This window comes from Pseudoxanthomonas sp. PXM02 (assembly GCF_014851805.1).
GTDB lineage: Bacteria > Pseudomonadota > Gammaproteobacteria > Xanthomonadales > Xanthomonadaceae > Pseudoxanthomonas_A.
The window spans coordinates 1,086,253-1,139,674 of sequence record NZ_JACVAK010000002.1 but is presented as its reverse complement, the minus strand read 5'-3'; the positions used below and the strand labels follow the sequence as shown (position 1 = coordinate 1,139,674).

65 protein-coding genes and 1 tRNA gene (2 of these 66 running past the window's edge) are annotated in these 53,422 nt (G+C 66.7%); 37 read left to right on the top strand and 29 right to left on the bottom strand.

Features of this window, described 5'->3' with window-relative positions; genetic code table 11:
- On the top strand, nucleotides 1–212 hold the end of the coding sequence (locus IB225_RS14035) for a folate-binding protein YgfZ (protein WP_192311814.1). Its footprint begins 652 nt before the window's first position; the window shows 212 of its 864 coding nt (coding positions 653–864); the start codon falls outside the window, past its left edge; its stop codon occupies nucleotides 210–212.
- 86 nt (nucleotides 213–298) lie between these two features.
- Nucleotides 299–1,531, top strand: coding sequence for a 5-demethoxyubiquinol-8 5-hydroxylase UbiM (gene ubiM / locus IB225_RS14030; RefSeq protein ID WP_192311813.1), 1,233 nt, complete (start codon nucleotides 299–301; stop codon nucleotides 1,529–1,531).
- Nucleotides 1,532–1,534: 3 nt separating this feature from the next.
- On the opposite strand, the gene IB225_RS14025 is transcribed toward ubiM, so the two are convergent.
- The 8 genes from IB225_RS14025 to IB225_RS13990 all read right to left on the bottom strand — a co-directional run bounded on the left by IB225_RS14025 (nucleotide 1,535) and on the right by IB225_RS13990 (nucleotide 8,705).
- The gene (locus tag IB225_RS14025; protein WP_192311812.1) at nucleotides 1,535–2,077 is read right to left on the bottom strand and encodes an NADPH-dependent FMN reductase; all 543 of its coding nucleotides are present in this window, start codon (nucleotides 2,075–2,077) and stop codon (nucleotides 1,535–1,537) included.
- 29 nt (nucleotides 2,078–2,106) lie between these two features.
- Nucleotides 2,107–4,368 (bottom strand): thiamine pyrophosphate-dependent enzyme, encoded by a 2,262-nt coding sequence (locus IB225_RS14020; RefSeq protein WP_192311811.1) that lies wholly within the window; start codon nucleotides 4,366–4,368, stop codon nucleotides 2,107–2,109.
- Between the two features lie 14 nt (nucleotides 4,369–4,382).
- Nucleotides 4,383–5,033, bottom strand: a complete 651-nt coding sequence (locus IB225_RS14015) for a glutathione S-transferase family protein (RefSeq protein WP_192311810.1) — start codon at nucleotides 5,031–5,033, stop codon at nucleotides 4,383–4,385.
- On the bottom strand, nucleotides 5,023–5,511 hold the full coding sequence (locus tag IB225_RS14010; protein WP_192311809.1) for a hypothetical protein: 489 nt from the start codon (nucleotides 5,509–5,511) through the stop codon (nucleotides 5,023–5,025). The genes IB225_RS14015 and IB225_RS14010 overlap by 11 nt, the downstream gene beginning before the upstream one ends.
- Complete coding sequence (locus IB225_RS14005; protein WP_192311913.1) at nucleotides 5,508–6,059, bottom strand: GNAT family N-acetyltransferase; 552 nt, start codon at nucleotides 6,057–6,059, stop codon at nucleotides 5,508–5,510. The genes IB225_RS14010 and IB225_RS14005 overlap by 4 nt, the downstream gene beginning before the upstream one ends.
- Nucleotides 6,060–6,061: 2 nt before the next feature.
- Nucleotides 6,062–6,571, bottom strand: coding sequence for a hypothetical protein (locus IB225_RS14000; protein ID WP_192311808.1), 510 nt, complete (start codon nucleotides 6,569–6,571; stop codon nucleotides 6,062–6,064).
- An 8-nt stretch (nucleotides 6,572–6,579) separates the two neighbouring features.
- Nucleotides 6,580–7,743 carry an acyl-CoA dehydrogenase family protein gene (locus IB225_RS13995; RefSeq protein ID WP_192311807.1) on the bottom strand — a complete coding sequence of 388 codons (1,164 nt, stop codon included), beginning with the start codon at nucleotides 7,741–7,743 and terminating at the stop codon, nucleotides 6,580–6,582.
- Between the two features lie 146 nt (nucleotides 7,744–7,889).
- Nucleotides 7,890–8,705: a glycine zipper 2TM domain-containing protein gene (locus IB225_RS13990; RefSeq protein WP_192311806.1), complete on the bottom strand. Its 816-nt coding sequence runs from the start codon at nucleotides 8,703–8,705 to the stop codon at nucleotides 7,890–7,892.
- A 173-nt stretch (nucleotides 8,706–8,878) separates the two neighbouring features.
- On the opposite strand from IB225_RS13990, the gene IB225_RS13985 reads away from it, so the two are divergent.
- Entirely contained in the window at nucleotides 8,879–9,112 is a 234-nt protein-coding gene (locus IB225_RS13985; RefSeq protein WP_192311805.1) for a DUF6116 family protein, read from the top strand.
- Nucleotides 9,113–9,116: 4 nt separating this feature from the next.
- Complete coding sequence (locus IB225_RS13980; protein WP_192311804.1) at nucleotides 9,117–9,890, top strand: TatD family hydrolase; 774 nt, start codon at nucleotides 9,117–9,119, stop codon at nucleotides 9,888–9,890.
- Nucleotides 9,891–9,896: 6 nt separating this feature from the next.
- Here IB225_RS13980 and IB225_RS13975 read toward each other — a convergent pair whose 3' ends face one another.
- Nucleotides 9,897–11,219, bottom strand: a complete 1,323-nt coding sequence (locus tag IB225_RS13975) for a nuclear transport factor 2 family protein (RefSeq protein WP_192311803.1) — start codon at nucleotides 11,217–11,219, stop codon at nucleotides 9,897–9,899.
- A gap of 205 nt (nucleotides 11,220–11,424) precedes the next feature.
- A complete protein-coding gene (locus tag IB225_RS13970) occupies nucleotides 11,425–12,234 on the bottom strand; it encodes a tRNA threonylcarbamoyladenosine dehydratase (protein ID WP_192311802.1) in 810 nt (269 codons plus the stop codon).
- Nucleotides 12,235–12,310: 76 nt separating this feature from the next.
- On the opposite strand from IB225_RS13970, the gene IB225_RS13965 reads away from it, so the two are divergent.
- Nucleotides 12,311–12,751, top strand: a complete 441-nt coding sequence (locus tag IB225_RS13965; protein WP_192311801.1) for a cytochrome c — start codon at nucleotides 12,311–12,313, stop codon at nucleotides 12,749–12,751.
- A gap of 140 nt (nucleotides 12,752–12,891) precedes the next feature.
- Nucleotides 12,892–13,371: a glycine zipper 2TM domain-containing protein gene (locus IB225_RS13960; protein WP_192311800.1), complete on the top strand. Its 480-nt coding sequence runs from the start codon at nucleotides 12,892–12,894 to the stop codon at nucleotides 13,369–13,371.
- Between the two features lie 98 nt (nucleotides 13,372–13,469).
- Here the strand turns inward: IB225_RS13960 and IB225_RS13955 are convergent, their stop codons facing one another.
- Nucleotides 13,470–13,679: a cold-shock protein gene (locus IB225_RS13955; protein ID WP_055944114.1), complete on the bottom strand. Its 210-nt coding sequence runs from the start codon at nucleotides 13,677–13,679 to the stop codon at nucleotides 13,470–13,472.
- Between the two features lie 229 nt (nucleotides 13,680–13,908).
- Between IB225_RS13955 and IB225_RS13950 the strand changes: the two genes are divergently transcribed.
- From IB225_RS13950 to arsC, 3 genes are all read left to right on the top strand, one after another.
- Nucleotides 13,909–14,394, top strand: a complete 486-nt coding sequence (locus IB225_RS13950) for a DUF456 domain-containing protein (protein WP_192311799.1) — start codon at nucleotides 13,909–13,911, stop codon at nucleotides 14,392–14,394.
- Between the two features lie 67 nt (nucleotides 14,395–14,461).
- Entirely contained in the window at nucleotides 14,462–15,649 is a 1,188-nt protein-coding gene (locus tag IB225_RS13945) for a phospholipase A (RefSeq protein ID WP_192311798.1), read from the top strand.
- Nucleotides 15,649–16,068 (top strand): arsenate reductase (glutaredoxin), encoded by a 420-nt coding sequence (arsC, locus tag IB225_RS13940; protein ID WP_192311797.1) that lies wholly within the window; start codon nucleotides 15,649–15,651, stop codon nucleotides 16,066–16,068. The genes IB225_RS13945 and arsC overlap by 1 nt, the downstream gene beginning before the upstream one ends.
- A 27-nt stretch (nucleotides 16,069–16,095) precedes the next feature.
- On the opposite strand, the gene IB225_RS13935 is transcribed toward arsC, so the two are convergent.
- The 3 genes from IB225_RS13935 to IB225_RS13925 are packed head-to-tail and all read right to left on the bottom strand — an operon-like array spanning nucleotide 16,096 to nucleotide 18,571.
- The gene (locus IB225_RS13935) at nucleotides 16,096–16,731 is read right to left on the bottom strand and encodes a glutathione S-transferase family protein (RefSeq protein WP_192311796.1); all 636 of its coding nucleotides are present in this window, start codon (nucleotides 16,729–16,731) and stop codon (nucleotides 16,096–16,098) included.
- A 6-nt stretch (nucleotides 16,732–16,737) separates the two neighbouring features.
- Nucleotides 16,738–17,052 (bottom strand): hypothetical protein, encoded by a 315-nt coding sequence (locus IB225_RS13930; RefSeq protein WP_192311795.1) that lies wholly within the window; start codon nucleotides 17,050–17,052, stop codon nucleotides 16,738–16,740.
- 1 nt (nucleotide 17,053) lies between these two features.
- Nucleotides 17,054–18,571 carry a fumarate hydratase gene (locus IB225_RS13925; RefSeq protein WP_192311794.1) on the bottom strand — a complete coding sequence of 506 codons (1,518 nt, stop codon included), beginning with the start codon at nucleotides 18,569–18,571 and terminating at the stop codon, nucleotides 17,054–17,056.
- A 114-nt stretch (nucleotides 18,572–18,685) separates the two neighbouring features.
- Here IB225_RS13925 and IB225_RS13920 point away from each other — a divergent pair, with 114 nt between their 5' ends.
- The 11 genes from IB225_RS13920 (at nucleotide 18,686) to IB225_RS13870 (ending at nucleotide 31,261) form a co-directional block, all read left to right on the top strand.
- Nucleotides 18,686–19,573 (top strand): RNA polymerase sigma-70 factor, encoded by an 888-nt coding sequence (locus IB225_RS13920; protein ID WP_192311793.1) that lies wholly within the window; start codon nucleotides 18,686–18,688, stop codon nucleotides 19,571–19,573.
- A 37-nt stretch (nucleotides 19,574–19,610) separates the two neighbouring features.
- The gene (locus IB225_RS13915) at nucleotides 19,611–20,057 is read left to right on the top strand and encodes a carboxymuconolactone decarboxylase family protein (RefSeq protein ID WP_192311792.1); all 447 of its coding nucleotides are present in this window, start codon (nucleotides 19,611–19,613) and stop codon (nucleotides 20,055–20,057) included.
- Between the two features lie 46 nt (nucleotides 20,058–20,103).
- The gene (locus tag IB225_RS13910; RefSeq protein ID WP_192311791.1) at nucleotides 20,104–20,748 is read left to right on the top strand and encodes a trimeric intracellular cation channel family protein; all 645 of its coding nucleotides are present in this window, start codon (nucleotides 20,104–20,106) and stop codon (nucleotides 20,746–20,748) included.
- Nucleotides 20,749–20,846: 98 nt separating this feature from the next.
- A complete protein-coding gene (locus tag IB225_RS13905; protein WP_192311790.1) occupies nucleotides 20,847–21,932 on the top strand; it encodes a histidine kinase in 1,086 nt (361 codons plus the stop codon).
- 3 nt (nucleotides 21,933–21,935) lie between these two features.
- Entirely contained in the window at nucleotides 21,936–22,772 is an 837-nt protein-coding gene (locus tag IB225_RS13900) for a LytTR family DNA-binding domain-containing protein (protein ID WP_192311789.1), read from the top strand.
- A 257-nt stretch (nucleotides 22,773–23,029) separates the two neighbouring features.
- Complete coding sequence (locus tag IB225_RS13895) at nucleotides 23,030–26,122, top strand: efflux RND transporter permease subunit (RefSeq protein ID WP_192311788.1); 3,093 nt, start codon at nucleotides 23,030–23,032, stop codon at nucleotides 26,120–26,122.
- Between the two features lie 20 nt (nucleotides 26,123–26,142).
- A complete protein-coding gene (locus tag IB225_RS13890) occupies nucleotides 26,143–27,243 on the top strand; it encodes an efflux RND transporter periplasmic adaptor subunit (RefSeq protein ID WP_192311787.1) in 1,101 nt (366 codons plus the stop codon).
- A 76-nt stretch (nucleotides 27,244–27,319) separates the two neighbouring features.
- Nucleotides 27,320–29,194 carry an ABC transporter ATP-binding protein gene (locus tag IB225_RS13885; protein ID WP_192311786.1) on the top strand — a complete coding sequence of 625 codons (1,875 nt, stop codon included), beginning with the start codon at nucleotides 27,320–27,322 and terminating at the stop codon, nucleotides 29,192–29,194.
- A 23-nt stretch (nucleotides 29,195–29,217) separates the two neighbouring features.
- Entirely contained in the window at nucleotides 29,218–30,429 is a 1,212-nt protein-coding gene (locus IB225_RS13880) for a PQQ-dependent sugar dehydrogenase (protein WP_192311785.1), read from the top strand.
- 8 nt (nucleotides 30,430–30,437) lie between these two features.
- Nucleotides 30,438–30,815: a hypothetical protein gene (locus IB225_RS20400; protein ID WP_225583752.1), complete on the top strand. Its 378-nt coding sequence runs from the start codon at nucleotides 30,438–30,440 to the stop codon at nucleotides 30,813–30,815.
- Nucleotides 30,812–31,261 carry a PaaI family thioesterase gene (locus IB225_RS13870; RefSeq protein WP_192311784.1) on the top strand — a complete coding sequence of 150 codons (450 nt, stop codon included), beginning with the start codon at nucleotides 30,812–30,814 and terminating at the stop codon, nucleotides 31,259–31,261. Before IB225_RS20400 ends, IB225_RS13870 begins: the two co-directional genes overlap by 4 nt.
- 768 nt (nucleotides 31,262–32,029) lie before the next feature.
- Here IB225_RS13870 and IB225_RS13865 read toward each other — a convergent pair.
- Together IB225_RS13865 and IB225_RS13860 are read right to left on the bottom strand one after the other, a co-directional pair.
- Entirely contained in the window at nucleotides 32,030–32,827 is a 798-nt protein-coding gene (locus IB225_RS13865) for an amidohydrolase (RefSeq protein WP_192311911.1), read from the bottom strand.
- 17 nt (nucleotides 32,828–32,844) lie between these two features.
- Nucleotides 32,845–33,996, bottom strand: coding sequence for a pyridoxal phosphate-dependent aminotransferase (locus tag IB225_RS13860; protein WP_192311783.1), 1,152 nt, complete (start codon nucleotides 33,994–33,996; stop codon nucleotides 32,845–32,847).
- Nucleotides 33,997–34,066: 70 nt separating this feature from the next.
- Here IB225_RS13860 and IB225_RS13855 point away from each other — a divergent pair, with 70 nt between their 5' ends.
- From IB225_RS13855 to IB225_RS13790, 14 genes are all read left to right on the top strand, one after another.
- Nucleotides 34,067–34,573 (top strand): DUF3293 domain-containing protein, encoded by a 507-nt coding sequence (locus IB225_RS13855; RefSeq protein ID WP_192311782.1) that lies wholly within the window; start codon nucleotides 34,067–34,069, stop codon nucleotides 34,571–34,573.
- Between the two features lie 106 nt (nucleotides 34,574–34,679).
- Entirely contained in the window at nucleotides 34,680–35,324 is a 645-nt protein-coding gene (gene ccmA, locus IB225_RS13850) for a heme ABC exporter ATP-binding protein CcmA (RefSeq protein ID WP_192311781.1), read from the top strand.
- On the top strand, nucleotides 35,321–36,007 hold the full coding sequence (gene ccmB, locus IB225_RS13845) for a heme exporter protein CcmB (RefSeq protein ID WP_192311780.1): 687 nt from the start codon (nucleotides 35,321–35,323) through the stop codon (nucleotides 36,005–36,007). Before ccmA ends, ccmB begins: the two co-directional genes overlap by 4 nt.
- A gap of 13 nt (nucleotides 36,008–36,020) precedes the next feature.
- Nucleotides 36,021–36,779 carry a heme ABC transporter permease CcmC gene (gene ccmC, locus IB225_RS13840; protein WP_192311779.1) on the top strand — a complete coding sequence of 253 codons (759 nt, stop codon included), beginning with the start codon at nucleotides 36,021–36,023 and terminating at the stop codon, nucleotides 36,777–36,779.
- Nucleotides 36,776–36,943, top strand: a complete 168-nt coding sequence (gene ccmD / locus IB225_RS13835; protein WP_192311778.1) for a heme exporter protein CcmD — start codon at nucleotides 36,776–36,778, stop codon at nucleotides 36,941–36,943. The genes ccmC and ccmD overlap by 4 nt, the downstream gene beginning before the upstream one ends.
- 3 nt (nucleotides 36,944–36,946) lie before the next feature.
- The gene (gene ccmE, locus IB225_RS13830) at nucleotides 36,947–37,408 is read left to right on the top strand and encodes a cytochrome c maturation protein CcmE (RefSeq protein ID WP_192311777.1); all 462 of its coding nucleotides are present in this window, start codon (nucleotides 36,947–36,949) and stop codon (nucleotides 37,406–37,408) included.
- 102 nt (nucleotides 37,409–37,510) lie between these two features.
- Nucleotides 37,511–39,451 carry a heme lyase CcmF/NrfE family subunit gene (locus IB225_RS13825; protein ID WP_192311776.1) on the top strand — a complete coding sequence of 647 codons (1,941 nt, stop codon included), beginning with the start codon at nucleotides 37,511–37,513 and terminating at the stop codon, nucleotides 39,449–39,451.
- Complete coding sequence (locus tag IB225_RS13820) at nucleotides 39,448–40,044, top strand: DsbE family thiol:disulfide interchange protein (RefSeq protein ID WP_192311775.1); 597 nt, start codon at nucleotides 39,448–39,450, stop codon at nucleotides 40,042–40,044. Before IB225_RS13825 ends, IB225_RS13820 begins: the two co-directional genes overlap by 4 nt.
- Before the next feature lie 41 nt (nucleotides 40,045–40,085).
- A complete protein-coding gene (locus tag IB225_RS13815) occupies nucleotides 40,086–40,499 on the top strand; it encodes a cytochrome c-type biogenesis protein (protein WP_225583874.1) in 414 nt (137 codons plus the stop codon).
- Nucleotides 40,499–41,515, top strand: a complete 1,017-nt coding sequence (locus IB225_RS13810; RefSeq protein WP_192311773.1) for a tetratricopeptide repeat protein — start codon at nucleotides 40,499–40,501, stop codon at nucleotides 41,513–41,515. Before IB225_RS13815 ends, IB225_RS13810 begins: the two co-directional genes overlap by 1 nt.
- A gap of 411 nt (nucleotides 41,516–41,926) precedes the next feature.
- Nucleotides 41,927–42,739 (top strand): endonuclease/exonuclease/phosphatase family protein, encoded by an 813-nt coding sequence (locus IB225_RS13805; RefSeq protein WP_192311772.1) that lies wholly within the window; start codon nucleotides 41,927–41,929, stop codon nucleotides 42,737–42,739.
- Between the two features lie 27 nt (nucleotides 42,740–42,766).
- On the top strand, nucleotides 42,767–43,894 hold the full coding sequence (locus tag IB225_RS13800) for a homoserine O-acetyltransferase (RefSeq protein WP_192311771.1): 1,128 nt from the start codon (nucleotides 42,767–42,769) through the stop codon (nucleotides 43,892–43,894).
- 238 nt (nucleotides 43,895–44,132) lie between these two features.
- Entirely contained in the window at nucleotides 44,133–44,720 is a 588-nt protein-coding gene (locus IB225_RS13795) for a cysteine dioxygenase family protein (RefSeq protein ID WP_192311770.1), read from the top strand.
- Nucleotides 44,721–44,781: 61 nt separating this feature from the next.
- A tRNA-Leu gene (locus IB225_RS13790) sits at nucleotides 44,782–44,867 on the top strand.
- Between the two features lie 251 nt (nucleotides 44,868–45,118).
- On the opposite strand, the gene IB225_RS13785 is transcribed toward IB225_RS13790, so the two are convergent.
- The 10 genes from IB225_RS13785 to IB225_RS13740 form a co-directional block, all read right to left on the bottom strand.
- The gene (locus tag IB225_RS13785; protein WP_192311769.1) at nucleotides 45,119–45,778 is read right to left on the bottom strand and encodes a class I SAM-dependent methyltransferase; all 660 of its coding nucleotides are present in this window, start codon (nucleotides 45,776–45,778) and stop codon (nucleotides 45,119–45,121) included.
- Nucleotides 45,779–45,882: 104 nt separating this feature from the next.
- Complete coding sequence (locus tag IB225_RS13780) at nucleotides 45,883–46,308, bottom strand: hypothetical protein (protein ID WP_192311768.1); 426 nt, start codon at nucleotides 46,306–46,308, stop codon at nucleotides 45,883–45,885.
- 64 nt (nucleotides 46,309–46,372) lie between these two features.
- Nucleotides 46,373–46,747, bottom strand: a complete 375-nt coding sequence (locus IB225_RS13775) for a hypothetical protein (RefSeq protein WP_192311767.1) — start codon at nucleotides 46,745–46,747, stop codon at nucleotides 46,373–46,375.
- Between the two features lie 90 nt (nucleotides 46,748–46,837).
- Nucleotides 46,838–47,191 carry a nuclear transport factor 2 family protein gene (locus IB225_RS13770; protein ID WP_192311766.1) on the bottom strand — a complete coding sequence of 118 codons (354 nt, stop codon included), beginning with the start codon at nucleotides 47,189–47,191 and terminating at the stop codon, nucleotides 46,838–46,840.
- A gap of 56 nt (nucleotides 47,192–47,247) precedes the next feature.
- Entirely contained in the window at nucleotides 47,248–47,487 is a 240-nt protein-coding gene (locus IB225_RS13765; RefSeq protein ID WP_192311765.1) for a hypothetical protein, read from the bottom strand.
- A gap of 168 nt (nucleotides 47,488–47,655) precedes the next feature.
- Complete coding sequence (locus IB225_RS13760; protein WP_192311764.1) at nucleotides 47,656–48,126, bottom strand: T6SS immunity protein Tdi1 domain-containing protein; 471 nt, start codon at nucleotides 48,124–48,126, stop codon at nucleotides 47,656–47,658.
- Nucleotides 48,127–48,205: 79 nt separating this feature from the next.
- Nucleotides 48,206–48,421, bottom strand: coding sequence for a hypothetical protein (locus IB225_RS13755; protein ID WP_192311763.1), 216 nt, complete (start codon nucleotides 48,419–48,421; stop codon nucleotides 48,206–48,208).
- Between the two features lie 97 nt (nucleotides 48,422–48,518).
- Nucleotides 48,519–48,977: a hypothetical protein gene (locus IB225_RS13750; protein ID WP_192311762.1), complete on the bottom strand. Its 459-nt coding sequence runs from the start codon at nucleotides 48,975–48,977 to the stop codon at nucleotides 48,519–48,521.
- A gap of 67 nt (nucleotides 48,978–49,044) precedes the next feature.
- Nucleotides 49,045–49,482 (bottom strand): hypothetical protein, encoded by a 438-nt coding sequence (locus IB225_RS13745; protein ID WP_192311761.1) that lies wholly within the window; start codon nucleotides 49,480–49,482, stop codon nucleotides 49,045–49,047.
- Between the two features lie 113 nt (nucleotides 49,483–49,595).
- Complete coding sequence (locus IB225_RS13740) at nucleotides 49,596–49,934, bottom strand: YciI family protein (protein ID WP_192311760.1); 339 nt, start codon at nucleotides 49,932–49,934, stop codon at nucleotides 49,596–49,598.
- 160 nt (nucleotides 49,935–50,094) lie between these two features.
- Here IB225_RS13740 and IB225_RS13735 point away from each other — a divergent pair, with 160 nt between their 5' ends.
- The gene (locus IB225_RS13735; protein ID WP_192311759.1) at nucleotides 50,095–50,790 is read left to right on the top strand and encodes an aspartate/glutamate racemase family protein; all 696 of its coding nucleotides are present in this window, start codon (nucleotides 50,095–50,097) and stop codon (nucleotides 50,788–50,790) included.
- Nucleotides 50,791–50,860: 70 nt separating this feature from the next.
- Here IB225_RS13735 and IB225_RS13730 read toward each other — a convergent pair whose 3' ends face one another.
- Entirely contained in the window at nucleotides 50,861–51,391 is a 531-nt protein-coding gene (locus tag IB225_RS13730; protein ID WP_192311758.1) for a hypothetical protein, read from the bottom strand.
- A gap of 256 nt (nucleotides 51,392–51,647) precedes the next feature.
- On the opposite strand from IB225_RS13730, the gene IB225_RS13725 reads away from it, so the two are divergent.
- Nucleotides 51,648–52,289, top strand: coding sequence for a TetR/AcrR family transcriptional regulator (locus IB225_RS13725; RefSeq protein ID WP_192311757.1), 642 nt, complete (start codon nucleotides 51,648–51,650; stop codon nucleotides 52,287–52,289).
- On the top strand, nucleotides 52,286–52,801 hold the full coding sequence (locus tag IB225_RS13720; protein WP_192311756.1) for a hypothetical protein: 516 nt from the start codon (nucleotides 52,286–52,288) through the stop codon (nucleotides 52,799–52,801). Before IB225_RS13725 ends, IB225_RS13720 begins: the two co-directional genes overlap by 4 nt.
- A 25-nt stretch (nucleotides 52,802–52,826) precedes the next feature.
- Here IB225_RS13720 and IB225_RS13715 read toward each other — a convergent pair whose 3' ends face one another.
- Both IB225_RS13715 and IB225_RS13710 read right to left on the bottom strand, forming a co-directional pair.
- The gene (locus tag IB225_RS13715; RefSeq protein ID WP_192311755.1) at nucleotides 52,827–53,180 is read right to left on the bottom strand and encodes a response regulator; all 354 of its coding nucleotides are present in this window, start codon (nucleotides 53,178–53,180) and stop codon (nucleotides 52,827–52,829) included.
- Nucleotides 53,177–53,422, bottom strand: partial view of a PAS domain-containing sensor histidine kinase gene (locus IB225_RS13710; RefSeq protein WP_192311754.1) — the 3' end only. 924 nt of this gene lie beyond the right edge of the window; 246 of the gene's 1,170 nt are visible here — the last part of the coding sequence; its start codon lies beyond the right edge, outside the window — the gene reads right to left on this strand; it ends in the stop codon at nucleotides 53,177–53,179. Before IB225_RS13710 ends, IB225_RS13715 begins: the two co-directional genes overlap by 4 nt.

Here is a 53,422-nt window from a genome sequence, read left to right as displayed (position 1 = left end):
CGCTGCAGTGTTTCGCCTCTGATAACCCGGTTGCTGACGGTGCCCCCGTGCGCGAGAACGACCGCGAGGTCGGCGAAGTCGTCTGCACCACACCGGACCACGGAGGCAGCGTGCTGCTGGCCGTGATGCCGCTGGAGCATGCGGGCACCGATCTTGTTGCTGATGGCCACCTGCTGACACGGCAGCCTCTGTTGGACGGATTGCGCCGCTGAGCGCTTTCCGTGGGCGATTGATCCACGTCAATGACGCCCGCAAACGCCACCCTAGACTGATCTGTGACCCCGCAGGAGGCACGCGCATGCATCATGACGTCATCATCATCGGCGCTGGACCGGTTGGCCTGTGCCTCGCCAAGGCACTGTGTGATCTCGAACTGAAGGTTGCGCTGGTCGAGCGACAGCCGCGTGCCGCGATCGCCGAACCCGCCTTCGATGGCCGCGAGATCGCGCTGACGCATGCCTCGATGCGGCTGTTGCGCGAGCTTGGTATCTGGCAGCACCTGCCTGAAGACGCCTGTTCGCCGCTGCGCGCGGCTCGCGTGATGGAAGGCGAATGCCTGCACGACATGCGCATCGATGCCGATCTGGCCGGCAAGGCGGAACTGGGCATGCTGGTGCCGAATCACCGCATCCGCGAGGCGGCGTGGAAAGCCGTCTGCGACCTTCCCGGGCTGGACCTGTTTGACGGCGCACGGATCCAGACCGTCCGCACGACCGACGACCACGCCTGCGTCACCCTGGGCGACGGTCTGCGACTGGAAGCACCGTTGCTGGTCGCCGCCGACAGCCGCTTCTCCGAGACACGTCGTGCGATGGGCATCGGCGCGGACCAGTACGATTTCGGCAAGAGCATGCTCGTCTGCCGCATGCATCACGAACAGCCGCACCACGGCGTGGCGTGGGAGTGGTTCGGCCACGGCCAGACGCTTGCGCTGCTGCCGTTGCAGGAACACCTGGCCTCGGTCGTCGTCACCCTGCCCGACAGTGCGGCGAAGCGGTTGGCGGCGCTGGACGTCGACGGCTTCGCGCGCGAGATGGAGCAGCGTTACGGGCATCGCCTGGGTCATATGCGACTGGAGAGCAGTCGCCACGTGTATCCATTGGTTGGCGTCTACGCGCGCCGTTTCGTCGGCCGCCGCTTCGCGCTGGTGGGCGATGCGGCTGTTGGCATGCACCCGGTCACGGCGCATGGTTTCAATCTGGGACTCGGCAGCGTGGAAAGGCTGGCCGACCTCGCGCGTGAAGCGCTTCGTTGTGGCAGCGACATCGGGTGTGCCGAAGGATTGGATCGCTACGAACGCCGGCATCGCCACGGCTCGCGACCGCTGTATCTCGCCACCCGCGCCATCGTGGAGCTCTACACCAACGACGCCGCACCCGCCCGCTTGGTACGCGAAACCGTCCTGCGTGCCGGACGACGGCTCACGCCGTTCCGGCGCGTGCTCGCCCGCACGCTGGCAGACGAACGACCGCTGGACCGGCACCCGCTGCAACGCCTGCGCGATGGCCTGGCGTTGCTCCGCCCGGGCTGAGGATCAGACCAGCCAGGCCTCGAAGCGATCGAGGAACAACTGCAGTCGTTTGCGCAGGCGCTCGTCGGTGATGGCGCCCTCCGCGTCGATCTGACCTTCGCGGTACTGGATGGCGATCTCGGGTTGCGGCAGCACCGCGACATCGACCGCCGCCAGTACATTGCGCAGGTGCTGTTGCGCCGACACCGTGCCGTGCGCGCCCGGCGACGTGCCGATGATCGCGGCCCGCTTGCCACCGAACGAATTGCTGCCGCCCGGCCGCGAGCCGACGTCGATGGCGTTCTTCAGCACGCCCGGGATCGAGCGGTTGTACTCCGGTGTGATAAACAGCAACGCATCGCAGGCTTCCACCTGCTGCTTGAAGCGGACGCCCGCCGCGGGGAAGTCGGCGTCATCGTCCTGATCGTACAGCGGCAGCTCGGCGATGCCGATCTCCTCGAAGGCGAAACGGTCACCCGCCAACGCTTGCACGGCGCGCGCCAGTTGCCGATTGAACGAACCAGCGCGAAGGCTGCCGATGATGAGGCCGATGCGGCGCGTGGACATGTGCGTTCCTCAGGGAATGATGGACGCCATCATGCCAGCCGGTCAGCCGCTGCGACGATATCGTCATCACCTGGCAGCACCAGGAAGGCCGCGCCGGCCAGCGGCGTATACGTGTCCGCGCCCACCACGCGCTGGAATGGCCGCGCACGATAGCCCGCCTCGGCGATGGCCGTAATGACGCCCTCGCCCACGCCGGCCGCATGGCGACCTTCGTCAACGATCAGGATGCGCTTGGCCGTCTTCGCCTGCTCTGCGATGAAGGTCTCGTTGAGGGGCACCAGCCAGCGAAGATCCACCACGCGCACCTTCCAGCCGTGCTTCTTCTCGATGCTGCGCGCGGCACGGAGGCTCATCGGCACGCCATTGCCGTAGGTGAAGATGACCAGATCACCCGCATCCTCGCCATACACGCGCCCCTCGCCCAGCAACATAGCCTCTTCCTGCGCCGGATAAGGGAACAGCCACTGGCCATCGCCGGCTTCGTGCAGGTCCTTGGTCATGTACAGCGCGATCGGCTCCAGGAATACGGTCACGCGGCCATCGACCTTCGCCAACGCCGCCAGCGTGCGCAGCATCATGGCGGCGTCGTCACCGCGAGAGGGGCAGCCGACAACGAGCCCCGGAATGTCGCGTAGCGCGGTGATCGAGTTGTCGTTGTGGAAATGCCCGCCGAATCCACGCTGATAGCCCAGACCGGCGATGCGCACCACCATCGGGTTGCGGTACTGGTTATTGCTGAAGAACTGCAGGCTGGCCGCCTCGCCGCGGATCTGGTCACAGGCGTTGTGGAAGTACGCCAGGTACTGGATCTCCGGGATCGGCAGCATGCCGAGATTGGCGTAGCCCTGCGCCAGGCCGAGGATCATCGTCTCGTCCAGCAACGTGTTGAACACGCGGGTGCCCTTGAACGCCTTCTGCAGGCCCTTGGTCACCGTGTAGACACCACCCTTCTGCGCCACGTCCTCGCCGAACAGCAGCGTTTCCGGATATTTGCAGAACAGGTCGTGCAGCGCGTTGTTGATCTGGATGGCCAGGTGACGCGGCGGCAGTTTCTCCGGCAGCTTGTCCTCGCTGCCGAACGCCGCGACGCGCGTGTCGTGGGGCGCGGTGCGCGCCGCTTCCTTGGCGACGGCCTCAGGCGTGTACGGGGCCAGCGGCGCCATTACGTGGTCCAGCGTGGTGATGCGCGGACGGCCATCGGCATCCTCCGCCGCCGCGAAGCAGCGCTTGCGCGTGGCTTCGTACAGCGCGAGCAAGGCATCCTTCGACAGCAGTCCGGACGCCAGCGCGATCGCCGCCGAGCGCAGCAGCGGATCGGTGGCTTCGACCGCGCACAGTTCCTCCAGCGGACGCCATTCGATCTCGAAGTCGGTGCCGGCGTGGCCCATGATCCGCGTGGTGCGCAGATGCAGGAACGTCGGGCGACGCGTGCGCCGGCAATGCTCGACCGCCGCCTGCACCTGGCCGTAGCCCGTCGCCAGATCCAGACCGTCGGCGTGGAAATAGTCCAGGTCCTTGCGATCCCGGAAGTTGCGACCAATCCAGCCATCAGGCGTCTTCACCGAGATGCCGATGCCGTTGTCCTCGCAGACGAACAGCACGGGTGCGGGAAGCTTTTGATAGGCCGTCCACGCTGCGGCGTTGAACGCGGTCTGCGCGGTGGCGTGGTTGCTCGACGCATCGCCGAACGAGCAGATCGCGATGCTGTCGTCCGGAATCGGCAGCGCGTGACCGATGCGACGCGCCTGCTCGATCGCCACAGCGGTGCCCAGCGCCTTGGGCAGGTGCGACGCGATGGTCGACGTCTGCGGCAACACCCACAACGGCCTGCTGCCCCAGACCTTGTGGCGGCCACCCGAGGCGGGATCCTCCGCGCTCGCCGCAAAGCTCAGCGCCGAGTCCATCACCGGATCCATGCCGGGCAATTTGCGGAAGCGCTCGGCCATGAACCCGCCGCTGCGGTAATGCAGGAAGGCCGGATCGGTATGCCGCGTCAAGCGCGCGACCATCGCATTGCCTTCGTGGCCGGAACTGCCGATGGTGTAGAAGACCTTGTTCTGCACACGCAGCACGCGCGCCATCAGGTCGAGGTGGCGCGAGATCAGTTGCGATTCCAGCAGTTCGATGAAGCCCTTCGCGTCCAGCGCGCTTCCCGGCAGGATGGCATCAGCCGAAGACGGCTTTGTACCGACGTGGCCATTCCAGTCCTTCACGAACTCGATGAAGTTCTGGTCGCAGATCTCGGCACGGTTGAGGCCCTTCATGCGGGCCGGAATCGGGTTTGCAGTCATGTGCTCGCTCAGGATCAGGAAGACGCCAGGCGTGCGGCGACATCGTCGCTGACGCCCGGCATGGGAACGAAAGCCTGCGTGGCGCGCACGCGCGCCAGCCAGTCGGTGATGCGGGGGTACGTGGACAGATCGAAGCCGCCATCGTCCGCACAGTGCGTGTAGGCGAACAGGGCGATGTCGGCGACGCCGTAGTCGGGGCCGGTGAACCAGGCCGCGTCCTGCAGATGCTTCTCCATGACGACCAGCGCCTGCCCGCCCCGCTCCAGCAACCGGGGCAGATCGGTGCGACGCGGGGAGTCGAGCGGCGTCCAGCCACGGATGAAGCGCGCAACTGCGATATAGGGCTCGTGGCTGTACTGCTCGAAGAACAGCCAGCTCAGCGCCTGCGCCCGCTGCCACGCGTCTGAGGGCAGGAAGGACGTGCCCTCGGCCAGCCAGCACAGAATCGCGTTCGACTCGACGAGGATGCCGCCGTCGGCGCGCGCCAGCATCGGCACCTTTCCGTTGGGATTCTTTGAGAGGTACTCCGCGGTGCGCGTGGCGCCGTTCGCACTGTCCACCTCAACCCAGTCGAAGCGACGTCCGAGTTGCTCAAGCAACAGGCGCACTTTGTGGCAGTTGCCCGACGTGGACATGCCGTAGACGGTGACGGACTCAGGCGACATGGGGATGCTCCGGCGACAGCGAAATACGGGCGGCTTTGGCAAGGTCCTTGTCGCGACCGAACGCCATCAGGATGCGGCGCTGGTCCGCCAGCGTCGGGATACGCACGGCATAGCCGGCGATATCGATCTGCAGGTCGTCGTGCACGCGAAGTTGCTGCCAGCCGGCGGCCGTCATCACTTCCAGAGCACCCATGACTTCGAGTGGCATCGGCAGATGCGTGAAGCGCGCGAAGGTGGAGCGGAAGCGTGCTTCGTCCGCTGGCAGGAACAATCGATCGACCTCGTCGGACCACGCCTCGCGCAGCCTGAGCGCATCGCTCCGGCTGCACAGTACATCGATGTCTCGAGGCTCGATGCCCGGAACGCCGGCGAGCTTCATGGCGGCGCTGCCGATGATCCACCACGGATCGCGGAAGGTCCGCGCCAACTCAGGCAAGGCGTGTTGCAGGCCTGCATGTAGCGCGGACGTCGAGGTCACGGATGCGCGGCCCTGCGTGCCTGCCACGCCGCGCGCGTCTGCCCCCAGACTTCCACTGGTTTCTCGTGGTGCGGCTCGGGCAGGCGATCCATCCGCAGGTAGGCCGACCCGAGTTTCGACGCAACCGCCTTGGAGTTGGTGTTCTGCGGATCGATGGTATGGATCACTTCATCCCAGCCCAGCTGATCGAACGCCCAGTCGATGCTGGCCGTCGCCGCTTCCGGCGCGTAGCCGCGCCCCCAGGCCTCACGGGCGATGCTCCAGCCCACCTCGGTGCCCGGCCAGCCTTCCGGCTGCCAGGGTCCTACCCGGCCGATCCAGCGACCACTGGCCTTCTCGATCACCGAGAACATGCCGAAGCCCTGCAGGTGCCAACTGCCCAGCGTTGCCGCCAGGCTGCGCCATGCAGGCGAACGCGCCAGCACGCCGCCGATGTAGCGCGTGGCTTCTTCGTCCGCACCGAAGGCCGCCCAGGACTCGTAGTCGCCCAGCCGCGGCAGGCGCAGCAGTAGGCGCGGGGTTTCGAGCTGCAGTGCGTCCAGCGCCAGACTCATGGTGTCTCCACTACGGGTTTACGCATGAAAGGATCGGGTGGACAAGATTTGGAGTTTCCCGCAACCCAGTCATTGACATGGGTTAAGAAAGATCGCTGCAACTCCACATTGCGCTCGTGGTAGGCAGTCACTCGGGTTCCCAGCTCGATCGAGTCAAGATCGACCTGCAGGAAAGCGGACTCAATCCAGCCGAACGCGCTTCTTGCACGCACCTGGATGTAAGCAGAACGTCCGTCCTCGGAACGCTCACCATGAACTGTGCGACTAGCCGCCGTCATGGATCCTACGACGCCGTAAACTCCTACCTTAGATGGGTCGGTAGTGCCTACATAACAAGCTTCGATCGCGGAAAGAAGCTCGGGAAACAGTTCGGCGACCGGCCTGGAAGAGACCGTCGCCTGGATTCCTGCATGTCGCTCACGAAGGAAGCCCGGACCCGTCTTGTCCTTGGCGAACGCGCCGCTGGAAAAGAGGGCTAGACACAACATCATCAGCCGCAATGGCATGTCGTTCCTCAGAACGCGTTGATGCCCGTCAACTCGCGACCGATCACCAACTGGTGCACGGTTTCCGTGCCTTCATAGGTAATCACCGATTCCAGGTTCAGCGCGTGGCGGATGGCCGCGTGCTCGGTGGTGATGCCAGCGCCGCCGAGCAAGTCGCGGCATTCGCGCGCGATGTCGATGGCCATGCGGCAGTTGTTCCACTTCGCCAGCGACACCTGCGACGGCGCCATGGTGCCGGCGTCCTTCAGGCGACCCAGCTGCAGCGACAGCAGCTGTGCCAGCGTGATGCGGCGGGCCATCTCGGCCATCTTGATCTGCGCGCTCTGCGTGGCCGCGACGGGGCGGTCGAACAGGATGCGCTCCTTCGTGTAGGCCAGCACCTCGTCCAGGCAGGCGATGGCGGCGCCGATCGGCCCCCAGGTGATGCCGTAGCGGGCCTGGGTCAGGCAGCCCAGCGGCCCCTTCAGGCCCTTGACGTTCGGTAGGCGGCTGCTGTCCGGCACGCGCACGTTGTCGAAGAACAGCGCGCTGGTCACCGAAGCACGCAGGCTCATCTTGTGCTTGATTTCCTGGGCAGTGAAACCCGCCATGCCCTTCTCGAGCAGGAAACCCTGGATGCCGTCGTCGGTCTGTGCCCAGACGATGGCGATATCGGCCAGGTTGCCGTTGGTGATCCACATCTTCGAGCCGTTGATGACCCAGTCGTCGCCATCGCGACGTGCGTGCGTCTTCATGTTGGCCGGATCGGAACCGCCGTGCGGCTCGGTCAGGCCGAAGCAGCCGATGACCTTGCCGGCCGCCATGTCGGGCAACCAGCGCTGGCGCTGCTCTTCGCTGCCGTACGCGTAGATGGGATACATGCACAGCGAGGACTGCACACTGACGAAGCTGCGGATGCCGCTGTCACCACGTTCCAGTTCCTGGCAGATCAGGCCGTAACTGACCGCGTTGAGGCCGGCACAGCCGTACTTCTCGGGGAGCGACGAGCCCAGCAGGCCCAGTTCGGCGATTTCCGGCACCAGTTCCTTCGGGAACCGGCCCTGGTCGAAGGCATCGCCGATGATCGGGCGCACCCGCTCGTCCGTGAAGCGGGCCACCGCGTCCTGCACGGCGCGCTCCTCTTCGCTCAGCAGGGAACGGACATCGAACAGGTCGTACGGGTTCAGGGCCATTGCGCTTCAACCGGCGTCGGGTATTCACCGCATTGTATGCGGTGCCCCTTGGCACCGGTAAGCGCCAGTCCGCAAAGCAAAGGCCGGCGAAACGCCGGCCTTTGCGGGGTGTCACGTTGAAACGCAGGCCCCGTGGGGCCGCCGCGTCAGCCCTTGTCGGGCGTATCGACGCTGGCGGTCTGCGTCACCACCTGGCCGTCGATCACCGGCAGGCGGTCACCCGGCTTCTGGTCCAGACGGATGGTCTTGTCCTGGCCTTCGAAGCGGTAGGTCACGTCGTAACCGATGACCTTGTCGGTGGTGCCCAGGGCGATGCGGTTACCCGGCTTGCTGTCCATGCGCATCGTGCCGGTGGAGCCATCCGGGTTGCGGTACGTGACGTTATAGCCCGTGACACGCGAAGACTCGGACGTCGCGTTCTCGGTATGGCACTGGCGCTCGGTGCGATTGACCACCTTGCCGCCCACGTGGCGCTTGTCCACCTGGTTGCCAATGGCGCCACCGGCCACCGCGCCGGCCACCGTCGCGGCCTTCTTGCCACTGCCACTGCCCACCTGGTTGCCCAGCAGGCCGCCGATCACTGCGCCCGCCACCGTGCCGCCGACGTTGCCATCGCGCTCCGCCAGTCGCTCCTGCACCACGACGTCTTCGCAGACCTCGCGCGGGGTGCTGGTGGTGGTGGTTTCGCGCACTGCTTCGGTGCCGATCACCGTGGCATAGAGCTTCTCGGAGCTGGTGACGGGATCGGCCTTCACCACGGTGGCGTACTGAAGGGTACCCGTGGGGATCTCGTTGTCGGTGGCTGCCGTGTCATCCGCGATCAGCGTGCCATCCGCGGCAGTGACCAGACCGCCCTGATCTGCGGGGCTCTTGTCCCCGCCCTTGAGGAATGCGGCGGTGGCCACGCCGCCCACCAGCAGCGCGCCGACGGCGACAAGAATCGTTGTGGTATTGCTCTTCATCGCTGCCTCCAAGTCGGGCCTTGCCCGGTTCACATTGGTCATCATTGCACCACTGCGAACCTGAACCAAGTACCCGCGGACGCCCACGAAAAACAACGAAAAATGAACGGTTCCGTCGCGTGCCGATCATGCTAGCGTGATGCTCATCCCATACCGGCCGAGGTGCCGCCACGATGCCTAGTCCCTTGCTGCTCCCCGTGCTCGAGTGGGCGCGCAGGCTGCGTTATCCCACGCTGTTCAAGATCACCGCCGCGCTGTTCGTGATCAGCGTGCTGCTGCCTCCGGGCCTCGACCCGATCCCGCTCCTCGACGAAGTGCTGTTCGGACTCGGCACGTTACTGCTTGCCAACTGGAAGCGCAGGAAAGATCCGCCGTCCTCGATCGAAGCGCCTGACGCACGCCGCTGACACCATGCTGGTCGACAGCCACAGTCATTTCGACGCACCGGAGTTCGATGCCGACCGCAGCGCCGCGCTGGCGCGCGCACGCGCAGCCGGCGTCACGCGCCAGGTCGTGCCCGCGGTGGCAGCGACCGGCTGGCCGAAACTGCGCGACATCTGCGCAGGCGATGCAGGGCTATTCGCAGCCTACGGCCTGCACCCCATGTATCTCGAAGAGCACGAGCCCGCGCATCTGGGTGAGCTGCGCACGTGGATCGAACGCGAGCAACCCGTGGCCGTCGGCGAATGCGGACTCGACTTCTTCGTGGAAGGACTGGATGCACAGGCGCAGCAGCACTACTTCGATGGCCAGTTGCGGCTGGCGCGCGAATTCGACCTGCCTTTGATCGTGCATGCGCGCCGCGCGGTGGACACCGTGATCGCGTCGATCCGGCGCATCGGCGGACTGCGCGGCGTGGTGCACAGCTTTTCCGGCAGCCCCGAGCAGGCTCGCCAGCTTTGGCAACTGGGCTTCCTGATAGGACTTGGCGGCCCCGTGACCTATGAGCGGGCGAATCGCCTTCGCGCCCTCGCCCGCACGATGCCGCTCGATTACCTGCTGCTGGAGACCGACGCGCCCGACCAGCCCGATGCCGGCATTCGCGGGCAACGCAACGAACCCTCGCGACTTCCCGCGGTGCGCGATGTGATCGCGGAACTGCGTGGGGTTTCGGCGATGGACATCGCGACGGCGACCACACGCAACGCCGAGCGGCTTTTCAGGCTGACGCCCTCCCCGGCCTGATCAACATCAGGGTGCGGCCTGCGCCGCCGGCGGCGTCCAGGCATGGTAGGCCTTGACCGCGATCCTCCATTCGCCGTCATGACGCAGCAGCGTCATGTGGTCCAAGGCTTTCATGTCGGGGTAATCCAGCTCGATCACCGCCGTGGCCACATCACCGGTCACGGTGATCTGCCGGATCGTGCGGCGTCGTGCGTGCTCGTCCGCCGGGCGACGCTCGCTGGCGGAGGCGGCGATGTAGTCGCTGGCCGGCCATTGCCGGTACCGGCCGTCCTTGTAGCCCACGAGAATCGCGTCGGAGGCGAAGGCGCGCTCGAAGTGGCGGCGACCGCCGGTCGCATGACCATCCAGGTAAGCCTGCAGCGGCAGCCGCACGGCAGGTACGTCTTCGCCGCTGGCGCTTTGCACCGGGTCTCCGGCAATCGCCACCACGACCTTGCCCCGAGTACTGCCTGCGCGATTGTGCTGTTGCGCCTGGGTGATCTGGTGCAACGGGTAAATGCCATCGATATGAACACCCAACTTGCCCGTGGCAATCAGGTCGGCGACTCCATTCAAACCCGCCTGGACATCCCACGGCGCCGTCGCGGGGCAGACAATGCGGCCCGATCTGCAGACCTCATCCGACATGCGCCCGGCCAACGAAACCAGCCGTCCGCCCATGCGCAGAACCTGCGGCGAGCGGGTCAATGTGTCACCGCCCACCGCATCCACCACGATATCGACATCGCGCACGACATCTTCGAATCGTACGGCGCGATAGTCGATCACCTCATCTGCACCCAACGCTCTCAGGTAGGCGTGATTCCGTGCAGATGCCGTGGCGATGACGTACGCACCGCGGGCTTTCGCCAGCTGCACGACGATTGAACCGACACCGCCCGCTCCGCCATGCACCAGCACGCGCTCGCCGGCCTGCACGTCCGCACCCGCGACCAGATAGCGCCAGGCGGCAACGGCGACCGTGGGATAGGCCGCCGCTTCCTGCAAGGTGAAGGCCGATGGTGCGCGCACGACCGCATCGACGGGCGCTGCGACGTACTCCGCGTAGCTTCCCGATCGCTCCCGTGGGTCCACGATGCCGGCGACCCGGTCGCCGCATGCGAACGTGGTGACGCCGGGCGCCACCCCCACGATCTCACCGGAAAAGTCGCCCCCCGGCGTCGCCGGCAGCGGCAGGCGTCCGGCCTCCTGCAGCTTCCAGTCGACCGGGTTGATGCTGGCGTAATGGACCTTCACCAGTATCTCGCCCGGGCGCAACGAGGGCACGGGGACACGCTCCACCCGAAGAGCGTCAGGCCCACCGACCACGTGCAGGCGCGCGGCACGCATGTCGCCAGGGAGCGTCGCACAGACCTGCGCGGTCGCGGTGAGGGGCAGCAGGAGGAGCAGGATCGGGAGAAAGCGACCGCGCATGGACAGATATGACCTGGGATGGGGGCGGCACTATCTGCCCCACATCGCTCCGGAGAAAGACCGTTGAGACGAACTGTCGTGCGGCTGCGGCGAACCGATGCCGCCCAGCGTCAATGGCCGCCTACAAGCTCTCCGGCTGATTGCTGCGCGGCTTGCCCAGCAGTTCCAGCGCCTTGCCTACCATCGCGAACGCGAACGCACCGGTGATATGCGTGGCCGCCCCGAGGCCGACACCGCAATCCAGTTTCAGTGCGGCGTCCGCGCCCAACTGCGGACGCAGACCGCAGACGCTGCCGTTGGCTTGCGGGTACTTGACGTTCTCCAGCGAATAGACCGCCTGGACGCCGAAGTAGCGATCCTTGTTCTTCGGGAAGTTGAAATCCGACCGCAACTTCTTCCGCACCAAGGCGAGCAGTGCGTCGTGCTCGGTGCGCGACAGGTCGCGCAGCCGGATCTGGGTGGGATCGGTGCGCCCTCCGGCCGAACCCGATACCACGATCGGCAACTTGCGTCGGCGGCACCAGGCGATCATTTCGACCTTGACGCGAAAACTGTCGCAAGCGTCGAGCACCAGATCGAAACCACGGTCTAGCAGTTCACTCATATTGGTGGACGTGAGGAACTGCGGCACGACATCGACCTCGATCAGCGGATTGATCGCGCGGCAGCGATCGGCCATGGCCTCGGCCTTGTTGCGACCGTAATGACCCTCGAGTGCGGGCAGCTGACGGTTGGTGTTGGACACGCAAATGTCGTCGGCATCGATCAATGTGAGATGACCGATGCCCGAGCGCGCCAGCGCCTCCACCACCCACGAGCCGACACCGCCCATCCCGACCACCGCCACGCGCGCCGCCGCATGGCGCTCGACCGAGCCGACGCCGTAAAGGCGGTCGATGCCGGCGAACCGGTCCCTGAGTTCTTTCTTCATGCCAGTAGTTTAAGCCGTGGCGCACACGATGACGGGCGTCGTACCATCGCGGCGTCATCCACCCGGAGCCCGCCACATGGCCAGCCAACCCGAGACAAAGAAGCCCTCCGCCGCATCGCGCTACCTGTTCCTGTTCCTGATCGGCCTCGTTGTGGGCGCCATCTGCACGGTCATGGCGCTGCGCGCCATCCAGGCAAGACAGGATCCGTTCCCGGACAGCGTGATGCACGTGATGGCCAAGCACTCCGGGCAACTGGCGGACAAGGTCAAGCAGAACCGCTGTGCCGCCACGGACACCATTCCGCATGTGCGCACCCTGCGCGCGATGGCGAACGATCTGGACATGGCGTTCCCCGGCATCGCCGATGACCCGCGGTTCAAGACGCATACCAGCCAGTTCCGCGCCGACCTCGACGCTGCCCTGAGCGCCCCGCCGACGGATTGCGCTGCTGCCGGCGCGCTGGTCGAAAAAGTCGGTGGCGACTGCAAGGCGTGTCACCAGGACTTCCGCGGCTGAGCCGGTCGCGCGACTGAATCGCTCCTGACATCCGGGCCGCGCAAGCGGCCCGATTGTCGTGATGTTCACGCGGCGATGTGGAGCATGCGCCTCGAAGGGACCGCATCACATTGACGGGCCCACCATCCCAGGAGGCACCCATGAACATGCGTCTTCTCGCCATCGGCCTGACCGCCACCGTCGCCCTCGCGGGTTGCGCCAGCACGTCGCCCGGCTACAGCAGCGGTGGCTATAACGGTGGTGGCTACAACAGCGCCCCAGCCAGTCGCTACTGTGCCGACTGCGGCATCGTCGAACGCATCGACGTGGTGCCGTCGGGACGTAGCGCACCTTCGGCCACCGGTGCGGTACTGGGTGGCATCGTCGGCGCCGTCGCCGGTCGCCAGATCTCCGACCGTACGGGCGGCAGCGAAGGCAACAAGAATGTCTCCACCGTCGCGGGTGCCGTCGCGGGCGCCGCTGCCGGTAATGCGATCCAGAACCGCACCACCGGCGATACCTACAATGTCACCGTCCGCATGGACGATGGTCGCCGCGTGACGATCAGCCAGCGCGACCTGGGCGGCGTGCGCGAGAACACCTACGTCCGCATCCAGAACGGACGCGTGGTGATCCGCTGATCATCCGCTCCTCTACGAGCACAAAGAAAAAGCCCGGCGTCAGCCGGGCTTTTTCTTGCGGAGCACGCGCCGTAGCGCGGTTCGGCGATTCCTTCAGTTCAGACCGGCTGCACGGCGTCGGCCTGCAGGCCCTTCTGGCCCTGCACGACGGTGAAGCTGACCTTCTGGCCTTCCTTCAGGCTCTTGAAGCCCTGGGTCTGGATGGCGCGGAAATGCACGAACACGTCTTCACCATTCTCGCGGCTGATGAAGCCGAAGCCCTTGGCATCGTTGAACCATTTGACGGTTCCGGTTTCACGATCAGACATCTACTTGCTCCTTGAAACGGGTGGTGGTTACGCCTGCTGGGCGGCTGGTTGCAAGGAGGAAGCGAGGTACAACGATGCAGCGGATCATGGATCTACCCCATCAGGCCACGATTCACGGTGACCTTGGCAACGGCAGCGGCCGCACAGTAACCCGGCATTTGGCAAAATGCAAACGCTTGAACGGAAAAGTCAAGCCCCCAGCAACCCATTGATTCCCTAGGAGATTTGATTGGACATCCAGATGCTCTACTACACCTTGGCCGTGTTGCTGATCCTGGTGGGCATCGCCGGGGTGATCCTGCCGGCCCTGCCCGGCCTGCCGCTGGTGTTCGCCGGCATGCTGCTGGCGGCCTGGGCGGGCGACTTCCAGCAGATCGGCTGGGTGACGCTGGTGGTGCTTGGCCTGCTGACGGCGCTGTCGTTCGCGGCCGACATCTTCTCCACTGCCGTCGGGGCGCAGCGCGTCGGCGCCAGCAGGAAGGCACTGTGGGGCACCGTGATCGGCACGTTCGCCGGCCTGTTCTTCATGCCCATCGGCCTGTTCGCCGGCCCCTTCGTCGGTGCACTGGTAGGCGAGCTGTGGCACGGGCGCGAACTGGGACAGGCTGCCAAGGTCGGTCTCGGGACCTGGCTGGGCATCGCACTGGGCGTGGTGCTGAAGCTGGGCCTGACCTTCGCGATGCTCGGCCTGTTCGTGTTCGCCTGGATTTTCTGAGCGACCCCGGCACGTGCCGCCCCCATCGACTGGCAGAATGTCGGCCTCCTCCTGCTCGAGCCTTCGCATGACGCATCGCATCCGACTGCTGCCACTGGCCATCGGCATCTCCCTGTCGTTCGCAAGCCAGGCGCAGGAGAGTCCCCCGGTGACGAGCGCGGCCGAAGCCTGCTTCCTGCTTGAGAACGACGCCGCCCGCCTCGCCTGTTACGACGGGGCACTCGGCCGCACGGCGGCCGACACGCGCCGCGCCGACGAAGAAGCATTGGCCGCCAAGCAGGCCGAGGCAGAAGCACGGGCGCAGGCCCGCGAGCAGGCACGTGCGCAGGCCGAAGCCGCCAAGGCCGCGGACCTGCCGCTGAGCGAACGCACCCGCCGCCGCATGGGCGCCTGGTTCCGCGTCGACGAGGCCGCCGAGGCCGACCTGATCGCCAACGCGGGCCGCGGTTCGCTGCTCGACAGCCGTTGGGAACTGGCCAAGGACTCCAAGCTCGGCGTGTTCCAACTGCGTGCCTACAAGCCGATGTATCTCCTGCCGGCCTTCTGGACCAGCCAGGTCAACGAGACGCCTTCGTCGCCCAACCCCGACAACACCGTCACCGAAGCCCAGGACCTGCAGGACATCGAGGCCAAGTTCCAGCTGAGTTTCAAGACCAAGTTCGCGGAGAACGTGTTCGGCGACAACGGCGACATCTGGGGTGCCTACACCCAGAGCTCGCGCTGGCAGGTCTACAACGGCGAGGAATCGCGGCCGTTCCGCGAGACCAACTACGAACCGGAAGTGATGCTGGTGTTCCGCAACAACTACAGCATCGCCGGCTGGAAGGGCCGCATGGCCGGCATCGGCATCAACCACCAGTCCAACGGCCGCAGCGACCCGCTGTCGCGCAGCTGGAACCGCGTCATCGCCACCATCGGCCTGGACCGCGAGAACTGGGCCTTCGTGGTGCGCCCGTGGTACCGCGTGCCGGACGGCAACGACGACGACAATCCCGACATCGAGGATTACATCGGCCGCGGCGATGCGATGCTGACCTACGCGCGCGGCGGCCATGTCTTCACCGTGCTCGGCCGGCACTCGCTGCGCGGCGGCGACCAGTCGCACGGTGCGCTGCAGGTGGACTACGGTTTCCCGATCAACCGCGCCTTCCGTGGCCACGTGCAGGTCTTCCACGGCTACGGCGAAAGCCTGATCGACTACAACCACAAGGCCACCTACGTCGGCCTGGGCATCTCGCTGCTGGACTGGTACTGATGGACGACGTGACGATCTACCACAACCCCGCCTGTGGCACCTCGCGCAACACGCTGGGACTGATCCGCAACGCCGGCATCGAACCGCGCGTCATCGAGTACCTGAAAACACCACCGGACCGCGCCACGCTGCTGTCGCTGATCACTGCCATGCAGGTGCCGGTGCGCGATGTAGTGCGCACGAAGGAACCGCTGTACGCCGACCTCGGTCTGGCCGAGGCCGACGACCACGCACTGGTCGAGGCGATGCTCGCGCACCCGGTGCTGATCAACCGTCCGATGGTCGTCACGACGCTGGGAACGAAGCTGTGCCGCCCTTCGGAAGTCGTGCTGGACATCCTGCCGCAGCCGCAACGCGGCGCCTTCAGCAAAGAGGACGGCGAACCCGTCGTCGATGCGGCCGGAAACCGCATCGGCTGACCGGAGCACTTCGACAGGGCGCCCGGCTCATGTCCAGTCGGTCAGGCCCTCACGGGCATAGACTTCCTTGAAGCTCGGCAATGCCTTCATGCGCTGCGCGTAGGCCTGCAGCGCCGGCCAGGTGTCGGTCGGCGTCGGCATGTTGCGCGACCAGCGCATCAGCATGGTCAGCAGGAAGTCGGCCGCCGTGCGCTGGGCACCCAGCAGGTACGGGCCGTGCGTATGCAGATGGTCGGCGACCTGCCCCCACGCCTTCTCCAGCTTCGCCCGTGCGTGATCCTGCGTGGCCTGCACGTTGGCTTCGCCGGCGATCTCGTCCGAATAGAACCAGGCGCGGTAGGCCGGCATCAGGGTGTTGGCGCAGAACAGCATCCAGCGGTAGTACTGCGCGCGCTGCGTGCTCGCCACGGCCGGTGCCAGCTCCGCGCGCGGATGCGTGTCGGCCAGGTGCATCAGAATGGCCGCGGTCTCGGTGATCACCTGTCCGTCCATCACCAGCGTGGGGACCACACCGGCCGGATTGAGCTTCAGGTAGTCGTCCGACTTCTGGTCGCGCTTGTCGAAGTCCAGCTCGTGCAGCTCATGCGGGATGCCGAGTTCGATCAGCAGCCAGTGCACGACTAGGCTGGCGGTGCTGCGGGAGTAGTAGAGCTTCGTGGTCATATGCGCTCAGAAGTAGGTGACGCCGGTGATCCGGTCGTTGGCGACGTGGAAGGAGATGTCACCGACCTCCACGACCTCGGGATGATCCTTGACGATGACGCCGCGCTTCCGCGCGGCTTCGGCAGCTTGCAGCAAGTCCGCACGCGTGCGTCCCACCCATTGCTCACGCACGAAAGACAGCGCCAGCTCGCTCCGCTCCTCCAGATAGCCGACCTGCGACCGTGCATCGGTCAGCGCGGAACCACCGTTCAGCAACGCGAAGCCCATCAGGGCGGCGGCCCCCAGCGACACCACGCAGATCAGCCAGGGGACGTACTTCATCTCAGGCCACCATCACCGGAATCTTCCCGATCCGCGCCTGCCATTCCTTCGGTCCCGTCTGGTGGACCGACGTGCCCTGCGAATCGACCGCGACGGTGACCGGCATGTCCTGCACGGTGAACTCGTAGATCGCCTCCATGCCCAGGTCGGCGAAGCCGACGACCTTCGCCGCCTTGATCGCCTTCGACACCAGGTAGGCCGCGCCGCCGACCGCCATCAGATAGGCCGACTGGTGCTTCTTGATCGCCTCGATCGCCGTCGGGCCGCGTTCGGCCTTGCCGACCATGCCCAGCAGGCCGGTCTGCGCCAGCACCTGCTCGGTGAACTTGTCCATGCGCGTCGCGGTGGTCGGGCCTGCGGGGCCGACGACCTCGTCGCGGACCGGATCGACCGGGCCCACGTAGTAGATGAAACGACCCTTCAGGTCGACCGGTAGCGACTCGCCCTTGTTGAGCATGTCGACCATGCGCTTGTGCGCGGCATCGCGGCCGGTCAGCAGCTTGCCGTTGAGCAGCAGCACTTCGCCCGGCTTCCAGCTGGCGACATCGGCCGGGGTCAGCGTATCGAGATCGACACGGCGGCCCTTCGAGGCGTCGTAGGTCAGTTCCGGCCAGTCTTCCAGCGACGGCGGATCCAGCATCACCGGACCGCTGCCGTCGAGGGTGAAGTGCGCATGGCGGGTGGCGGCGCAGTTCGGGATCATCGCGACCGGCAGGTTGGCCGCGTGGGTCGGATAATCCTTGACCTTGATGTCGAGCACCGTGGTCAGGCCGCCCAGGCCCTGCGCGCCGATGCCGAGCGCGTTGACCTTCTCGTACAGCTCCAGCCGCAGTTCCTCGGCGCGATTGCTGGCACCGCGCGCCTGCAGGTCGGTGATGTCGATAGGCTCCATCAGCGATTCCTTCGCCAACAGCATCGCCTTCTCGGCCGTGCCGCCGATGCCGATGCCGAGCATGCCCGGCGGGCACCAGCCGGCGCCCATCGTCGGCACGGTCTTCAGCACCCAGTCGACGATGGAGTCGGACGGGTTGAGCATCGCGAACTTCGACTTCGCCTCCGAACCGCCGCCCTTGGCGGCGACGATCACGTCGACGGTGTTGCCCGGCACCACCTTCACGTTGACCACGCCCGGCGTGTTGTCCTTGGTGTTGGTGCGCTTGCCGGCCGGATCGGCCAGCACGCTGGCGCGCAGCTTGTTGTCGGGGTGGTTGTAAGCGCGGCGCACGCCCTCGTGGACCATGTCCTCCACGCCCATCGTGGCGTCGTCCCAGCGCACGTCCATGCCGATCTCGAGGAACACGGTGACGATGCCGGTGTCCTGGCAGATCGGGCGATGACCCTCGGCGCACATGCGCGAGTTGATCAGGATCTGGGCGATGGCGTCCTTGGCCGCCGGGGACTCTTCGCGCTCGTAGGCGGCGGCGAGGTTCTGGATGTAGTCGACCGGGTGGTAATAGCTGATGTACTGCAGGCCGTCGGCGATGGATTGGATGAGGTCTTCTTGCTTGATCGAGGTCATGGGACGTAAAGCCGGGGGCTGCCGGTGGGGTAGCGGGCGGAAGCCGCCATTTTAGGCCAAAGTGGCGCCTCGACCGGTTGTCACGCCACGCCGCCCTGCCCCGTCTTTGGTCGCATGAACGCCGAAACCACCTTCGAAACCCACCGCGCCCGCCTGTTCGGGCTGTCCTACCGCCTGCTCGGCAGCCGCAGCGACGCCGAAGATGTTGTCCAGGACACCTGGCTGCGCTGGCATCAGACCGATCGCAGCGGCATCCGCGACGCGGAGGCCTGGCTGGTCACCGCAGCCACCCGCCTGGGCATCGACCGGCTGCGCGCGGCCCGCATCCAGCGAGAGCGCTACACGGGCCCCTGGCTGCCCGAGCCGGCCGAGATCGATGAGTCGCCCACGCCGGAACACTCGGCCGAAGTCGCCGAACAGGTCTCGCTGGCCTTCCTGGCGGTGCTGGAGCGGCTGGGCCCGGAAGAACGTGCGGCCTTCCTGCTGAAGGAAGCCTTCGACTACGACTATGCGCAGATCGCGCCGCTGCTGGGCCAGAGCGAAGCCAACTGCCGGCAGATGGTCCACCGCGCCCGCGAACGCGTGCAGGCGGCCAGACCGCGCTTCGACGTGCCCCCGGAGAACCATCGCCGCCTGCTGGAGCGTTTCATGCAGGCGGCGCGCCGTGGCGACCAGCCCGCCATCACCGCCTTGCTGCGCGAAGACGCGCAACTGGTCTCCGACGGCGGCGGCAAGGGACAGGCGGTCATCCGTCCGTTGCTGGGCGCGGTGCGCATCGCACGGCTGTTCTGGGCGGCCTACCGCCGGCAGGACCCCGCCATCGCCTGGCGCATGGGCACTGTCAACGGCGAACCCGCGATCCTGCGCTATCGCGATGGCGCGCTGGTCGCGGTGATGGTGGCCGTGAGCGACGGCGACCGCATCACCGAGCTGTACACCGTGGCCAACCCGGACAAATTGGGCGCGAGTGTCACGGCCGGCAGCGGTGGCGCGTCCTGGTAGTGAAGGTGGCCAGCGTGGCCGCCATTGAGGCACTGACATGAGCATGAAATTCCACCGCGTCGATTACCCCAAGCACGTCCCCGAGGCCTTCCGCAGCCTGTATGCCACCAGCACGGCGCTCCACAACGGCGCGCTGGGCAAGGAATTCCTGGAACTGGTGTTCCTGCGTGTTTCGCAGATCAACGGCTGCGCCTACTGCATGGACATGCACAGCACGGCGTTGCGCAAGGCCGGCGTGGAGACGCGCAAGCTCGACACGCTCGCCGGTTGGCGCGACAGCCGGTTCTTCGATGCGCGCGAAGGCGCTGCGCTGGCCTGGGCCGAACAGCTCACCACGCTGCCGTCCGGTGCGCCGGCCGACGCCACCTACGAGGCGCTGAAGGACCACTTCGACGAACACGGCATCGCCGAACTGACGATGGCCGTGGCGACGATCAACGCCTGGAACCGGCTGGGCGTGGGCATGCAGCCGATCCTGCCCTGACCGGTCGACGCTCGCAGGGCCGCCATGCCGGCGGCACAATGCCGGCATGGATACCCTCGTCCTCCTCCTCGACCTGGTCGGCACCTTCGTGTTCGCACTCAGCGGCGCGACGCTGGGCGTGCGCCGCCGCCTCGACATCTTCGGGGTGCTGGTGCTGTCGTTCATCGCCGCCACCGCCGGCGGCATCACCCGCGACCTGCTGATCGGCGCCACGCCGCCGGCGGCGCTCAGCGACTGGCGCTATCCGGTGACCTCCCTGGCGGCCGGCATCGTGACGTTCTTCTGGGTGCCGCTGATCGAGAAGCTCCACCACCCCGTCCGCCTGTTCGATGCGATGGGGCTGGCGCTGTTCGCCGTCGCCGGCACGCAGAAAGCGCTGGAGTACGGCATCTCGCCGCCGATGGCCGCCGGCATGGGCATGCTGACCGGCATCGGGGGCGGCATCGCTCGCGACGTCTTGCTGGCGCAGGTGCCGCTGGTGCTGCGCGCGGAGTTGTACGCGGTGGCGGCGCTGGCGGGTGCACTGGTCGTCGCCGGAGGGCATTGGATGGGGTTGCCCGTCGTCCCCTGCGCGCTCGTCGGCGCGGCACTGTGCTTCGGCCTGCGCATGATGGCAGTGACCTATGGGTGGCATCTCCCGATTGCCCTGCAGTCCGGTGGCGACGGTGAACCGCCGGGACCGCTGAAGTAGCCCCGGATGCGCCCAAGCGTGCCGGGCCGCCGACAAGCCGTGCAGGCGCGTGGCGACCGGGGCGTTAGCATGGCGCCACCTGCGTCCCGATCGACATCATGGCCATCGCCACCTCCCATCCGCTGGCCCTGCCCCGCCAGCACATCTTCTGGCTGCTGCACCTGACAGGCTGGAGCGCCTACTTCGCCCAGGGCTGCCTGTACGCCGTTGCCCACGGCAAACCCTCGGGTTACTGGGTGGTGCCGGCCACGGCCGCGACCATGGGTGCGCTGGTCACGCTGGGGTTGCGCTTCGTGCTGAAGCGCTACTGGAGCCTGCCGCCACGCCCGCTGCTGGCGCTGATGATCCCGCTGGTGCTCGCCAGTTCGGCGCTGATCGATTTCGTCACCCGCGAAGTGCTGGTCGACTTCTGCGAAACCTGCAAGCCGGCCACGCAACTGGAGTTCATCGCCTATTCGCTGGGTTACATCTACGTGTTGCTGGCCTGGGTGGGCGCCTACATGGGCATCAAGTACTACCAGCAATTGCAGGACGAAACCGCGCGCGCCCTGGCCGCCCGCAGCATGGCGCACCAGGCGCAGCTGAAGATGCTGCGCTACCAGTTGAACCCCCACTTCCTGTTCAACACGCTCAATGCCATTTCCACCCTGATCCTGGATCGCGACAACGCCACCGCCAACCGTATGGTGCAGAGCCTGTCGTCGTTCCTGCGCCATTCGCTGGACAACGACCCGATGCAGCGCGTCACGCTGAGGCAGGAACTGGACGCCTTGACGCTGTACCTGGACATCGAGAAGATCCGTTTCGCCGAGCGCCTGCGCATCGAAACCGCCATCGAAGAAGACTGCTGGCGTGCGCTGCTGCCCAGCTTGCTACTGCAGCCGCTGGTCGAGAACGCCATCAAGTACGCCGTCGCCAAGCAGGTTGCCGGCGGCCTGCTGCGGATCGAGGCCGAACGCGAGGGCGACCAGCTGGTACTGCGCGTGATCGACGACGGTCCTGGCTGCAGCGCACTCGAAGGCGACCAGTTGCCGCCCGGCAAGGGCGTGGGGCTGCGCAATACGCGTGAACGGCTGCATGTGCTGTACGGCGAAGCGAGCGGCTTCTCGGTGCGCAACCATGACCGCGGTATCGAGGTAACGCTGCGGCTGCCGTTCGAAACCTCGCAGACGCTGGGAGACTGACGCATGGACGCCAGCGCTTCCGCACCCTTGCGCGCCATCATCGTCGACGACGAACCGCTGGCCCGCCGCGGGCTGGAAATCCGGCTCGCCGCCTATCCTGACGTCGAGATCGTCGGCCACTACGGCGACGGCGAATCGGCCATCGCCGGCCTGCGCGAGCACCGGCCGGACCTGATGTTCCTCGACGTGCAGATGCCGGGCATGGATGGTTTCCAGACCCTGCGCACGATTCCCGCGAGCGAAATGCCGCTGGTGGTCTTCGTGACCGCTTACGACCACTACGCCATCCGCGCCTTCGAGGCGTCGGCGACCGACTACCTGCTGAAACCGGTGGAAGAGTCCCGGCTCGCACAGGCGCTGGTGCGCGTACGCCAGGCGCGCGCGCAGCGCGAGGCCAGCGGCCACTGCGCCCACCTGCTCGGTCTGCTGGGCGAACTGAGCGGCCGCCCGCCCCTCGATCTCGATGAAGCGCTCAAGCCCGATGCACTGGACCTGCTGCGGCGCGAGGAAAAGCTCGCCGTACGCGATGGGGGCCGCACCGTGCGCGTGGACCTGCACAGCATCCGCTGGATCGACGCCGCCGGCGACTACATGTGCATCCATACCGATGGCGACGCACCGAACGGCAACACGCTGATCCTGCGCGCCACCATGCGCGAGCTGGAGAAGCAGCTGGATCCCCAGCGCTTCCCGCGCATCCACCGCTCCACCATCGTCAACGCGCGCCGTGTGATCGAAATGCGTCCGCATACCAACGGCGAGAGCTTCCTTCGTCTGGATTGCGGCCAGGAACTGAAGCTGTCGCGGAGCCATCGGGACAAGCTGGCGATGCTGCTTTAACACACGCCAGCATTCCGCCCTGTGGGAGCGACGTAAGTCGCGAACCCGGGACACAGCATCGCCAGACAGCGATCGCGACTTACGTCGCTCCCACAACAGCACTGCTTGCCCGGTGTAACGCGAATTCTCAGCCCTCGGTTCGTCTTACCGCGTTCTCCGCTCGCCGCAATCCCTTGCAACGCATGACTTCCGGCTCATAAGCGCAAGAAAACATGCGCGCATCGTGCGCACCGCCGACCACCACGCGGACCCGCACGATGAAACTCACCGACGCTTCCCTGCGCAATCCGGCCGCTGTCGCGGTCGTCGTCGCGATGGTCTGCGCGTTCGGCCTGATGAGCCTGACGAAGCTGCCGCTGCAGCTGTTCCCTGACATCGAACGTCCGCAGATGTCGATCCAGACGTCGTGGCGCGCGGCCTCGCCGCAGGAGATGGAATCGGAAATCGTCGAACCCATCGAAGCCGTCATGCAGGGACTTCCAGGCCTTGAGGAGATGGCATCCAACGTCAACGCCGGCAACAGCTTCATCAACCTGACCTTCGCGGTCGGCAGCGACATGGACGCGATGCTGGTGGAAGTGCTGTCGCGGATGAACCGCCTGCAGCCGCTGCCACGCGACGCCACGCCACCCGTCGTGCAGGCCGGCGCGGACAATGCCAACAACTCGTTGACGTACTTCTTCGTGCAGAAGCTGCCCGGCGCCTCGGGCGACATCCTCGACTACCGGCAACTGATCGAGGATCGCATCGTGCCGCGACTGACCTCGGTCGATGGCGTGGCCGGCGTGGAGATCAATGGTGGCGCCGAAGACGAGCTGACCATCACGCTGGATCTGGAGCGCGCGGCCGCGCTGGGCATCCAGGTGCCCGACGTCGCCGCGGTCGCCGCACGCGCTACCGACGTGTCCGGTGGCGTGGTCGAAGCCGGTCGTCGCGAGTACGTGCTGCGTTTCGCCGGCCGCTATTCGCCTGAGGCGATGGGCGACCTGATCCTGGCCTGGCGCGATGGGCGCCCGGTGCGCCTGGGCGATGTCGCCGCGGTGGAAGTGAAGCGTCCGGAACAGCGCTTCTTCGCCTACCAGAACGGCAATCCCGCCATTGGCTTGCGCATCCTGCGCGAAAGCGGTGCCAACGTGCTGGATACGCTGGACGAAGTGAAGCGCGTGGTCGCCGACGTGCGCGAGCAGGAGCTCAAGCCGCTCGGGCTGGACATCGCGCAGAGCTTTGATGCTTCGGTGTTCATCAACCGCGCGCTCGGCCTGCTGTCCGGCAGCCTGACCGCCGGCGTACTGCTTGCCATCGGCTGCCTGTGGTGGTTCCTGCGCGACGTGCGTGCCACCGCGCTGATCGCCTGCGCGATTCCCATCTCGCTGCTGGCGACTTTCATCGTGCTGCAGCTGACCGGACGCAGCCTCAACGTGATCTCGCTGGCTGGACTCGCGTTCGCCGTGGGCATGGTGATGGACGCCGCCGTCGTGGTGGCCGAGAACATCGTGCGCCTGCGCGAGGAAGGCATGCCGGCGGGACGGGCCGCGCTGGAAGGTACGCGCCAGGTCGGCGGTGCGCTGGTCGCTTCCACGTTGACCACGGTCGCCGTCTTCCTGCCGGTGATCTTCATGGACGACGTGGAAGGCCAGCTGTTCGCCGACCTCGCGCTGACCATCTCGATCGCCGTGGGCATCTCGCTGCTGGTCGCGGTCACCGTACTGCCGGCCGCCGCCGGCACATGGTTGCGCACGCGGCCGGGCGATGCCGCGCAGCACCGCGCCTGGTCGCGCATCAGCGACTGGGCGCTGCACGTCACCGCGGGCCGCAGGCGCCAGTGGGCGTGGGTCGGCGGTCTCGTGCTGGCGCCGGCGCTGCTGGCGGCATTGCTGATGCCGCAGATCGATTACCTGCCACCGGTAAAGCGCGCGGCGGTGGATGCGTTCTTCAACTTCCCACCCGGCATGAGTCCCGAACGCGTCAACCGCGAGATCGCCCCCGTCATCCTGGAGCGCATGCGCCCCTACATGGATGGCGCGAAAGGTCCGCAGCTGAGCAACTGGTATCTCAACCTGTGGCCCGGTGGCGGATCGCTGGGCGCACGCGTGGTCGATCCGGACGACATCGGCGAACTGGAGCGCATCGTCCGCGACGAGATCGTCGTCGGGTTTCCGGATACGCGCGCCTTCGCCAGCGAGGGCGAGCTGTTCGGAAGTTTCGGCGGGTCGGCACGCGCCATCGCCATCCACCTGCAGCACGGCGACGGTGACGCACTGACCCGTGCGGCGGAAGCCGGGCGCAAGCTGTTGTCCGACCGGTTCGCTGGCGCCAACGTGCAGGCTTGGCCGAATGCCGATGCCGGCACACCGGAACTTCGCGTCAATCCGGACGACCGCCGCCTGGCCGAAGTCGGCTGGCGCCGCCCGGAACTCGGTACCGTGGTGCGCGCACTCGGCGACGGCCAATGGCTGGGCGAGTACTTCGACGGCGACCGCCGCCTGGCCATCATCCTGCGCAGCAACCGCGGCGACGATGTCGAACGCCTCGGCGCTGCGCCGCTGGCGACGCCGCAGGGCGGCGTGCTGAGCCTGGCCGATCTGGCGCAGGTGGATACCGTGCTCGCGCCGAACCAGCTGCGCCGCATCGACCGTCGCCGCACGGTGACGCTCACGGTCGATCCGCCTGCCGCCATGTCGCTGGAAGAGGCGCTGGACATCGTCAACGGCGAGATCGTGCCGTCGCTGCGCGATGCGCTGCCGCCCGACGCCGCGATCCGCATCTCCGGCAGCGCCGACCGGTTGGGCGAAGTGGTGCGCAGCATGGGCACGAACTTCGCGCTCGCGCTGGTCGTGCTGTTCATGCTGATGGCGGCGATGTTCAAGTCGCTGCGCGACAGCGCCTTCGTCATGGCGACCCTGCCGATGGCGGTGCTGGGTGGGGTCGCGGGCCTGCGCGTACTGGATCTCGCGGCCGGGCAGACGCTGGACCTGCTGTCGATGATCGGCTTCATCATGCTGTTGGGCATGGTGATCAACAACGCGATCCTGCTGGTCGCGCAGGCCCGTGAAGCGCAGGCCGCCGGTGCGTCACTGGACGGCGCGCTGAAGCAGGCGCTCGACCAGCGCCTGCGACCCATCCTGATCGCCGCGCTCACCGGCGTCCTCGGTGCGCTGCCGATGGCCATCAATCCCGGTCCGGGCGCGGTGATCTATCGCGGACTCGCCGCGGTGTCCGTCGGCGGCGTCGCCCTGAGCCTGCTGTTCACGGTCGTGCTGGTGCCGGCGCTGCTGCGCCTGGCGGGCGAACGCACGCCGCGTTCCGCCCCCGATACCGCTTCCGTCGTCCCATCCCCGCTCGCTTCCTGACCCCTGCTCCGGAGAACCCCATGCGTACCTTGCCCAAACTGCTGATCGCTTCCGCGCTGGCCGGCGTCCTCACCCTCCCCCTGGTGAAACGGGACGCCGATGCCAGCGCACCCACCGGGAAGGTCGATGCGCCACCCGCCATCGTCAGCGTTGCGCCCGCCGTCCGCACCGCGTTCGCGCCGCGCCACTGGTCGCCGGGCAGCGTCATCAGCCGGCGCGACGCGCGCGTGGCCGGCGAACAGGATGGTCGCGTCGTCGAGGTGGCGGAGGTCGGGCAGCGCGTGCGTCGGGGCCAGGCTCTGGCGGTGCTCGACGACACCGCGCTACGCCTGCGCGAGCAGGAAGGTCAGGCCGACCTGGCGCGTATCCAGGCGCAACTGGCACTCGCCAACCGGCAGGAACAGCGCTACGCGCAGTTGGCAGCGGAGCAGAACATCGCCCGCGCGCAGTACGAGCAGTTGCGTGCCGACCGCGACGTGCTGGTACAGGACCGTGCGCGCGTGCTGGCGCAACTGGCGCAGACCCGTCACCAGCGCACGCAGATGGTGATCCGCGCCCCGTTCGACGGCATCGTCGCCGAGCGGCTGACGCAGATTGGCGAGTATCTGGTCATCGGCGGTTCGGTCGCACGCCTGGTGGACACGGGCGCGCAGGAAGTGCGCGTTCGCGCGCCCGTCGATCTGGCCCGGCACCTGGGTTCCGGCACCGAGGTGCGCGTGCGCAACGCCGGCCAGGAGCGCACTTATCCGGTCAGCGCGCTGGTTCCGGTAGGCGACGAAGCCTCACGGCAACTGGAGCTGCGCATCGCCGTGCAAGGCCTGGACATTCCGGTCGGCACCGCGGTGGACGTGGGCCTGCCCAGCGCCGAGACGCGCACCGTGGTGGCCGTTCCGCGCGATGCGGTGATCCTGCGCCGCGAAGGCGACTTCGTCATGCGCGTGGACGCGGCCGGCAAGGCCGAGCGCGTGCCGGTCAAGACCGGTGCCGAAGTGGAAGGACTGGTCGAAGTCAGCGGCAGCGTCAGCGCCGGCGACCGCCTGATCGTGCGTGGCGGCGAACGCGTCGAAGCCGGCCAGCCGCTCGACATCCAGCCGCTGGGTCCCGCCATTGCAATGCGATGACAGTCAGAGGTGAAGGCAGGCACCACGCGCCCTTGCCTTCACTGACGGCAACGCCGTGAACGGGCACAATCCCGCCATGTCGTCGCCCTCCCCGCACGCCGCGCCCGCACGCAATCCCACGCCCAACCTGCGCGAGCGCTTCGATGCGATGCGCAACCTCGGGCCGTTCCTGCGCCAGATCTGGCAGACCAGCCGCGTCCTGACGCTGGCAAGCCTCGGGCTGCGGCTGATACGGGCGTTCGTTCCCGTGGTGACGCTGTACATCGCCAAGCTGATCATCGACGAAGCCATCCGCCTGGTCGGGCTGGGCCTCGATTTCGGTTCGCTGGGCGAGGCGTGGCGCAGCGGACAGCTCGACACGCTGGCGACGCTGCTGGCGCTGGAGTTCGCACTCGCCATCGGTTCCGACCTGCTCGGCCGGCTGATCAGCTATGCCGATGCGCTGCTGTCGGAACTGTTCACCAATGCGACCAGCGTGCGGCTGATGGAGCACGCCGCCACGTTGGACCTGGAGGACTTCGAAGACCCCGACCTGCAGGACAAGCTCGATCGCGCGCGCCGCCAGACGATGGGGCGCATGAACCTGATGAGCCAGCTGTTCGGCCAGGTGCAGGACGCGATCACCGTCGTCGCGTTCGCGGCCGGCCTGCTGGTGTATGCGCCCTGGCTGATCGCACTGCTGGCACTGGCGCTGATCCCCGCTTTCGTCGGCGAAGCGCATTTCAACGCGCTGGGCTACTCGCTGAACTTCCAGTGGACACCCGAGCGTCGGCAGCTGGAATACCTGCGCCAGATGGGCGCCAGCGTGGAAACGGCCAAGGAGGTGAAGATCTTCAACCTCCACCGGTTCCTGATCGAGCGCTATCGCGGACTGGCGGAGAAATTCTTCCTCGCCAACCGTGCGCTGGCTCGCCGACGTGCCCTGTGGGGCACGGTGCTCGCGGCGCTGGGCACGCTGGGCTACTACGTCGCGTACGGCTATATCGCCTGGCGCACGGTGCGCGGTGATTTCACCATCGGCGACCTTACGTTCCTCGCGGGCAGTTTCCTGCGCCTGCGCCAATTGCTGGAAGGACTGCTGATCGGCTTCTCGCAGGTCGCCGGCCAGGCGCTGTACCTGGACGACCTGTTCTCGTTCTTCGAGATCGAGCCGGAGATCACCTCACCCGCCGACGCCGTACCGATCCCGCGACCGATCACACAGGGTTTCGTGTTCGAGAACGTCGGCTTCCGCTATCCCGATGCCGAACGCTGGGCGGTGCGCCATCTCGATTTCCAGTTGCATGCCGGCGAAGTGCTGGCGCTGGTCGGCGAGAACGGGGCCGGCAAGACCACGCTGGTGAAGCTGCTCGCGCGGCTCTACGATCCGGACGAAGGCCGTATCCTGCTGGACGGACGCGATCTGCGTGACTACGACATCGACGACCTGCGCGCCAACATCGGCGTGATCTTCCAGGATTTCGTGCGCTACCACTTGACGGCCGGCGAGAACATCGGCGTGGGCCGCATCGATGCCATGAACGACGACGCGCGTATCCGCGATGCGGCGGCGCGCGCGATGGCCGACGAAGTGATCGCCGGCCTGCCGCGCGGTTACGACCAGTTGGTGGGCCGCCGCTTCAAGAACAGCGTCGACCTGTCGGGTGGCCAATGGCAGAAGATCGCCATCGCGCGCGCCTACATGCGCGATGCGCAGGTGATGATCCTGGATGAACCGACCGCCGCACTCGATGCGCGCTCCGAGTTCGAGGTCTTCCAACGCTTCAAGGAATTGTCGGACAATCGGACCGCGGTGCTGATCTCGCACCGTTTCTCCAGCGTCCGCATGGCCGATCGCATCCTGGTCCTCGACCAGGGCCGCCTGGAGGCCAGCGGCACGCACGAACAACTCATGGCCGCCGGCGGCCGCTACGCCGAACTGTTCGAACTGCAGGCCGCCGGTTACCGCTGAACTTCCCCCTCACAGGAGACACGATGTTGCGCCACGCCCCCCACCGACTCGCCACCGCCCTCCTCCTCGCACTGCCCCTGGCCGCCTGCAATTCCTCCGCCAATGGCGACGCCGCGAAGCCCGCGGCACCGGCTGCAGCCCCGGCTGCTCCCGTCGAACAGCCGGCGCAGACACTGGCCAGCGCGCAAGGCCAGATCCGCGTCACGCGCGTGGCCAGCGGCCTGGACCATCCGTGGAGCCTGGCGTTCCTGCCCGATGGCGCGATGCTGGTCACCGAACGCAGCGGCCAGTTGCGCCGCGTGGGTGCCGACGGCGCGGTGTCCGCACCGATCACCGGCGTGCCGAAGGTCTTCGCCCCCGGCCAGGGCGGCCTGCTGGATGTCGTGCTCGCACCGGACTACGCCAGCAGCCAGCGCATCTACCTGAGCTATGCCGAGCCCGGCGACAACGGCACCGCAGGTACGGCGGTTGCCTACGGCACGCTGTCGGGTGATGTGCTGACGGACGTCAAGGTGATCTACCGGCAGGAGCCGAAGCTCGAAGGCCCGAACCATTTCGGTTCGCGCATCGTGTTCGACGACGCAGGCCACGTCTTCATCAGCCAGGGCGAGCGCAACCAGCGCCCCACCGCACAGGAACTCGACAAGCTGCAGGGCAAGCTGGTGCGGTTGAACCTGGATGGCAGCGTGCCGCAGGACAATCCTTTCGTGGGCCGTGCCGATGCGCGCCCCGAGATCTACAGCTACGGCCACCGCAACATGCAGGGCATGGCGCGCGATCCGCGCACCGGCACGCTCTGGCAGAGCGAGCACGGCCCGCGCGGTGGCGACGAGATCAACCTGCCGGAAGCCGGCAAGAACTACGGCTGGCCCACCATCACCTATGGCATCAACTATTCCGGCCAGCCGATTCCCGAAGCCGAAGGCAAGGCGAAGGACGGCATGGAGCAGCCGTACCACCTGTGGGAGAAGTCACCCGGCGTGTCCGGCATGGCCTTCCTCGTCAACGCACCTGACAACTCGTGGAACAACAGCCTGTTCCTGGGCGCACTGGCCGAGCGCAACCTGATCCGCCTGACCCTGGACGGCAACAAGATCGTCGGCGAGGAGCGCCTGCTCAACGAGATCGGCGAGCGCGTGCGCGACGTCCGCGTCAGCGCGGATGGCAAGGTCTACGTCCTCACCGACGAAGACGACGGCAAGATCTGGCGCATCGAAGCGCCGCAGGCGCCATGAGGACGACGATGCGAAACATCCTGCTTGCCTTCGGCCTGTGCTGCGCCTCGCTGGCGCATGCGCAGTCGCCCGGCGACTACACGACGGCCAAGCAGCGCGCGGATGCCGACGAAGCCTCCCTGCCCGCTGCCGAGGCCGACGCCATGCGCGACGCGCAGGGCGTTGCGCTGGAGGCCGCCATTGCCGGCTGCGCGACGCCGACGGCCGACACCTCGCCGTTCGTGGTAGTGGCGGAACTGAATGCTGCCGGCAAGGTGGTCCGTACCTGGCGCGAAGGCAGCACCCCGCTGGCGATCTGCGTGCAGAAGCAGATCAACGGCAGCGCACTCGCTCCGCCGCCGCGGGCGCCGTTCTTCACCTCGTTCGAACTGAGCTTCACCCGATGAGCGACACCGCCACCGACATCAACGCCCTGCTGCGCGCCCGACTGCCTGCGGGCGTGCCCCTGCAGATCCCACCGCCCTGCCTGCTCGACATGCAGGGCGAACCGGTGGAGTACGTGGAAGGCCAGTCGCTGGCGATGCGCTTTCCGGTACTGTCGCGCTACCAGAATCCGATCGGGCACATGCAGGGCGGTTTCATCGTGGCGGCGCTGGACAATACGCTGGGGCCGTTCTCGTACCTGATCGCGCCACCCAGCGTCACCACGTCGCTCAACACGCAGTATCTGCGACCGGTGACGCCGGAGATGTCACACATCACCTGTCATGCGAAGTTGGTGGAGCGCACGCGCAACCAGTTGTTCCTCGCTGGCGAAGTACGCGACGACGCGGGACGCATGCTGGTGATGTGCCAGGCGGTGTGCCAGATCCTGCCGCAGAAGAGCGGCTGATGCTTTAGAGCCCCTCTCCCATCGGGAGAGGGGTTGGGGTGAGGGGCAACGGAGTCCGCATTCCTCGCGCCCTATCCTTGGAACCGCGTCCGCGATGCCATTGGTTTGATGGCCTTACGGTATGACTCTTCTTCTCTGCATAGATGGCGCCGCTCGCCGCGGAGGCATTCTTTCTTTGCTTGTGCAAAGAAAGAATCAAAGAAACACACCCCAGGCGGCACGCCCTCCGCTTCGCTCCGGGTCCGCGAGCAGGGCGGGAATTTCCGTAAGGCACATCCCTGTGCCATACGGAAACGCCGTCATCCATGACGGCGCCCTTCGGGTTTTACCCACCCTCCTCGCCGTGCCTCATGGGGACCCAAGAAGCCACGTCAAAAGCGTGCACACCGAATTTTTCCGTGTCGGCTTCCGGGGCCCCTGAGGTCCGGCAGTCACGGCGGGTAAACCCGCAGGGCGGCGCACAGGACGTGCGCCGTTTTCGGCCGGGGCAGGATGCCCCGTCCGAAAATTCCCGCTGGGACTGCGAACCCGCCGCGCAGCGGCGGGCGGACCGCCGGGGGGTGTTTCTTTTGCTTACTTTTCTTTGCACAAGCAAAGAAAAGTAAGGCCCCCGCGGCCAGCGGCACCCTGCCTGCGCTCAAGAGAGAGCATGCCGACAGGCCTTGGAGTTCAACGCGATGGCTTGGACGGACCAACGGCTCTCACGGGCAACGGACTTCGTCGCCCCTCACCCCAACCCCTCTCCCGCAGGGAGAGGGGTTCTACAGCTCAAAGCAATTCGAACCGATCCCCATCCAGCATCGCCGGAAACCGCTCCCGATGCGCCGCCAGCGCCTCCGCCGAGATCGTCGTCGTTACCACGCCCTCGCCCGCCGGCAACTCCACCACCGGCTGCCCGAGCATGTCGATCACTGCGCTGTCGCCGCTGTACTCATGCCCGTTGCCGTCCGTGCCCGCGCGATTCACCGCCGCCACGTAGCACAGGTTCTCGATCGCCCGCGCACGCAGCAACGTCTTCCACGGATACGCGCGCGGTGCAGGCCAGTTGGCGACGAAGATCTGCAGGTCGAAGTCCAGCTGTTCCGGACGCTCCACGTCGTAACGGTTGCGCGCGAACACCGGGAACCGCAGGTCGTAGCAGACCAGCGGATTGATCCGCCAGCCCTTCCATTCCACCGTCAGCCGGTCGCGACCGGCGGCATAGCGTTTGTGCTCGTTGGCGTAACGGAACAGATGGCGCTTGTCGTAGTGCTGCAATGCGCCGTCGGGCGTCGCGAACAGCAGGCGGTTGAACACGCCTTCCGCCGTACGCAACTGCACGCTGCCGGTGATCGCCGCATCGAGCGTCTTGGCCTGCTCGCGGATCCAACTGATCGTGGGACCGTCCATGCCTTCGGCCTGGTCGATCGCCTCGTTGCTGAAGCCGCTGGTGAAGGTCTCCGGCAGGATGACCAGATCGGTGGTGCCAGCCAGCGGTGCGATCAGGCCGCCGTAGTAGTCACGGTTTCCGGCCGGATCATGCCAGCGCGTCTCGCCCTGGACGAGGGAAATGCGCAGATCCTGCATCGGCACCGACTCGCTCATCACAGCTTCTTCAATCGTTCGATCGCCGCATCCAGCGTCGCTTCGTTCTTGGCGAAGCACAACCGCGCCAGTCGCTGTCCCGCCGGCGCAGCCTCGTAGAACGGCGACAGCGGAATCGCGGTGACGCCGTGCTCGATGGTCAGCCACTTCACGAACTCGGCATCCGGCAGGTCGCTGACCGCCGAATAGTCGACCAGTTGGAAGTAACCGCCCGGCACCGGCAGCGGCTTGAACTTCGTGCCCAGCAGCTGTTCGCGGAAGCGGTCGCGCTTCTCCTGGTAGAACGCGCCCAGTTGTTCGTAGTGCTCGGGTTCCTGCCGGATCATCGCGGCGAAGGCGTGCTGCGCCGGGGCGAACGTGCAGAACACGTTGTACTGGTGCACCTTGCGGAACTCCGCGCTCAGCGCGGGTGGGGCGATGGCGTAGCCTATCTTCCAGCCGGTGCAGTGGTAGGTCTTGCCGAAGCTGGACACTACAAAGGCACGTGCGGCCAGTTCGGGATAACGCAGGATGGATTCGTGGCGGCGACCGTCGAAGACGATGTGTTCGTACACCTCGTCCGAGATCAGGTAGATGCCGGTGCCTTCCAGCAGCGCGGACAGCGCGCGGATGTCAGCTTCGTCGAACATCGCACCCGAGGGGTTGTGCGGGCTGTTGACGATCAGCAGGCGCGTCCTCGGCGTGATCGCCGCGCGCACGCGGTCCCAGTCCACTGCGAAGGTCTGCGGGTCCAGCGGCACGTGCACGGCGCGTGCGCCGGCCAGGTCGATCGCGGGCTCGTAGCTGTCGTAGGCCGGGTCCAGCACGATGACCTCTTCGCCCGGGCGCACCACCGCGTGGATCGCGTTGAACAGCGCCTCGGTGGCGCCGCTGGTCACGGTGATCTCGGTGTCCGGGTTCACTTCCCGGCCATAGCAGCGCAGCACTTTCTCGGCGATGGCCTGGCGCAGCGGTGCCACGCCGGTCATCGGAGCGTACTGGTTGTGTCCGGCCCGCATGGCGGCATCCAGCTCATCCACCAGCCGCTGCGGCACCGCGAAGTCCGGGAACCCCTGTCCCAGGTTGACCGCACCGTGCTCGGCGGCCAGTTGCGACATCACGGTGAAGATGGTCGTGCCCACCTTGGGCAGCTTGGTCTGGAGCTGGGACATCCTGGTTCAGGTACTCGGACAGGGGGAGGACGGAGTGTACGCGCTGGCCGTTACGCGCGATGATGCGGCCATGGCTGAACACAGTGTTCCCGCCAACGGCAACGGAACGGGGGATGTGCCCGACGCGGAACGCGCGCGGCTGGCCATTGCCTGGGCCGCCGCGCATTACTTCGTCACCGTGGGCCGGCAGGAGTGGCTGTTCCGCACCGGCACGACCGCCGAGGATGTCGAGCGGCAGGTCATGGCCTCCCGCTATCTGTTCATCACGGCCTGGAATCCCCCGCCCGGCGACACGCCCCGCCACCTCAACGACGCCGCACAGGAGCGCCTGCACGCCCGCCTGCACACGCTCGAACTGGCCTTCCATCCTGCGTTGGGCTGCAACAACCAGGGCGGCATGGTCGAACACGGTTGCCTGGTGCTGGATGCCTCGCTGGACCAGGCCGACGCGCTGGCACGCGAATTCGGCCAGGGCGGCACCCTGTTCTGGGAATCCGAAGCCCCCGTGCGCCTGCGGATGATGTGGCCGCGCCCACCGCAGGCCGACGGCGATCCGCACACCGATTGGGTCGGCTGAACGGCCGCGACGGTATGTCGCAGGCGGCCGGACGCACGCCTCCGTTTAGAATGGGCGGCTGAGCCCTCTGGACACCCCAGCCTCCCTCACGGGAACGCCCGATCCGATGACCGACGCTGCTCCCCACCACCCGCCGTTGCTGGCCGCCCGCGGCCTGGCGTTCTCGCGCAACGACGAACCGGTGTTCGGGCCGCTCGCGTTCGCCGTGGATGCCGGCGAGGCGCTGCTGGTACAGGGTGGGAACGGGGTCGGCAAGACCACGCTGCTGAGGGTGCTGGCCGGACTGCTGCGCGCCGATGCCGGCGAGATCGACATCGACGGCCAGCCGGCAGGTCCCTCGCGCCGGGCGCATGCCATGGCCTATCTGGGCCACCTGCCGGCGCTGAAGGCCGACCTGAGCACGCTGGAGAACCTCAACTTCCTCTGTGGTCTGCACGGTCGCCGCGCGCGCCAGATGCCGGGCAACGCACTGGCGATGGTCGGCCTGGCCGGCTACGAGGACGCCCTCGCCCGCCAGCTGTCCGCCGGGCAGAAGAAGCGACTGTCGCTCGCCCGCCTGTGGCTGTCGCCGTCGCCGCTGTGGCTGCTGGACGAGCCCTACGCCAACCTCGACCTGGACGGCATCAATCTGGTGAACCGGATGATCCACGCGCACCTGCGCGATGGCGGTGCCGCGCTGGTGACCACCCACGGTGCTTACGCCGCGCCGCCGGTGCAGACCCGCATGCTGGTGATGGAGCGTCCGGCATGAACACCGCGCCTTCCCTGTTCCAGACCGCGCGTGCCCTGGTCGTACGCGACGTGCAGTTGTTGTGGCGCCGTCGTGGCGACGCGCTGCAGCCTGCGCTGTTCGCGCTGCTGGTGGTGGTGCTGTTCGCCCTCGGCCTGGGCACCGCGCCGCTGGTGCTGTCGAAGGTCGCGCCCGCGGTGATCTGGGTCGCGGTGCTGCTCGCCGGACTGCTGTCGCTGGACACGCTGTTCCGGGGCGATGCCGAAGACGGCTCGCTCGAACAATGGATTCTCGCGCCGGTTCCGCTGGCGTGGCTGGTGCTGGTCCGCGTGCTGACGCACTGGGCCACCACCGCACTGCCCATGGTGCTGGCGGCACCGCTGCTCGGCGAGATGCTGCACCTGCCGCGCAGCGAGTTGCCGATGCTGCTGGCCACGCTCGCGCTGGGCACGCCATTGCTGAGCCTGCTGGGCGCGGTGGTTGCTGCGCTGACAGTGGGCATGAGGCGCTCTGGTATCCTTGTTGCGCTGCTGGCGCTGCCGCTGTACGTGCCCGTGCTGGTGTTCGGCGCCGGTGCCGTCGCCGCCAGCGCACAAGGGCTGGATGCCTCCGGCGCCCTCCTCTGGCTGGCCGCCGGCCTGCTGCTCTCGCTGCTGCTGGCGCCGCTGGCAGCCGCCGCGGCGATCCGCATCGCCCTGACCTGAAGACCGCCGCCGCATGAATCCTCTCGTCCGCTGGTTCCACCAACTCGGTTCGCCCCCGTACTTCGACCGCTTCGCGGCGCGCTGGACGCCGTGGTGCTACCTGGCGGCGATCGTGTTGCTCGGCGTGGGCCTGTGGCAGGCACTGTTTGTGGTCCCGGCCGATTACCAGCAGGGCGACAGCTTCCGCATCCTCTACATCCACGTGCCCAGCGCGTGGATGAGCATGTTCGTGTTCGGCCTGATGGCCTTCTACGCCGCCATCGCGCTGGTCTGGCGCATCAAGCTGTGCGAGATCCTGGCCATGGCCTGCGCGCCGACCGGTGCCGCCTTCACCCTCATCACGCTCGCCACCGGCAGCATCTGGGGCAAGCCGATGTGGGGCACGTGGTGGGACTGGGATCCGCGCCTGACCACCGAACTGATCCTGCTGTTCCTCTACCTCGGCGTGATGGGCCTGTACGGCGCCATCGACGACCGCCGCAGCGCCGCGCGTGCGGCCAGCCTGCTGGCCATCGTCGGTGTGGCGATCCTGCCGGTGATCCGCTACTCGGTGGTGTGGTGGAACTCGCTGCACCAGGGCCAGACCATCCGCGTGTTCGGCGAATCCAGCATTGACGACAGCATGATCCTGCCGCTGGTGCTGATGGTGATCGCAACGAAGTTCTGGTTCGCCGGTTCGCTGCTGGCGCGTGCTCGCGCCGACAACCTGCGCCGCGAGGCCGGCAAGGACTGGGTGGCGAAACTGGCCGCCGCGAAGGAGGCCACGCCGTGAGCTACCTCGAATACGTCATCGGCGCCTACGCCGTGTTCGCCGTGGTGCTGGGCTGGGACTTCCTGGCGCCGCGCCTGCAGATACGCCGCGAACTTCGCGCCGTCCGCCAACGCGTGGCGCGCGATGCGCGCCGCAGTGCCGCCCCCGCCGACCTGGAACGCTGACCGATGAATCCCGTTCGACGCCGTCGCCTGCTGTTCGTACTGCTCGCCGTCGTGGTGGCGGGCATCGCCACCGCGCTGATCGCGATGGCCCTGCAGCGCAACGTGGCCTACCTATACACCCCGGCGGAAGTACTGCGCGGCGAAGCGGGCGAATCCCGCTTCCGCCTCGGTGGCATGGTGGAGAAAGGCTCGTTCAAGCGCGAACCCGGTTCGCTGGTCTCGCAGTTCGGCGTGACCGACGGCGATGCGCAGCTGACCGTGCGCTACGACAAGATCCTGCCCGATCTGTTCCGCGAAGGGCAGGCCGTGGTCGCGACGGGTTCGATGCAGGACGGCGTGTTCGTCGCCACCGATGTGCTGGCCAAGCACGACGAGGCCTACATGCCGAAGGAAGTCGCCGACAAGATGGGCAAGGCGCACCAGAAGCACGACGTCCAGGCCACGCCGGCGGAGTCGGCGTATTGATCGTCGCGCCTGTCCCGCGCGTGCGCCCGACCACCGGCGACGCTGCCCGCCCGATCCGTGTTTTCACCCACTCCCGTTCCGGGACGAGGCAATGGATTCCTGATGCTCCCTGAAATCGGACAAATCGCGCTGATCCTCGCGCTGCTGGTCGCGGTCCTGCAGGCGGTGCTGCCGCTGGCCGGCGCACAGCGCAACAAGGCCGCGTGGATGGACGTGGCACGCCCGGCGGCGTACGCGCAGCTGTGGCTGGTGATGCTGGCCTTTATCGCGCTGACGGTGGCGTTCGTGACGCAGGATTTCTCGGTCAAGTACGTGGCCGACAACTCCAACTCGCTGCTGCCCATGGTCTACCGCTACACCGCGGTGTGGGGCTCGCACGAAGGCTCGCTGCTGCTGTGGGCGCTGGTGCTCGCGTTGTGGACCGGCGCCGTGGCGCTGTTCTCGCGGGGCCTGCCCGACGTGGTGATGGCACGCGTGCTGGGCGTGATGGGCATCGTGGCCATCGGCTTCCTCGCCTTCCTGATCTTCACCTCCAATCCCTTTGTCCGCCTGTTGCCGTCGCCCGGCGAAGGTCGCGACCTCAACCCGCTACTGCAGGACCCGGGGATGATCATCCATCCGCCGCTGCTGTACGTCGGCTACGTGGGCTTCGTGGTCCCGTTCGCGTTCGCCATCGCCGCCCTGCTCGATGGCCACGTGGATGCGCGCTGGCTGCGCTGGACACGGCCGTGGACGAACGTGGCTTGGGGCTTCCTGACGCTGGGCATCGCGCTGGGCAGCTGGTGGGCGTACTACGAACTCGGCTGGGGCGGCTGGTGGTTCTGGGATCCGGTCGAGAACGCCAGCTTCATGCCGTGGCTGGTCGGCGCGGCGCTGATCCATTCGCAGGCGGTCACCGAGAAGCGCGGTGCGTTCCGTGGCTGGACCCTGCTGCTCGCGATCGCCGCGTTCTCGCTGTCGCTGCTCGGCACCTTCCTGGTCCGCTCCGGCGTGATCACCAGCGTGCATGCCTTTGCCGCCGACCCCACCCGCGGCGTCTTCATCCTGATCTTCCTCGGCCTCGTGATCGGCAGCTCGCTGCTGCTGTATGCGCTGCGCGCGCCTCAGCTGGCCGATGGCGAATCGGAGAAGTCGTACTTCGCCGCCAGCTCGCGCGAGACGCTACTGCTGGCCAACAACCTGCTGCTGACCGCCGCCTGCGCGATGGTGCTGCTGGGCACGCTGTATCCGTTGATCGCCGACGCGCTGGACCTCGGCAAGATCTCCGTGGGCCCCCCCTACTTCAGCCTGCTCTTCATCGTGCTGATGGCGCCACTGGTGGCGCTGGTGCCGTTCGGGCCGATCACCAAGTGGCAGCGCGACAACCTGGCCAAGCCGTTCGCGATGCTGCTGCCGTGGGCCGGTCTGTCGCTCGTGCTCGCCGTCATCGCGTACTTCATGGCGCCGCAGGGCAAGCTGAAGGTCGCCGCCGGCATCCTCGGTGCGGCCTGGGTCGGCCTGGGCACGCTGCGCTTCCTCTGGCAGCGCCTGCGCGCCAACGGACGCTTCACGCCCGAAATGCTCGGCATGACGCTGGCGCACACCGGCGTCGCCGTGTTCCTGGTCGGCGCACTGCTGGTCGAAGGCTTGAACGTGCAGCGCGAACTGGCGGTGAAACCCGGCCAGACTGTCGAAGTCGGCCGCTGGGGCTTCCACTTCCAGGGCGTCGATGAAACCCAGGGTCCCAACTACCTGTCCGACCGCGGCCATGTGCAGATCCTGCGCGACGGCAAGCCGGTGACGCTGCTGCACCCGGAGAAGCGTGCCTATGCCAGTGGCGGCCAGGTGATGACCGAAGCCGGTATCAAACCGGGCTTGCTGGGCGATGTGTTCGTCGCCATCGGCGAGCCGCTCGGCAACGGGGCCTGGGCGCTGCGCGTGCACATCAAACCCTTCATCCGCTGGATCTGGCTCGGCGCTGCGCTGATGGCGCTGGGCGGCTTCGTCACCGCCGCCGACCGCCGGTTCCGGAACCACAAGAAATCCGAGGCGCGTCCCGCATGAACAACGCTTCCGAACTCCCGCCTTCGCCGCCGCGCTCGCGCGGTGCGCTGACGTTCGCGCTGGTCATCATCGGCCTGTTCTTCGTCGGCCTGATGGGCCTGCTGTATTACGGCGTGTCGCAGTCCGACCGCGCCGGGCGCGACGCGCTGCCGTCGCCGCTGATCGGCAAGCCGGCACCGGCCTTCGATCTGCCGCTGCTGCACGACCCGGCCAAGCGCGTCACCAACGCCGACCTCGCCGGCCAGCCCTACGTGATGAATGTCTGGGGCAGCTGGTGCCCCGAGTGCCGCGTCGAGCACCCCATCCTGACGCAGTTCGCGCTGACCAAGCGCGTGCGCTTCATCGGCTACAACCTCAAGGACGAACGCGAGGACGCGCTGCGCTGGCTGGAGCAGTTCGGCAATCCGTACATGATGGTCGTCGCCGACCTGGAAGGCCGTACCGCGATCGACTGGGGCATCTACGGCGCGCCGGAAACCTTCCTCGTCGACGGCAAGGGCATCATCCGCTGGAAGCATGTCGGCGCCATCGACCAGGCCATCATCGACCACCAGCTGATTCCGGCGCTGGAAAAGATCGAAGCCGCGCCATGACCCTTCGCCTGCCCGCGTTGCTGCGCGCTTTGCTGCTGACGATGCTGGTCGCCACCGCCGCGCCCGTGTTCGCGCAGGCCAGCGATCCCACCCCGCTGCAGTTCCGCGATGACGCCGAGGAAGTCCGCTTCCACAAGCTCACTGCCGAACTGCGCTGCGTGATGTGCCAGAACCAGTCGCTGGCCGACTCCAACGCCCAGATCGCGCACGACCTGCGTCGCGAGGTGCTGGACCTGATGCGCCAGGGCAAGGACGACGCACAGGTGAAGCGCTTCCTGGTCGACCGTTACGGCGAGTTCGTGCTGTACAAGCCCGACGTCGCGCCCGGCACCTACATCCTCTGGTTCGGCCCGCTGTTCCTGCTGCTCGCCGGCGGCGTGTGGGTCGGCCTGATCGTGGCCAAGCGCGCGAAGCAGCCGGCGCCCGCCACCGACGACACCGACCAGGAGTGGTGATGACCGCTTTCGTGATCCTCGCCATCGTGCTGTCGCTGGCCGTGCTGCTGGCGGTGCTGTGGCCGCTCCGGCGCGATGCGCGCACGCTGGTGCTGGCCGGCGTGGCGACGCTGGGCATCGCCACGTTCGCGCTGTACCGCGTGGTCGGCACCCCGGCCGCGCTGGAGCCGCAGGCGACCACGCCCATGCCGGCCACGCTGGACGAGGCGGTGGCGCAGCTGGAAGCCGAGCTGAAGAAGCAGCCGAACGAACCGGAAGGCTGGCGCCTACTCGGCAAGTCCTACGCCGCCCTGCAGCGCTACGACGACGCACAGAAGGCGTTCGAGCGCGCGGTGCAGTTGCTGCCCACCGACGCCGACCTGCTGGTCGAAGCAGCGCAGGCACGGCTGTTCAACAACGCCGAGCGCAAGCTGGATACGCAGGCCATCGCGCTGCTGGACAAGGCCATCGCGATCAATCCCGATCACCAGCGTGCGCTGTGGTTCGTCGGCCTGGCGCAGCGCCAGGAAGGCAAGCACGCGGAAGCGGCGAAGACGTGGGAGCCGCTGCTCGCCAAGGTCGATCCGAACACCGCCGCCACCCTGCGCACGCAGATCAACGAGGCCCGCGCCGACGCCGGCCTGCCGCCCCTGGCCGACACCGCGCCCACGTCGGCCGCGGACGCCCCGCCAGCCCTGCTGACGGTGACGGTGGACCTGGCGCCCGCGCTGAAGGACAAGCTGGCGCCCGACGACACGCTGTTCGTGTTCGCCCGCCAGATGGACGGCCCGCCGATGCCGGTCGCCGCCAAGCGCCTGCCGGTGTCCGCGTTCCCGGTGACCGTGCCGCTGGGCGACGGCGACAGCCCGATGCCCACGCTGAAGCTCTCGCAACTCCCGCAGGTGCAACTGGTCGCCCGCATCGCCAAGGGCAACGGCCCCACCGCGCAATCCGGCGACCTGGAAGCCGAAGCCGTCACCGCCGACGTCAAGGCCGGCAACACCTACACGCTGACCATCGATCGCGTGGTGCCGTAAGGCGCAGTGTGTCGATCCCTTCTCCCCGCCTGCGGGGAGAAGGTGCCCGGGGGCGGATGAGGGGCGCTCTTCGCGCGAGCCCTTCGCCCCCCTCTAGACGCACGTTGACGCTGATCGCAACGTCAGTATCTCTACTCCGTTCGCCCCTCACCCGCCCTCCGGGCACCCTCTCGCCGCTTCGCAGGGCGAGGGATGTCGATCACGCATCGCGGGTAGCGCCACATGCGCGGCGCCTGCATGGCGTGGCGTCGTCTCTTAAACTTCAGCGATGATCCAATCCCCGCCTGCCGCATGAGCCTCGCACGCAACCTGTCCCGGCTCGCTCCGTGGATCGCCGTGCCCGCCCTGCTCGGCTTGCTGCTGCCCCTGCAACGCGCGTGAATGCCCGGTCAGGGGTCCCTCGGCTGGGCATTGGACCTGTTCGCTCACTGGCAGCCGCTCTACGTTCTGGCGTGGTTGATTGCCTGCGGGATCGGGGCGCTGCGCGACAGGCGCTGGCTGCTTTGCCTGCCGCTGCTGGCATTGCCGTGGTTCACCGCCAGCCCCAAGGCGCCACGCTCGGAAGGACCACCGGATCTCGTGATGGCGGTGGCCAACGTCAACATCCGCCAACGCGACCCTGCCGCGCTCCTCGCTTGGCTGCAACACCAACCTGCCGACATCGTCGTGCTGACCGAACTGTCCCCCGACTATGCGGACCCATTGGCACGACGGAGCTACGGCGGATTCGCGCATCGCGCGCTGCATCCGCTCGTATCGCCTCCGGGCCTGGGTATCCTGTCGGACCGACCCCTGCACGACGTGCGGCTGGTGGAGGATCGTCTCGGCGCGTTGCGGATGGAGGCCGGCCTGGACATCGACGGACATCGCGTCCGCTTCGTCGCCGCACACCCCAAGCCGCCGATGGCCACGCGCAAGTACCGCGCACGCGACAAGCTGATGCGCGAACTGGCGGTATCGGCCACGAATGAGCCGATGATCGTGGCCGGCGATCTCAATGCCACCCCCTGGTCCAGCGCCTTGCTGGGTGCGGACATGCGCGCCCTGCGCCGCACCACCGGCGGGGCGCCGACGTACCCTAGCGAGGGGGCGGGCGTGTTCGGCATCGGCATCGATCACGTCCTGGTCTCGTCCGGCTTCGCGCAAACCGGCGCGGAACGTGGTCCCGATATCGGCTCCGACCACCTGCCCGTCCGCGTCGGACTGCGCTGGCAGGGCGAATAGCGTCCCCCGGATCGCTACACTTGTCCGATGACCGAATTCATCCCCCCCGGCACCCGCTTCCATCCCCTGCCCTCGCCGTTCCGCATGAAACGCGGCGGCGCGCTGCATGGCGCGCGGATGGCGTACGAGACCTGGGGCACGCTCAACGAACGCCGCGACAACGCCGTGCTGATCGTCACCGGCCTGTCGCCGGACGCGCATGCCGCACGCAATGCCGGCAACGAAGCCGAAGGCTGGTGGGAGGCGATGCTCGGTCCGGGCAAGCCGATCGACACCGACCGCTGGTTCGTGATCTGCGTGAATTCGCTGGGCAGCTGCAAAGGGTCGACCGGTCCTGCCTCGATCAATCCGGATACCGGCGCGCTGTACCGCCTCGACTTCCCCGAGCTGTCGGTGGAAGACGGCGCCAAGGCGGCGTTCGACGTGGTGCGCGGGCTCGGCGTCGAACAACTGGCCTGCATCATCGGCAACTCGATGGGCGGCATGACGGCGCTGGCCTACCTGTTGCTGCATCCCGGTGCCGCGCGCACGCACATCAACATCTCCGGCAGCGCGCAGGCGTTGCCGTTCTCCATCGCGATCCGTTCGCTGCAGCGCGAGGCGATCCGGCTGGATCCCAACTGGAACCACGGCCAGTACGACGACGAGACGTATCCGGAATCCGGCATGCGCATGGCCCGCAAGCTGGGCGTGATCACCTACCGCTCGGCGCTTGAATGGGATGGCCGCTTCGGCCGCGTGCGGCTGGAATCGGATCGTCCGGATGAGGAACCGTTCGGCCTGGAATTCCAGGTGGAAAGCTATCTGGAAGGCCATGCACGCCGCTTCGTGCGCCGCTTCGACCCCAACTGCTATCTCTATCTCAGCCGGTCGATGGACTGGTTCGATCTGGCCGACTATGCCGGTGAAGAGCGGGCGGACGGCGACGTGGTGAAGGGGCTGGCGAAGATCCGCGTGCAGCGGGCGCTGGCCATCGGCGCCACCACCGATATCCTGTTCCCGCTGCAGCAACAGCAGCAGATCGCCGAGGGCCTGGCGGCCGGCGGGGCGCAGGCGGAGTTCCTGCCGCTGGAGTCGCCGCAGGGCCATGACGCCTTCCTGGTGGATTTCGAGCGGTTCGGGCCGGCGGTGGCGGAGTTCCTGGGCGGGATCTGACCGCTGTTGCTCCCTTCTCCCCGCCAGGCGGGGAGAAGGTGCCCGGAGGACGGATGAGGGGCGAGCGCGGTATCTGCCGCTGCAAACGACGCGTTCCCACTCCGTTCGCCCCTCACCCGCCTTCGGCACCCTCTCCCCGCGCGCGGGGAGAGGGGAAAAGCCGACCATTCCGCAGCGCACGACACCCTCCTCGGCCCAGCCGGCTAAAATGGCCCCACATTCTTCTGCGGGCCGTGCCATGACCCTCGATTTCCCCGGCGCCGACAAGCTGATCGCCTCGCTGGACGCCGCCGTCACCCTGGGCGACGACCGCGCCGTCACCGATGCGCTGCGCAAGTCGCTGTGCGAACTGATCTGCGACGAAGAGGTCAGCCTGCCGTCCTGCGTGCTGGAGCCCATCTCCGACCACTACGCGCGGCGCGAGCTGTACACCAGCCCGGAGCACGGCTACAGCGTCATCGCGATGACCTGGGGCCCGGGCCAGGGCACCAAGATCCACGACCATTCGGGCATGTGGTGCGTGGAGGGCGTGTGGCGCGGCCGGCTGGAGATCACCCAGTACGAACTGGCCGAGCACGATGACGTGCGTTACCGCTTCGTTCCCGCCGGCACCATCGAGGCCGGCACGGGATCGGCAGGCAGCCTGATTCCGCCGCACGAGTACCACACCATTCGCAATCCCAGCGACAAGGCGATCGCGGTCAGCCTGCACGTCTACCAGCGCACGATGGTCCGCTGCGGGATCTTCACGCCGGAGGAAGAGGCTGGCAAGGACGGCTGGCAGCGTCGCGGCGAGCGCCTGCTGGGCACCGACCAGGTCAACTGAAGCGCTTCGGGACCGTGCCCCTGTCGGTGGGGGGCCGGGCTCAGCTATACTCCGCCTCCGCGCCGAAGTGGCGGAATGGTAGACGCAGCGGACTCAAAATCCGCCGCCCTTAAAAGCGTGTGGGTTCGAGTCCCACCTTCGGCACCAGTGACTTAGGCCCGTTTTCGGGCCTTCGTCGTTTCCGGGCTATGCATTTTTTGCGCAGTCGCCGTCGATGCGTGCCGTGGGCAGGACAGTGCCGCACCTGGTCAAGCTATCCCGCGATGCGCTGTCGGACGACCATCCCCGGCACGGGCTCGACAAGCCAGGATGAAGTGCTCCCGGTCCTACAGCAGGCTGCACGGAGCAAACCGGCCCGAGCCCCAGATCAGCACGCCGTCATTACGCATCCGGCCAGGTCAGGGGGTGAGTCGCTGCAGAAGCGCCACGCGCTTCTCGCCCTTTCCGTCCTTGTCCATCTGCACGACGACACTGTCGGCAAGACGCCAGCCGCAGCGCTCGACAAGGGCGGTGACTTCGGGGAGATAGAACCTCGATCCCATGCGTTCGGACGGAGCAGGCGCCACTGCGGGCGGCTGGGTGTCGAGCCGATTGTTGAGGCGCACGACCGCGATACCACGGCAGACGCGCGCGAACTCGCGCAGGCAAGCTTCGACGTCTGCCCAAGGGATGATCGACTCAAGGAAACGGATCGACACAACGGCATCGAACACTCCATCCTCAAATGGCAGGCTCAGCGCGTCGCCCACCCGGATATCCATATGGTCGATCGCAGGACCGAACTCCTCGCGTGCGACCGAGAGCATGTCAGCCGAAATATCGATCCCGGCGACCTGCAAGCCACGCTCGAGATAGACGGGGGCGAAACGACCAGTGCCGAACGGGACGTCCAGGACGCGAGCGCCGGGCGACAGCGAAGAAAGATAGTCGCGAACCGCCCGGTCTTCAGCAGCCCACACCGGCTTGTCGACGCGCTCTGCCAGGTACTCCCGGGCGACATTTCCCAAGTATCGGTCCCCGGCCGGTTCCACGGCAGTCCAAGGTAGATCCTTCTTCATGACGACCTCTCGCACAGGAGGCCCGATTCTACCCGCCACGCGATGCGCTGGATCGACTCATCCGGGGTACACCCACTATCTGGGCGCCGCGCCAACACGAGGCGCTAGTCCTCATCCATGAACCATGCGCACGCGATCCGCGAGGGCGAGACCACAAGCACGCCCGTATCGAACGTGGCGTCCGTTACCGGATTCCAGCCCGGACCAACGCCGGATGTGGTCTTCGGCTTTCCATAGTCGCCGTTGGTGTAGTACCCGGCTGACTCCTTCGCGAACTGGCCCACGAACGCCGCCGCCAGCGCCTGTGCTTCATCCGGCGGAACAAGATTGATGCCGTACGCCATGTCCCGGGAAAGCACGGCCACCAGCACCGCCTGCGCTTCCGCTGCATCGATCTCGAAGTAGTGCGCACGTTCTGGAAACAGGCCGAAGTGGCCGGCTGCGTCTTCAAGCGTGCATCCCTGCACAGCGCGAATCCCCACGATGACGCCACCGCCCCTGGCCTGGATGATGCGATCTTCGATGCCCATCAATGCTGGGGCCTGATACGAGCCGCGACGCGCGACTCGCCCGGACTGACGGGCCGATGGGATATCACTGCATCACCAGCTTGTGCCAGTACGGTGCGAACGGCGGCTTGGGGAACACCACGCCCAGATACGTCGTACGCCAGCACTGGGAGCGGCCGTTGTCCTGGTCCGTGAAGTAGCCGACCACCTTCCCATTGGCATCGATCTCGAGCACCTGGGTCAGTTGTCCGTCGGCCCTGAAGTAGCAGCCGTCACGCTCATCGAGATGATGGGCGTTGTTGAATGCCGCCCAGGCTTCGGCGTAGGCCGACGTCTCTTCGCGGCGATCCTCCCACTGCGCATCGGCGCGCGCGTCGGCCCGGGCGAAATCGGGCGCGGACTGCGCCATCGCCGACAGCGGGAAGCACATGCAGAGTGCAACGAAAACGGCCCTGACCATACCCACCTCCTGTTTGTGGACCGATGTCTGGACCAGGTTGATTCGCAACACAGGTTCAGACCGGATGAATTCCCGGATGGCATCCGCCTTCTATGCCAGCGTCCCCTGATGGTAGACCATCTGCCACTGGTCTCCCGCAAGGCGCCAGATCGAACAGCGCCGTGAGGAAACCGCCACGCCATCCGCCGTGCGTGTCGTGGTGTAAGTGACCAGCCCAACGGTCGGCGAGAGCAGATTGACGGAGACGTCGTCCGCACGGAATGACACGCCCGTCTCCAATGGCAGGCGGGCGAGCACCTCGTCCTTGCCGAAGGTTCTTCCGCTGGCCGCTACCTCAACAAACTCATCGGCAACCAGCCGGTCCAGTAGCGATACGTCTGACCGACCGGAAGGATCGAGCAAGGCCAGCTCCAGTTCTTCCAGAAGTTTGCGGGGATCCGTCATGGGCACCTGATTTCTGTATTGAACCGAATAGTGCAATGGACAGACTTGTTTGGATGTCAGGCCACGCGCCGCCTGGCAAGAATCCTGTCTATCAGTAGGGTAACGATGGCAAGCATGGGTAACCAGGCCAGCCACCAGTAGGAAAGGAACAGGGTGGAAGACGAACACAGTCTGGAAGGTGAGGCGCAGGCCGCCTCGTGCCACGCCAAGAGATGAGGCATCCCGAGATAGAGGATCAGGCTGGCGATCAGGTAAAGCAGGACGAAGATCGCGACAGGTCGGACGACTTTGCGCATGCAGCACGCCTCACTCAGGACGGGAAAACGCCGATCAGTGGCGAACGACTTGAAGTGTAAACCTCGCCAAAGAGCGACCTCGGCTTGAATAACGTGAACCACTTCGGCGAAGACAACGCTGCACCTGATATCAAGATCGTCGGGCCAGCAGTCTGTCTGAATGCGTGCTCAGGCATCCAGCACAAGCTTGATCTGGGCGCCGTCAGGAAGGTCCTTTATCTGTCTATGAATCTGCGCGAGCAGACTGTAGTTGACGACCAGGTCGCCGACCGCAATGTTGTCGAGGGCGTATTGGCCGCCAAAGACCGGCGCGAGTTTGAACGTGTAGCACTGACCGGGACCGAGCATGTGGCCCGCTGCAACGCACCCGTCAGTGAGCGAGATCAACAGCCAGTTGTCCGCATTTTCCCAGAGGTCAACGAGCATCGAGAAGTCTTCGCGACTTTGCGCAAGCTGGGTGACCGAACCGGCACCGATGTCCAGGAAATGGACAGTCCCGTCTTCCGGAACAAAGATCAGATCACCGAACCGGTTGACCATCCACACCGTCAGATCGGTTGGCAGCAGCCACGCCCAGTCCGCCAGGATCGTGCTCCAGTCATGACCTTGTTGGTCTATCAAATAGTCAGAGAGATTCATAAGCACCTGACTCCTGAATCAAGCCGAGCCAAGAAGCGGCTTCAGTGGAAGACCCATCTGCTTCGACATCAATGACATGTCAGGCCTGGGCACCCGGGCGCCTGACTCGCGCAATGCGACCAATGACATACAGCACCGCGCCCGAGACGAAACAGAAACCGGCTATCTGGCCGATCGCAAAGAAAGCGGCCTCCGATGGAACAACAAACGCGGCGACCAGTGCGATCACTGCCATGGCGATCAGCGCGGCACCCACCCCGAGATAGATGTTCGAGAGTCCGAGATTCCTGCTCATTGTTCCTTTCCGTAGAAGCCATGGGTAAAGCATGCCAGCGCCTGGACCATGCCGGCCCACGAGGCGGCGTCGGGTCGAACGGGCTGACGGCGCCACTCTAGCGACGCAAGTTGAAGCGCTCAATATGAGAGACGGTCTGGTCAGCCTGTTCGCTGGAGAGTTCCGGCCCGGAAACAACGCGTACCCGATAACCCACCTCCGTGAGCTCCAGCACAAGAACGGTGCTGTCGGCAGCATCGCCTTCCTGTTTGATGTACAGAGGAACGCCGGTTCCGGCAGCCCAGTCGTCATTGGGCCCTATCTCCGCCCGCGAGCGCCAGCAGACAACGCCGTCCATGGATATGCCCGGATCGAGCTGTACGTCCAACTTCGGTTGCGATGCCGGCGGATGCAGCACGCTCAATCCTGGCACCTCCACGAATCTGGACTCCCCTTCGTCCGTGGAGAACATGAAGGAGCACGATGTCTCCACCAGTCCGGACGGGGGTGTGGCCGGCCCGGCCGCCTGAGCGGACCAGGCCACCGACGCCAGCAGCAGTGTTACGGCAAGTTTCATAGGGTACCTGGCGCCTGAGTCAGACCGATCCGCGAAGCGTGGTCCGGCGTGGATGAACAGTACACCCCTATCTGCGATCGATGGGCACCCTGCTCGACTTGATGGTGCCCGTGAAGTAGCCGCCGCCCTGCAGAAGCGCGCAAGGCTGGGCATACCGGGCAAAAATCCCTAAGGGAATCCGACCCGTTATCTGCACAGTATCCCCGTCCGTTGGGTAACGAAACTCATCGATGCGCTGGCCGCTGATCCTGGCCTCTGCGGGGTAGCGATCTTCCGCCCCCGTGCAATTGACGATCACGAGCGAGAAATGCATCTGTCGACGCTTGATGCTCTCGGCGTCGGCAGACCGCAACGTGACCTGCACAACTTCTTCCTGTGGTTCGCTGTGCGAACGCGCAGACAGGAGAGCCGGACGCATCTTGCAGCCGACGAGACCAAGGGCGACGACGGCAACAAGGCAGCCCCGCATCGCCTTTCGATGTCTTAAGCGCTTCGCCGTATCCATAGAAACCCCACGTAGGAATTGAGTGCCCCCGCGAAGTGGGCGGGGATCCGATGAACTGCTTCATCACCGCGCGCCCTGTGGCGCGCGACGTAGTGCGCCTCCCACCACTACCCTCACGAGGCCGGATCGAACCCGAACACCCGCAGTTCCTGATCGCAGCGGCAGGCTTGCGCGATACGTGCGGCCCAGGCGATGGCGTCATCGCGCGAAGGCAGTTCGAACACCGCAAAGCCGCCGTTGAGCGGCGGCGCCCACGGATAGCCTCCCTCGGCCACGCGACCGTCACCGGAGACGAGCACCGGCGGCACGCGCTCGTCGATGCCGCCGCCAAAGACGTAGACCCCCGCGGCTTTCGCATCCTCGATCACCGCATGCGAATCACGACTGGCTGCTTCCAGCGCATCGCCGGTCACCACCATCGCCGCACTGGGAAAGGAGATCAGATATTTCATCGGCGCATCCTCGATGGAATGGGGTGGCGGGATCAGGCTCGACATCCGCGGGCTGCGGCGCGTGCAACGCAACCTACCCTCACCCGTCAAACCGCTCAAGCCTCCACGGCGTGCGACGCCCGCATAATCCCTTCCCATATCCATGGGCGGCAGGACACGCATGAAGACGATCGGCCTGATTGGCGGGATGAGCTGGGAATCGACGGTGCCCTACTACCGCCTGGTCAACGAGGGCATCAAGGCGCGGCTGGGCGGGCTGCATTCGGCCAAGGTGGTGCTGTACAGCGTCGACTTCCATGATGTCGAGCAATTGCAGCGCGACGGCGACTGGCAGACCGCGGGCGAGCTGCTGGCCGATGCCGCACGTCGCGTGCAGGCTGCCGGTGCCGACCTGCTGGTGCTGTGCACCAACACCATGCACAAGGTGGCCCCGCAGATGGAAGCCGCGGTGTCGATTCCACTGCTGCACATCGCCGATGCCACCGCCGCCGCCATCACGACCGCCGGCCATGGCACCGTCGGCCTGCTGGGCACGCGCTTCACGATGGAACAGGATTTCTATCGTCAGCGCCTGCAGGATCGGCACGGCCTACGGGTGCTCGTGCCGGACGCCGAGGACCGCACCGTGGTGCATGACGTGATCTATGACGAACTGTGTCGCGGCGTGATCCGCGATGCGTCGCGCGATACCTACCGCCGCATCATGGAGGACCTGGTCGCCCGCGGCGCACAGGCCATCATCCTGGGCTGTACCGAGATCGGCCTGCTGGTGGGTCCACAGGATGCGCGCGTGCCCCTGTTCGACACCACTGCGCTGCATGCCGGCGCCGCCGTGGACGCCGCGCTGGCACCATGAGGTCATCGCCGACGCCGGTTACCTCATGCGCTGCGCGATCGTCGCATGACGCGCCGGCGCGGCCACGCGGTCACGGGGTGCTGCGGGAAAAGATTCGCTGCACGAACAGCCACAGCCGGCGCCATAGCGACGCCTCGAAGGCCATGAACGTCGCCAGCCAGCGCGGCATGCCTTCGGACTCGAACGTGCGTTGCGCGTCCTGCTTCGATTGGCCGGAAAAGACGACGGCCTTGTAGACCATCACGCCCAGCTTGATCTCCAGCAGCAACAGGGCAGCCAGGCCGACATACCGCAGGCGGCCGACCCAGTCGACCAGATGCCGGTGCTCCACCGGCACGAGCTTGCCCATGCACCAGGCGCCGAAACACGCGAGCGCGACCGCCTGCACGATCGCCGCCCGACCCTTGCTGCGGTAGCACCACCAGTAAAGACAGGGCAGCAGCACCACGAAGTCGAACAGCAATGCGGCTTCGACGAACCGGGCATCCGTCCAGCCGGCAAAGAAGACCGAGGCCAGATCACCGGCCACTACGGCGAGGATGACGGGGATGACCCAGTGCTTCGACAGCCATTGCCGCGGTTCGAGTGTCGCGATACCCATGCGTCCTGTCCTTGTGCTGCCGGCGTGGCGGATGACCGGCATCCGGTGGTCCTGCCGGTTCGTCCGGCACCGGGCATGACATGCGATGCCATGCATTGATACCGCCTCATCTTAGGTTTGCAGGTACCGGTGCTCAAGGCAGTGGCGGGCGGCCTGCGATGAACGCCCTTCGGGATCCGATGGGCATGCGGCCACGCATGAGCCACCAGCGGAGGGTTCATGCTCCGCTCATGATATTGATGTAAGTCTTACTTACATGAATAAGCCGACCCGTTCCTACACGTCCGACCTGCGACGCCAGCAGGCCGATGCCACCCGCGCCCGCATCCTGGACGCGGCCGCCGCGCTGATGGAAGCCAGCCCGGACGGGGCCGCTTCCGTCACAACCAAGCGCATCGCGGAGGAAGCCGGCATCACCGAGGTCACCCTGTACCGGCACTTCCCCAGCCGTGCGGACCTCAACCAGGCGCTGTGGCAGCACATGAACGACCAGCAGGGCGTGGCCGGCGGATTCCCCGCCACGCTGGCCGAGATGCCGCAACGTTTGGTCCCGCTATTCACCTCGTTCGACACTACGCCCGCCCACATCCTCAACACCCTGGTCAGTCCGACCGGCCGCGACATGCGCAGCAGTCAGAACGAGGTGCGCTGCGAGGCGTTCCTGCGCGCCGTCCAGTCCGACAACCCGGCGCTGGCGGACACCGACCGCGTGCAGGCGGCCGCGGTGCTGCAACTGCTCTACTCGGCCTATTCCTGGCTCTCCCTGCGTGAGCAATGGGGATTGAGCGGCGCGGAGGCAGCGCGCGCCGTCGGCTGGGCCCTGGAAACACTGTCCCGGGATCTCCGCACCCGCGGCGACCTGCCCCTTGATCACCCCCAGAAGACGACGACCCGATGATTGCCCATTTCTCTCTCCCGGCACGCGACCCCCAGCGCGTCGCCCAAGTGTTCGCCCGCCTGATCGACGGCGAGGCGATGCCGTTCCCCGTGGTGCCCGGCGCATGGGTCGCCATTGCGCGTGACGGCTCCGGCTGTGGCGTGGAGGTATTGCCTCATGCGTCGGCGCATACGCCCGGCGAAGGCGAGCCGGACCCGGCCCGCGTAGCGCAGGGTCCCGAGGTGATGCCGTGGGAGGTGCAGATCCGGCAGGAGGGCGACCTGCAGCAGCACAGCGGTTTCCACGTGGCGCTGAGCAGCCCGCTGAGCACCGAGGAGATCCTGGCCATCGGCCGCGCCGAAGGCTGGCGCAGCGTCTGTTGCGAACGCGGCGGCGTCTTCGACCTGGTGGAAGTCTGGGTGGAGAACCGCTTCATGCTGGAAGTGCTGCCGCCGCACGGCCTGCAGCGCTACCTCGACTTCTACACGCCTGCGGTGGCCGGCCGGATGTTCGCGGCACCGCCGCCCTGCTGAGTCAGGAACACCGCCTCCGTGACGCTCAGGGGGCGAGCGTGCGGACGATCTCCATCAACTGCTTCACCCGGTAAGGCTTGGGCAGGAAGCGGACGTTCTGCGGCAGCGGAGGAAAGTGCGACAGCGGGTGGCCCGACGTCAGCACCACCCGCATGTGCGGATAGGCATCGACCACGGCGTTGGCCACGTCGATACCGGAGACATCACCGGGCATGGCGATGTCCGACACCAGCAGGTCGAACGGGCCGTCGGTGCGCAGGCGCTCGATGGCCCGCAGGCCGGATTCCGCCTCGATCACGTCGACCCCGTGGTGCGTCAACGCCTCGGACACCATGGCGAGCAGGTCCGGCTCGTCTTCCACCAGTAGCACCTTGGTCATGATTCGTTGCTCGACATGGGCAGATAGACGGACACCGTTGTTCCCTCCCCGGGCGTACTGCTGAGGGCGGCATGCCCGCCCGACTGCAGGGCGAAACCGAAGATCTGGCTGAGACCCAGACCGCTGCCCTTTCCGATGTCCTTGGTCGTGAAGAACGGCTCGAAGACGCGCTGCTGGAGTTCGGGCGGGATGCCCTCGCCATCGTCGGCGACGCTGACGCACAGCATGTTCTGCTCGGGTGC

Coding starts and splice junctions, on each gene's coding strand:
- ubiM (WP_192311813.1), top strand. CDS start 299: ATGCATCATGACGTCATCATCATCGGCGCTGGACCGGTTGGCCTGTGC.
- IB225_RS14025 (WP_192311812.1), bottom strand. CDS start 2,077: ATGTCCACGCGCCGCATCGGCCTCATCATCGGCAGCCTTCGCGCTGGT.
- IB225_RS14020 (WP_192311811.1), bottom strand. CDS start 4,368: ATGACTGCAAACCCGATTCCGGCCCGCATGAAGGGCCTCAACCGTGCC.
- IB225_RS14015 (WP_192311810.1), bottom strand. CDS start 5,033: ATGTCGCCTGAGTCCGTCACCGTCTACGGCATGTCCACGTCGGGCAAC.
- IB225_RS14000 (WP_192311808.1), bottom strand. CDS start 6,571: ATGCCATTGCGGCTGATGATGTTGTGTCTAGCCCTCTTTTCCAGCGGC.
- IB225_RS13995 (WP_192311807.1), bottom strand. CDS start 7,743: ATGGCCCTGAACCCGTACGACCTGTTCGATGTCCGTTCCCTGCTGAGC.
- IB225_RS13990 (WP_192311806.1), bottom strand. CDS start 8,705: ATGAAGAGCAATACCACAACGATTCTTGTCGCCGTCGGCGCGCTGCTG.
- IB225_RS13985 (WP_192311805.1), top strand. CDS start 8,879: ATGCCTAGTCCCTTGCTGCTCCCCGTGCTCGAGTGGGCGCGCAGGCTG.
- IB225_RS13980 (WP_192311804.1), top strand. CDS start 9,117: ATGCTGGTCGACAGCCACAGTCATTTCGACGCACCGGAGTTCGATGCC.
- IB225_RS13975 (WP_192311803.1), bottom strand. CDS start 11,219: ATGCGTGCCGCGCGCCTGCACGTGGTCGGTGGGCCTGACGCTCTTCGG.
- IB225_RS13970 (WP_192311802.1), bottom strand. CDS start 12,234: ATGAAGAAAGAACTCAGGGACCGGTTCGCCGGCATCGACCGCCTTTAC.
- IB225_RS13965 (WP_192311801.1), top strand. CDS start 12,311: ATGGCCAGCCAACCCGAGACAAAGAAGCCCTCCGCCGCATCGCGCTAC.
- IB225_RS13960 (WP_192311800.1), top strand. CDS start 12,892: ATGAACATGCGTCTTCTCGCCATCGGCCTGACCGCCACCGTCGCCCTC.
- IB225_RS13955 (WP_055944114.1), bottom strand. CDS start 13,679: ATGTCTGATCGTGAAACCGGAACCGTCAAATGGTTCAACGATGCCAAG.
- IB225_RS13945 (WP_192311798.1), top strand. CDS start 14,462: ATGACGCATCGCATCCGACTGCTGCCACTGGCCATCGGCATCTCCCTG.
- arsC (WP_192311797.1), top strand. CDS start 15,649: ATGGACGACGTGACGATCTACCACAACCCCGCCTGTGGCACCTCGCGC.
- IB225_RS13935 (WP_192311796.1), bottom strand. CDS start 16,731: ATGACCACGAAGCTCTACTACTCCCGCAGCACCGCCAGCCTAGTCGTG.
- IB225_RS13930 (WP_192311795.1), bottom strand. CDS start 17,052: ATGAAGTACGTCCCCTGGCTGATCTGCGTGGTGTCGCTGGGGGCCGCC.
- IB225_RS13925 (WP_192311794.1), bottom strand. CDS start 18,571: ATGACCTCGATCAAGCAAGAAGACCTCATCCAATCCATCGCCGACGGC.
- IB225_RS13920 (WP_192311793.1), top strand. CDS start 18,686: ATGAACGCCGAAACCACCTTCGAAACCCACCGCGCCCGCCTGTTCGGG.
- IB225_RS13915 (WP_192311792.1), top strand. CDS start 19,611: ATGAGCATGAAATTCCACCGCGTCGATTACCCCAAGCACGTCCCCGAG.
- IB225_RS13910 (WP_192311791.1), top strand. CDS start 20,104: ATGGATACCCTCGTCCTCCTCCTCGACCTGGTCGGCACCTTCGTGTTC.
- IB225_RS13905 (WP_192311790.1), top strand. CDS start 20,847: ATGGCCATCGCCACCTCCCATCCGCTGGCCCTGCCCCGCCAGCACATC.
- IB225_RS13900 (WP_192311789.1), top strand. CDS start 21,936: ATGGACGCCAGCGCTTCCGCACCCTTGCGCGCCATCATCGTCGACGAC.
- IB225_RS13895 (WP_192311788.1), top strand. CDS start 23,030: ATGAAACTCACCGACGCTTCCCTGCGCAATCCGGCCGCTGTCGCGGTC.
- IB225_RS13890 (WP_192311787.1), top strand. CDS start 26,143: ATGCGTACCTTGCCCAAACTGCTGATCGCTTCCGCGCTGGCCGGCGTC.
- IB225_RS13885 (WP_192311786.1), top strand. CDS start 27,320: ATGTCGTCGCCCTCCCCGCACGCCGCGCCCGCACGCAATCCCACGCCC.
- IB225_RS13880 (WP_192311785.1), top strand. CDS start 29,218: ATGTTGCGCCACGCCCCCCACCGACTCGCCACCGCCCTCCTCCTCGCA.
- IB225_RS20400 (WP_225583752.1), top strand. CDS start 30,438: ATGCGAAACATCCTGCTTGCCTTCGGCCTGTGCTGCGCCTCGCTGGCG.
- IB225_RS13870 (WP_192311784.1), top strand. CDS start 30,812: ATGAGCGACACCGCCACCGACATCAACGCCCTGCTGCGCGCCCGACTG.
- IB225_RS13865 (WP_192311911.1), bottom strand. CDS start 32,827: ATGCAGGATCTGCGCATTTCCCTCGTCCAGGGCGAGACGCGCTGGCAT.
- IB225_RS13860 (WP_192311783.1), bottom strand. CDS start 33,996: ATGTCCCAGCTCCAGACCAAGCTGCCCAAGGTGGGCACGACCATCTTC.
- IB225_RS13855 (WP_192311782.1), top strand. CDS start 34,067: ATGGCTGAACACAGTGTTCCCGCCAACGGCAACGGAACGGGGGATGTG.
- ccmA (WP_192311781.1), top strand. CDS start 34,680: ATGACCGACGCTGCTCCCCACCACCCGCCGTTGCTGGCCGCCCGCGGC.
- ccmB (WP_192311780.1), top strand. CDS start 35,321: ATGAACACCGCGCCTTCCCTGTTCCAGACCGCGCGTGCCCTGGTCGTA.
- ccmC (WP_192311779.1), top strand. CDS start 36,021: ATGAATCCTCTCGTCCGCTGGTTCCACCAACTCGGTTCGCCCCCGTAC.
- ccmE (WP_192311777.1), top strand. CDS start 36,947: ATGAATCCCGTTCGACGCCGTCGCCTGCTGTTCGTACTGCTCGCCGTC.
- IB225_RS13825 (WP_192311776.1), top strand. CDS start 37,511: ATGCTCCCTGAAATCGGACAAATCGCGCTGATCCTCGCGCTGCTGGTC.
- IB225_RS13820 (WP_192311775.1), top strand. CDS start 39,448: ATGAACAACGCTTCCGAACTCCCGCCTTCGCCGCCGCGCTCGCGCGGT.
- IB225_RS13815 (WP_225583874.1), top strand. CDS start 40,086: ATGCTGGTCGCCACCGCCGCGCCCGTGTTCGCGCAGGCCAGCGATCCC.
- IB225_RS13810 (WP_192311773.1), top strand. CDS start 40,499: ATGACCGCTTTCGTGATCCTCGCCATCGTGCTGTCGCTGGCCGTGCTG.
- IB225_RS13800 (WP_192311771.1), top strand. CDS start 42,767: ATGACCGAATTCATCCCCCCCGGCACCCGCTTCCATCCCCTGCCCTCG.
- IB225_RS13795 (WP_192311770.1), top strand. CDS start 44,133: ATGACCCTCGATTTCCCCGGCGCCGACAAGCTGATCGCCTCGCTGGAC.
- IB225_RS13785 (WP_192311769.1), bottom strand. CDS start 45,778: ATGAAGAAGGATCTACCTTGGACTGCCGTGGAACCGGCCGGGGACCGA.
- IB225_RS13780 (WP_192311768.1), bottom strand. CDS start 46,308: ATGGGCATCGAAGATCGCATCATCCAGGCCAGGGGCGGTGGCGTCATC.
- IB225_RS13775 (WP_192311767.1), bottom strand. CDS start 46,747: ATGGTCAGGGCCGTTTTCGTTGCACTCTGCATGTGCTTCCCGCTGTCG.
- IB225_RS13770 (WP_192311766.1), bottom strand. CDS start 47,191: ATGACGGATCCCCGCAAACTTCTGGAAGAACTGGAGCTGGCCTTGCTC.
- IB225_RS13765 (WP_192311765.1), bottom strand. CDS start 47,487: ATGCGCAAAGTCGTCCGACCTGTCGCGATCTTCGTCCTGCTTTACCTG.
- IB225_RS13760 (WP_192311764.1), bottom strand. CDS start 48,126: ATGAATCTCTCTGACTATTTGATAGACCAACAAGGTCATGACTGGAGC.
- IB225_RS13755 (WP_192311763.1), bottom strand. CDS start 48,421: ATGAGCAGGAATCTCGGACTCTCGAACATCTATCTCGGGGTGGGTGCC.
- IB225_RS13750 (WP_192311762.1), bottom strand. CDS start 48,977: ATGAAACTTGCCGTAACACTGCTGCTGGCGTCGGTGGCCTGGTCCGCT.
- IB225_RS13745 (WP_192311761.1), bottom strand. CDS start 49,482: ATGGATACGGCGAAGCGCTTAAGACATCGAAAGGCGATGCGGGGCTGC.
- IB225_RS13740 (WP_192311760.1), bottom strand. CDS start 49,934: ATGAAATATCTGATCTCCTTTCCCAGTGCGGCGATGGTGGTGACCGGC.
- IB225_RS13735 (WP_192311759.1), top strand. CDS start 50,095: ATGAAGACGATCGGCCTGATTGGCGGGATGAGCTGGGAATCGACGGTG.
- IB225_RS13730 (WP_192311758.1), bottom strand. CDS start 51,391: ATGGGTATCGCGACACTCGAACCGCGGCAATGGCTGTCGAAGCACTGG.
- IB225_RS13725 (WP_192311757.1), top strand. CDS start 51,648: ATGAATAAGCCGACCCGTTCCTACACGTCCGACCTGCGACGCCAGCAG.
- IB225_RS13720 (WP_192311756.1), top strand. CDS start 52,286: ATGATTGCCCATTTCTCTCTCCCGGCACGCGACCCCCAGCGCGTCGCC.
- IB225_RS13715 (WP_192311755.1), bottom strand. CDS start 53,180: ATGACCAAGGTGCTACTGGTGGAAGACGAGCCGGACCTGCTCGCCATG.